General features: G+C 46.4%; 49 protein-coding genes and 5 tRNA genes (1 of these 54 running past the window's edge). 36 read left to right on the top strand and 18 right to left on the bottom strand.

The genetic code is table 11. The features are described 5' to 3' along the window. Nucleotides 1–139 precede the first annotated feature (139 nt). From ORJ01_RS03830 to ORJ01_RS03750, 17 genes are all read left to right on the top strand, one after another. Nucleotides 140–216 (top strand) — tRNA-Arg (locus ORJ01_RS03830). A 782-nt stretch (nt 217–998) separates the two neighbouring features. Beyond that, nucleotides 999–1,352 carry a hypothetical protein gene (locus ORJ01_RS03825; RefSeq protein ID WP_306177024.1) on the top strand — a complete coding sequence of 118 codons (354 nt, stop codon included), beginning with the start codon at nt 999–1,001 and terminating at the stop codon, nt 1,350–1,352. 114 nt (nt 1,353–1,466) lie between these two features. Continuing rightward, a complete protein-coding gene (locus ORJ01_RS03820) occupies nt 1,467–1,760 on the top strand; it encodes a hypothetical protein (RefSeq protein ID WP_306177023.1) in 294 nt (97 codons plus the stop codon). A gap of 82 nt (nt 1,761–1,842) precedes the next feature. Further along, entirely contained in the window at nt 1,843–2,094 is a 252-nt protein-coding gene (locus tag ORJ01_RS03815; protein WP_306177022.1) for a hypothetical protein, read from the top strand. 106 nt (nt 2,095–2,200) lie between these two features. Then, nucleotides 2,201–2,554 carry a hypothetical protein gene (locus tag ORJ01_RS03810; protein ID WP_306177021.1) on the top strand — a complete coding sequence of 118 codons (354 nt, stop codon included), beginning with the start codon at nt 2,201–2,203 and terminating at the stop codon, nt 2,552–2,554. 121 nt (nt 2,555–2,675) lie between these two features. Continuing rightward, the gene (locus ORJ01_RS03805; RefSeq protein WP_226749660.1) at nt 2,676–3,215 is read left to right on the top strand and encodes a hypothetical protein; all 540 of its coding nucleotides are present in this window, start codon (nt 2,676–2,678) and stop codon (nt 3,213–3,215) included. A gap of 116 nt (nt 3,216–3,331) precedes the next feature. Further along, on the top strand, nt 3,332–3,589 hold the full coding sequence (locus tag ORJ01_RS03800) for a hypothetical protein (RefSeq protein ID WP_306177020.1): 258 nt from the start codon (nt 3,332–3,334) through the stop codon (nt 3,587–3,589). Between the two features lie 85 nt (nt 3,590–3,674). Next, complete coding sequence (locus ORJ01_RS03795; RefSeq protein ID WP_306177019.1) at nt 3,675–4,028, top strand: hypothetical protein; 354 nt, start codon at nt 3,675–3,677, stop codon at nt 4,026–4,028. 116 nt (nt 4,029–4,144) lie between these two features. Next, on the top strand, nt 4,145–4,456 hold the full coding sequence (locus ORJ01_RS16185; RefSeq protein WP_371930708.1) for a penicillin-binding transpeptidase domain-containing protein: 312 nt from the start codon (nt 4,145–4,147) through the stop codon (nt 4,454–4,456). A gap of 199 nt (nt 4,457–4,655) precedes the next feature. Continuing rightward, the gene (locus ORJ01_RS03785; protein WP_306177018.1) at nt 4,656–5,009 is read left to right on the top strand and encodes a VOC family protein; all 354 of its coding nucleotides are present in this window, start codon (nt 4,656–4,658) and stop codon (nt 5,007–5,009) included. A gap of 104 nt (nt 5,010–5,113) precedes the next feature. Further along, on the top strand, nt 5,114–5,545 hold the full coding sequence (locus ORJ01_RS03780) for a DUF1801 domain-containing protein (RefSeq protein ID WP_306177017.1): 432 nt from the start codon (nt 5,114–5,116) through the stop codon (nt 5,543–5,545). Between the two features lie 898 nt (nt 5,546–6,443). After that, entirely contained in the window at nt 6,444–7,733 is a 1,290-nt protein-coding gene (locus tag ORJ01_RS03775) for a PqiA/YebS family transporter subunit (protein WP_306177016.1), read from the top strand. Further along, nucleotides 7,730–9,403: an intermembrane transport protein PqiB gene (pqiB, locus tag ORJ01_RS03770; protein WP_306177015.1), complete on the top strand. Its 1,674-nt coding sequence runs from the start codon at nt 7,730–7,732 to the stop codon at nt 9,401–9,403. The genes ORJ01_RS03775 and pqiB overlap by 4 nt, the downstream gene beginning before the upstream one ends. Continuing rightward, the gene (locus tag ORJ01_RS03765; protein WP_306177014.1) at nt 9,400–9,957 is read left to right on the top strand and encodes a membrane integrity-associated transporter subunit PqiC; all 558 of its coding nucleotides are present in this window, start codon (nt 9,400–9,402) and stop codon (nt 9,955–9,957) included. Before pqiB ends, ORJ01_RS03765 begins: the two co-directional genes overlap by 4 nt. A 223-nt stretch (nt 9,958–10,180) precedes the next feature. Beyond that, nucleotides 10,181–10,423 carry an oxaloacetate decarboxylase subunit gamma gene (locus tag ORJ01_RS03760; protein ID WP_226749670.1) on the top strand — a complete coding sequence of 81 codons (243 nt, stop codon included), beginning with the start codon at nt 10,181–10,183 and terminating at the stop codon, nt 10,421–10,423. A gap of 21 nt (nt 10,424–10,444) precedes the next feature. Continuing rightward, nucleotides 10,445–12,229 carry a sodium-extruding oxaloacetate decarboxylase subunit alpha gene (gene oadA, locus ORJ01_RS03755; protein ID WP_306177013.1) on the top strand — a complete coding sequence of 595 codons (1,785 nt, stop codon included), beginning with the start codon at nt 10,445–10,447 and terminating at the stop codon, nt 12,227–12,229. 28 nt (nt 12,230–12,257) lie between these two features. Beyond that, nucleotides 12,258–13,388, top strand: a complete 1,131-nt coding sequence (locus ORJ01_RS03750) for a sodium ion-translocating decarboxylase subunit beta (protein WP_226749672.1) — start codon at nt 12,258–12,260, stop codon at nt 13,386–13,388. Nucleotides 13,389–13,500: 112 nt separating this feature from the next. On the opposite strand, the gene pelA is transcribed toward ORJ01_RS03750, so the two are convergent. Continuing rightward, nucleotides 13,501–14,712: a pectate lyase gene (gene pelA, locus ORJ01_RS03745; protein ID WP_306177012.1), complete on the bottom strand. Its 1,212-nt coding sequence runs from the start codon at nt 14,710–14,712 to the stop codon at nt 13,501–13,503. Nucleotides 14,713–14,882: 170 nt separating this feature from the next. Between pelA and ORJ01_RS03740 the strand changes: the two genes are divergently transcribed. Continuing rightward, nucleotides 14,883–16,016, top strand: coding sequence for a dienelactone hydrolase family protein (locus ORJ01_RS03740; protein WP_306177011.1), 1,134 nt, complete (start codon nt 14,883–14,885; stop codon nt 16,014–16,016). 29 nt (nt 16,017–16,045) lie between these two features. Here the strand turns inward: ORJ01_RS03740 and ORJ01_RS03735 are convergent, their stop codons facing one another. The 4 genes from ORJ01_RS03735 to ORJ01_RS03720 all read right to left on the bottom strand — a co-directional run bounded on the left by ORJ01_RS03735 (nt 16,046) and on the right by ORJ01_RS03720 (nt 23,327). Further along, entirely contained in the window at nt 16,046–16,828 is a 783-nt protein-coding gene (locus ORJ01_RS03735) for a rhamnogalacturonan acetylesterase (RefSeq protein WP_306177010.1), read from the bottom strand. Continuing rightward, a complete protein-coding gene (locus tag ORJ01_RS03730; protein WP_306177009.1) occupies nt 16,828–17,832 on the bottom strand; it encodes a pectinesterase family protein in 1,005 nt (334 codons plus the stop codon). The genes ORJ01_RS03735 and ORJ01_RS03730 overlap by 1 nt, the downstream gene beginning before the upstream one ends. A 102-nt stretch (nt 17,833–17,934) precedes the next feature. After that, the gene (locus ORJ01_RS03725) at nt 17,935–20,415 is read right to left on the bottom strand and encodes a glycoside hydrolase family 88 protein (RefSeq protein WP_306177008.1); all 2,481 of its coding nucleotides are present in this window, start codon (nt 20,413–20,415) and stop codon (nt 17,935–17,937) included. 131 nt (nt 20,416–20,546) lie between these two features. Continuing rightward, nucleotides 20,547–23,327, bottom strand: a complete 2,781-nt coding sequence (locus tag ORJ01_RS03720) for a TonB-dependent receptor (RefSeq protein WP_306177007.1) — start codon at nt 23,325–23,327, stop codon at nt 20,547–20,549. Between the two features lie 428 nt (nt 23,328–23,755). On the opposite strand from ORJ01_RS03720, the gene ORJ01_RS03715 reads away from it, so the two are divergent. From ORJ01_RS03715 to ORJ01_RS03650, 14 genes are all read left to right on the top strand, one after another. Beyond that, a complete protein-coding gene (locus tag ORJ01_RS03715) occupies nt 23,756–24,514 on the top strand; it encodes an SDR family oxidoreductase (protein ID WP_306177006.1) in 759 nt (252 codons plus the stop codon). A 40-nt stretch (nt 24,515–24,554) separates the two neighbouring features. Then, nucleotides 24,555–25,397 (top strand): 5-dehydro-4-deoxy-D-glucuronate isomerase, encoded by an 843-nt coding sequence (gene kduI, locus ORJ01_RS03710; protein WP_306177005.1) that lies wholly within the window; start codon nt 24,555–24,557, stop codon nt 25,395–25,397. Between the two features lie 78 nt (nt 25,398–25,475). Beyond that, nucleotides 25,476–26,510, top strand: coding sequence for a TRAP transporter substrate-binding protein (locus tag ORJ01_RS03705; RefSeq protein ID WP_371930707.1), 1,035 nt, complete (start codon nt 25,476–25,478; stop codon nt 26,508–26,510). Further along, nucleotides 26,500–27,003, top strand: a complete 504-nt coding sequence (locus ORJ01_RS03700; RefSeq protein WP_306177004.1) for a TRAP transporter small permease — start codon at nt 26,500–26,502, stop codon at nt 27,001–27,003. The genes ORJ01_RS03705 and ORJ01_RS03700 overlap by 11 nt, the downstream gene beginning before the upstream one ends. After that, nucleotides 27,003–28,298, top strand: a complete 1,296-nt coding sequence (locus ORJ01_RS03695) for a TRAP transporter large permease (RefSeq protein ID WP_306177003.1) — start codon at nt 27,003–27,005, stop codon at nt 28,296–28,298. Before ORJ01_RS03700 ends, ORJ01_RS03695 begins: the two co-directional genes overlap by 1 nt. Before the next feature lie 22 nt (nt 28,299–28,320). After that, on the top strand, nt 28,321–29,097 hold the full coding sequence (locus ORJ01_RS03690) for an IclR family transcriptional regulator (protein ID WP_306177002.1): 777 nt from the start codon (nt 28,321–28,323) through the stop codon (nt 29,095–29,097). A 22-nt stretch (nt 29,098–29,119) separates the two neighbouring features. Further along, a complete protein-coding gene (locus tag ORJ01_RS03685; protein ID WP_306177001.1) occupies nt 29,120–30,154 on the top strand; it encodes a LacI family DNA-binding transcriptional regulator in 1,035 nt (344 codons plus the stop codon). 146 nt (nt 30,155–30,300) lie between these two features. Next, complete coding sequence (locus tag ORJ01_RS03680; protein WP_306177000.1) at nt 30,301–31,761, top strand: glycoside hydrolase family 28 protein; 1,461 nt, start codon at nt 30,301–30,303, stop codon at nt 31,759–31,761. A gap of 142 nt (nt 31,762–31,903) precedes the next feature. After that, on the top strand, nt 31,904–33,472 hold the full coding sequence (locus ORJ01_RS03675; RefSeq protein ID WP_306177524.1) for a UxaA family hydrolase: 1,569 nt from the start codon (nt 31,904–31,906) through the stop codon (nt 33,470–33,472). A gap of 91 nt (nt 33,473–33,563) precedes the next feature. Next, nucleotides 33,564–34,988, top strand: coding sequence for a glucuronate isomerase (gene uxaC, locus ORJ01_RS03670; RefSeq protein WP_306176999.1), 1,425 nt, complete (start codon nt 33,564–33,566; stop codon nt 34,986–34,988). A gap of 165 nt (nt 34,989–35,153) precedes the next feature. Then, nucleotides 35,154–36,638, top strand: coding sequence for a mannitol dehydrogenase family protein (locus ORJ01_RS03665; RefSeq protein WP_306176998.1), 1,485 nt, complete (start codon nt 35,154–35,156; stop codon nt 36,636–36,638). Beyond that, entirely contained in the window at nt 36,638–37,282 is a 645-nt protein-coding gene (gene eda / locus ORJ01_RS03660) for a bifunctional 4-hydroxy-2-oxoglutarate aldolase/2-dehydro-3-deoxy-phosphogluconate aldolase (protein WP_306176997.1), read from the top strand. Before ORJ01_RS03665 ends, eda begins: the two co-directional genes overlap by 1 nt. 11 nt (nt 37,283–37,293) lie before the next feature. Beyond that, complete coding sequence (locus ORJ01_RS03655; RefSeq protein ID WP_306176996.1) at nt 37,294–38,250, top strand: sugar kinase; 957 nt, start codon at nt 37,294–37,296, stop codon at nt 38,248–38,250. A 166-nt stretch (nt 38,251–38,416) separates the two neighbouring features. Beyond that, a complete protein-coding gene (locus ORJ01_RS03650; protein ID WP_306176995.1) occupies nt 38,417–40,042 on the top strand; it encodes an NADP-dependent glyceraldehyde-3-phosphate dehydrogenase in 1,626 nt (541 codons plus the stop codon). A 673-nt stretch (nt 40,043–40,715) separates the two neighbouring features. Here the strand turns inward: ORJ01_RS03650 and ORJ01_RS03645 are convergent. Beyond that, on the bottom strand, nt 40,716–42,083 hold the full coding sequence (locus tag ORJ01_RS03645; protein WP_306176994.1) for a peptidoglycan DD-metalloendopeptidase family protein: 1,368 nt from the start codon (nt 42,081–42,083) through the stop codon (nt 40,716–40,718). A 146-nt stretch (nt 42,084–42,229) separates the two neighbouring features. Between ORJ01_RS03645 and tyrS the strand changes: the two genes are divergently transcribed. Further along, nucleotides 42,230–43,432, top strand: a complete 1,203-nt coding sequence (gene tyrS, locus ORJ01_RS03640) for a tyrosine--tRNA ligase (RefSeq protein ID WP_306176993.1) — start codon at nt 42,230–42,232, stop codon at nt 43,430–43,432. A gap of 23 nt (nt 43,433–43,455) precedes the next feature. Then, nucleotides 43,456–45,090 carry a penicillin binding protein PBP4B gene (gene pbp4b, locus ORJ01_RS03635; RefSeq protein ID WP_306176992.1) on the top strand — a complete coding sequence of 545 codons (1,635 nt, stop codon included), beginning with the start codon at nt 43,456–43,458 and terminating at the stop codon, nt 45,088–45,090. On the opposite strand, the gene ORJ01_RS03630 is transcribed toward pbp4b, so the two are convergent. Genes ORJ01_RS03630 through ORJ01_RS03620 form a run of 3 tightly spaced genes read right to left on the bottom strand, consistent with a single transcriptional unit; the run spans nt 45,085 to nt 47,603 of the window. Continuing rightward, nucleotides 45,085–46,404 (bottom strand): mechanosensitive ion channel family protein, encoded by a 1,320-nt coding sequence (locus tag ORJ01_RS03630; protein WP_306176991.1) that lies wholly within the window; start codon nt 46,402–46,404, stop codon nt 45,085–45,087. The two genes, pbp4b and ORJ01_RS03630, sit on opposite strands and share 6 nt — an antisense overlap. 12 nt (nt 46,405–46,416) lie before the next feature. Then, nucleotides 46,417–47,319, bottom strand: coding sequence for an AEC family transporter (locus ORJ01_RS03625; RefSeq protein WP_226749678.1), 903 nt, complete (start codon nt 47,317–47,319; stop codon nt 46,417–46,419). Next, complete coding sequence (locus ORJ01_RS03620) at nt 47,319–47,603, bottom strand: GIY-YIG nuclease family protein (protein ID WP_226749679.1); 285 nt, start codon at nt 47,601–47,603, stop codon at nt 47,319–47,321. Before ORJ01_RS03620 ends, ORJ01_RS03625 begins: the two co-directional genes overlap by 1 nt. A gap of 55 nt (nt 47,604–47,658) precedes the next feature. Between ORJ01_RS03620 and ORJ01_RS03615 the strand changes: the two genes are divergently transcribed. Then, nucleotides 47,659–48,927, top strand: a complete 1,269-nt coding sequence (locus ORJ01_RS03615; RefSeq protein WP_306176990.1) for a DEAD/DEAH box helicase — start codon at nt 47,659–47,661, stop codon at nt 48,925–48,927. A gap of 20 nt (nt 48,928–48,947) precedes the next feature. Here ORJ01_RS03615 and ORJ01_RS03610 read toward each other — a convergent pair whose 3' ends face one another. The 4 genes from ORJ01_RS03610 to aguB all read right to left on the bottom strand — a co-directional run bounded on the left by ORJ01_RS03610 (nt 48,948) and on the right by aguB (nt 51,861). Then, nucleotides 48,948–49,424, bottom strand: coding sequence for a GNAT family N-acetyltransferase (locus tag ORJ01_RS03610; RefSeq protein ID WP_306176989.1), 477 nt, complete (start codon nt 49,422–49,424; stop codon nt 48,948–48,950). Between the two features lie 33 nt (nt 49,425–49,457). Beyond that, nucleotides 49,458–49,736 (bottom strand): peptidylprolyl isomerase PpiC, encoded by a 279-nt coding sequence (ppiC, locus tag ORJ01_RS03605; protein WP_229585449.1) that lies wholly within the window; start codon nt 49,734–49,736, stop codon nt 49,458–49,460. A gap of 128 nt (nt 49,737–49,864) precedes the next feature. Beyond that, nucleotides 49,865–50,977, bottom strand: a complete 1,113-nt coding sequence (gene aguA, locus ORJ01_RS03600; RefSeq protein WP_306176988.1) for an agmatine deiminase — start codon at nt 50,975–50,977, stop codon at nt 49,865–49,867. Continuing rightward, a complete protein-coding gene (gene aguB / locus ORJ01_RS03595; protein ID WP_226749684.1) occupies nt 50,974–51,861 on the bottom strand; it encodes an N-carbamoylputrescine amidase in 888 nt (295 codons plus the stop codon). Before aguB ends, aguA begins: the two co-directional genes overlap by 4 nt. Nucleotides 51,862–52,075: 214 nt before the next feature. On the opposite strand from aguB, the gene ORJ01_RS03590 reads away from it, so the two are divergent. Further along, nucleotides 52,076–53,245 carry an FAD-dependent monooxygenase gene (locus ORJ01_RS03590; RefSeq protein ID WP_306176987.1) on the top strand — a complete coding sequence of 390 codons (1,170 nt, stop codon included), beginning with the start codon at nt 52,076–52,078 and terminating at the stop codon, nt 53,243–53,245. A gap of 537 nt (nt 53,246–53,782) precedes the next feature. On the opposite strand, the gene ORJ01_RS03585 is transcribed toward ORJ01_RS03590, so the two are convergent. From ORJ01_RS03585 to ychF, 5 genes are all read right to left on the bottom strand, one after another. Further along, nucleotides 53,783–53,857: transfer RNA gene (locus ORJ01_RS03585), tRNA-Gln, on the bottom strand. A 21-nt stretch (nt 53,858–53,878) separates the two neighbouring features. Then, nucleotides 53,879–53,953 (bottom strand) — tRNA-Gln (locus ORJ01_RS03580). 32 nt (nt 53,954–53,985) lie between these two features. After that, nucleotides 53,986–54,070: transfer RNA gene (locus tag ORJ01_RS03575), tRNA-Leu, on the bottom strand. A 21-nt stretch (nt 54,071–54,091) separates the two neighbouring features. Further along, a tRNA-Met gene (locus ORJ01_RS03570) sits at nt 54,092–54,168 on the bottom strand. 226 nt (nt 54,169–54,394) lie between these two features. Beyond that, nucleotides 54,395–54,728, bottom strand: partial view of a redox-regulated ATPase YchF gene (ychF, locus tag ORJ01_RS03565; protein ID WP_229585452.1) — the final stretch only. The gene runs 758 nt beyond the window's last position; only the last 334 of its 1,092 coding nucleotides appear in the window; its start codon lies off the right edge, out of view — the gene reads right to left on this strand; the stop codon is at nt 54,395–54,397.

Here is a 54,728-nt window from a genome sequence, read left to right as displayed (position 1 = left end):
GACGCATAGCTCAGCTGGATAGAGTACTCGGCTACGAACCGAGCGGTCGGAGGTTCGAATCCTCCTGCGTCCACCATCTTAAATTGGGCAGTACCTTACACAGTACTTTAATCATTGTGTAGACAACTTGCTTGACCCTGGACGCATAGCTCAGCTGGATAGAGTACTCGGCTACGAACCGAGCGGTCGGAGGTTCGAATCCTCCTGCGTCCACCATATACGAAGAACCCGCTACGGCTAACGCCATAGCGGGTTTTTTCATTTTGACGTGATGCAAACTGACGCAGGCGGGTGAGAAGCTCCGTTAGGTTCGACAAACTTATCGGGAATAAGTTGGCGCGCACTTTAGTGCGACCCGTAGGGCAGGCGGCAGGATAGCCGCCTGTTATCCTCCTGCGTCCACCCTATACGAAGCAACCCGCTTAAGTTAACGCTTGAGCGGGTTTGTCATTTAAGGCCTATATTGTTAATTAGCTAAACGTTTTCGCCGTTGGCGAGATACTTTCTTTTGTGTCGCCAAAAGAAAGTATCCAAAGAAAATGCGACCCCACTTCCGCTCGAAAGCCCGACTGCTCATGCGCTGTCCAAGGCGAAAACATCACTCGCGCTATGCTTCGCTGCCGCACTCAAACACCCGTTTTCTTAAAACCTTGGCCAACGATGATCAGTCGGCTCGCTCTAAGGGGAATAAAAAGCCAGAGTGGTATTCGCTTAGTTGAATAGCTTGTTTGTGCCAAAAGTGGTCTTCTCCCTAAGACATTTACTAAATATTATTGGTTGTTATTACAGACAAGTCATATCGAAAGAGCATCGCGTTTCGTTGAGCGGGTGTTTCAGTATTAATCACGAATAATAAAAGTTTCTGTACCTATTACTCGTTGTTAAAAGGTCAAAATCGATGTAGTGTCAGTAGCATGAATTTTACAAAGGCTGAAAAGTCCGTTTTTAAATAAGGAATTTTCCGTCGAATAAGCTGTTAACTGTCCGAGATTGGTATCGTGGAATCAAATATTGTCTACGCTGAATATAGCTATTTGAGAGTAGTAACCGGTATTTTCTATCTGCTCTTGCCAGCGTTATATTCAGTATTTGTGCTTTGGAAATCACCATTCAAGCAGATAGCAAAGGCCGTCGTGTGGTGCTATTTGTGGTGTTTTGTTTGTCTTGTGGTTTACCTTTTCGTCCCACCAATGCTTTGGTTTCTTGAAGGTGAGGTTAGCGAAGAGTTGTTTATCCAGCTTACAGACCCTTATGGACAATTTCTTTCAGCGCTAGATTGGATAATTTTAGCTTTTGCTGTAGCTGGCACAGCAGTGATCCCAGCTAAGCTAAAGCAAAGATGGAAAGTCTAGCAGCAACAGTTAACAAGGCCAGTCAGCAATGGCCACTGCGTGGCCTGGACCTCAACCGCTACGCGGGTTTCGGCCGCTGCTGGCAGCGTTATATCCTGACCTTTAAGGAAAGTCATGAGTTACATATTAAATAATTTCACAGGCAAAAATAAACTTTGGGAAGTGTTTTGGTTACACAATTTTCTGCTTGGAGGCGTAATCACGACAGCGATAGATCCTTTGCTTGAAAGCGATTCAATAGCTCTTTTAATCACTGTTGCTGTATTCAGTGTGCTCTGGTGTATATGGGTTTTTGTAGGTCTGTGGCAATGTGCGTTTAATACGAGCTGGAAAGTGTTCGGCTATATTGCTAGGGGAATTGTGGTTTTGGGAGTAGCAGCAATTCCATTAATATTTTTCGTCGAGTAAGGGATATAACAAAGCGCTGTTTCGGACTGTTTTGTTCGCTGCGCTCCAAAACAGCCGCAAAGCGCGGCGTTAGGGCTTCAGCATGGTTTATCTGATACTTGAAGCACGAGCTCTGGATGAAGTCGTTAAATTGCCTGGTGTTACCATTTGGGCAGGTAGCAATGTATTAACGGAACTCAACCACAAAGAGTTGGTTGCAAAAGGCGTAAATGTTACCAGATTTAATCACCCCGTCAGTGGGGCAATCAGAAGCGAGTTGGAGGATGCAATTGAAACAATTAAAGAACATCATCCAACTGAAAGTATTTGGGTTCAATATGCAAGTCAGCCCTAACAATACGCAACACTCGCTCCCGTTGGTCGCTGGGACGTCAACCCGCTGCGCGGCTCGTCGCCTGTGTGCTTTGCGTTATGTACCTTAGCTAGTTTGGAGTCGTATATTGAAGCGTGTGATTAAAATTTTACTTGTGATATTACTATGCTTTACATCTATTTTTGCTGTTTCATTTTATGTCCAGCAATCTAATAGGGATTGTTTAAATATCCCTGAGTCTGAAGCCGTTGATATGATCAACAGAGTTTTCATGGCGAAACAACACCAAGCTTCAAGCGATGGTTTTATGTTTGAACATAAATTGGTAAACCTACGATATTCCCATGAATTATCTCGTGAAATAGATAGTGACAGTAGTTTGGGTTTCATTGAGTTGCAATACAATAATGAAGCTAATAAAAAAGCTCTAGTTGCAGTTATTTATAGCAACTGTGAATTACAGTTGATTAATGGCACATAACAAGTGCCTCAATTCGCTCACAAGCTCGGACAATTAATAATGGGCTATTGTCGCTGCGCTCAATATTTTAGCCGATTAGTAATTGCCGCTTAGGCAGGTGTTAAAAGCCAATAGGGGTAAGATGAAACTTTTCGATTTTCTGGCTCTGATGAGTGAAGAGAAATATCCAATTCGCATAGAATATCGCGAACATATGGGATGCATTGATGTTGAGGTGGACGCTTTTTCAGAGCGTTGGGTTGTGTCTTTTGACGAAGGTGGGTTCGTAGACTTTTTGGTCTACAGAGATATTGACGCACCAGACAATGAGAATGTGAAGTTGTTGAGTTCACTTATTAATCGTCCACAACAATCTTGGTTGGATGCAGCTGAAGACCTTGAGATACTGTTTATATCACCATACATATTTATCGGCTCTGATGGTCAAGAATATCAAATTACGGGCTTATTGCCTCAGTTTGGTGGACCTAACGGTACCCTCATTACATCTCGCAAGGACTCTGAAGAAGCTTGTTTTGAAGCCTCTAAGCTTAAAGGTTTTCAAGGAACGGGGCTCAATCCAAGTTACTATGATAAATATGACCGTGAGCACGTCATTGAAACATTACAAGATTGGGGGTGGAATTCAAAAGAGCCAAAACCCACATGGTACAGTGTCTAAGTTTATAAAAAATTGCTTAATTTTTGTTCCAGCAACAAAAAGCGTGGCCTGGTCCTCAAACGCTGCGCGGGTTTCGGCTTGTGCTACGTACGTTAAAACTTTAAATGGTTAAGTTTATGCACCCACACCAATCAGAAAAGCTAAAGGCTTTGGTTAGAAAAGGTAAATGGTCTTACGTTTTAAAACACGGTGTGCTTGGCTGGGGAGTGCCAACAGCCATTCTGTGGTCAGCGATCATGCATTTTATAGACAGCATACCTTTTAACGAAAGTATATTTCTCGCGCTTGTGTTGTTTCCAATTGGTGGGTTATTTTGGGGATTATTCATGTGGTTTTTTATAAAGCGTGAAGTCAGTAAGTTGCAACAAGATTAGTTATAACAAGCCAACTTTATAGCTAGCTGCGATGTTAAAGCGCGGCTAAGTTTTCTGCGCTGAATTTGGCGCTGAGGAGAACAAAATGGAATCGATAACACACCCAACCGCTATAGCACTAATTTACTTTTTAGGAATGCTGTTTATCGGTAGTGCTATACAGTGGACTTTTTTAATCAAGTTGAAAAAGCACCATCCGGAACAATGGCAGCACGCTGGTACCCCGACCATTATGAGCAATGGTGATCTTGTAAAAGCTTGGCCAACCACTAAGTATTTAATACAGAAACTATATAAAGAATCCAATTCAAGCTCCGGTATTAAATTTTGTGACCTTTATCGCTCACCGATGATATATGGTTACTTTTTAACGGCTATTTCAGTCCCTTTGTTTTTTGCAAGTATATTGCTATTTGGCTGGCCTCCGGCTTGGTCCTAGGGTATTTCTAACTCGCGGTTTGAATTGCACAAATTTACGTTGGCTTGGTTTTGCGCCGCTGCAATTTAGCCAACATGTTTTTGCTAATTAAGGCGTTAGGCTCACTTGGATGCATAGTGAATATTAAATTTTTTATTTTTTTGTTACCTTTCGTAATTTTTAGTCCTGACGTTTTCACTCAGGAGAAAATTTCTGACAAGCCTGATTGGCAAGCATTCTTCGATAAGCATCAAGCAACCGGCACTATTCTTATCGTTGACGGTCGTGGTTCAACCGAAAAAGTCAGTGTTTATGATAGAGCACGAGCGAATCAGTGCTACTCACCCGCATCCACCAACAAAATCCCTCATACCCTTTTTGCGTTAGATGCCGGAATAGTTAAGGACGCATTTCAGGTGTTTCCGTGGGATGGCGTTAAAAGAGAGTAGGAACCTCATAATCAGGATCAGAATTTGCGTTATGCTATGCGGTATTGTGCACTTTGGGCGTATGAACGTTTTGCGAAGGCGCTAGGTGAGAAAAATGCAAAGCGCTATTTACCGCCTAATCAGTGAATGCAGCCACCCAAAACGGCGGCTGATTTAAGCGTTATAATGTATTGCATCATTTGCGTAATAAGGAATAGAAATGAACGGACCGGCAAAAAATGGCGCTTTAATATATTCTAATAATATTCATTCGCTTGCTAAATTTTATACTGAGTTGTTTTCGATGAACGTGACGCGGGAAACGTCAGAGCTCGTTAGTCTGGTTAAAGACGGCTTTAATATCGTTATCCATGTTCCACTAACTACAATGCCTACACCAGATTTCAATTCAATTAAGCTGTTTATGGCAGTCGATGATCTTAATGCCGCTAAATTGAAAGCCGAGCAGCTGGGCGGTCAGTCATTTGCAGGTGTATGGTCTAATCCAATATTTAAGGTATGTAACATAGCAGACTCAGATGGTAATCATATTCAAATACGTGAGTTCAGCTGATAACAATACGCATCACTTGCTGCCACTGGCTGTCGAACACCAACCCGCAGCGCGTTAATTTTGGGCGTAAGGCGCTACAAAAAATTCTCTGAGGAACGATAAAAATGGCTGCACTTAAGACAAAGGCAACTCACGCCAGTGTTGCAGACTACATATCCACACGTGCTAACGACAGCCAAAAGACAGATTGTGAAACCCTAATGGCGATGTTTAAGAAAATTACAGGGCAGCCACCGAAGATGTGGGGTCCAAGCATCGTCGGCTATGGCTCATACAAGTACAAATACGAGAGTGGCAGAACGGGAGAAATGTGTTTAACCGGCTTCGCTATCAGAGGACGAGAACTTGTTGTCTATTTAAGCTGCGAAGATACAACCCATGCCTCGCTGCTCTGTAAGCTTGGCCAGCACCGTATGACCAAATCCTGTTTATACTTCAAGCGCCTTTCCGATCTAGATACAACTGTGCTGGAGCAGCTAGTTATTAACTCCATCGAGAAGATAAATGCTCGGTATAACGAAAATAACGACAGTTAACCCATTACTCAAGCTAAACGGCAACGGCGAAAAAGTTTACTACTATCATCTTATTAAATGTAAATACAATCCCTGTACGCTCCTCTTTTTCATCCCTGAAAAAGACGCCTTAAGCCAACGTTTTCTTCGCTGTTAACTTGCCAAGCTGCAACCCAAAAGTACTTCAAAAGCTTGGGTCGTTTGTTGCTGTTCACCCCATTACATTGCAAGCCGGTCAACTTGGCGCGGCCAAGGTTTTAAGACGAGGGGTGTTTGAGCGAGGCACGGTAGTGCCGAGCGAGTTACCTCGTCGCCTTGGTCGTGTCAGGTTGAGCCGGGCTTTCGCAGCAATGTAGGGTCGCATTTTCTTTGGATACTTTCTTTTGGCGACGCAAAAGAAAGTATCTCACCGCAGGTGAAATCTTGCCTCGCCGCTTAGGCTAAGTTACTGAAATGAAGACCAAACTACTTGGGGTAAAAGAGGTCATTTATAGCTAAGCGAATACCGCTCTGGCTTATATTCCCCTTAGAGCGAGCCGACTGATCATTGTTGGCCAAGGTTTTAAGAAAACGGGTGTTTGAGTGCGGCGACGGTAGCGGCGCGCGAGTTACGTTTTCGCCTTGGACAGCGCATGAGCAGTCGGGCTTTCGAGCGGAAGTGGAGGCGCATTTTCTTTGGATGCTTTCTTTTAGCGACGTAAAAGAAAGTATCTCGCCAACGGCGAAAATGTTAATAATTACAGGCTGATGCAAATGAAATTTGCGGTTACTTTGAGTCATTTATATTAAGAGATAAAGGTGTCAAGCGAAACGCCATAGTTTTGCAATAATGCCGCTACCCGTGACCATGATATTTAGTCGTTTGATTTTCGAAAATATGCTATAACAGCAACATAGTTCCTCGAGGGCAAATTCATTCGTGTCCATCGCTAACGGTCAAACGCTTCCACCATCTCTTTCTGCTGCTTCAGCGCCAAACGACGAATTGGTGCTCTGCCGGCATTGTGATTTATTACAACAATTACCCAGTTTGCAAGCCGGACAAGAAGCGCATTGTCGCCGATGTCATTCTCAGCTGGATGCAAGACAGCCACAGCCCATCTTACGTCCAGTCTCTTATGCGGCTTCGGCGCTGTTTATGTTGTTAATGGCGAATTTATTTCCTTTCGTCAGTATGGGCTTAGCCGGTAACCATAGCGAAATGCATTTTTTTGATGCGTCTTCGGTATTGTTTAATGAGTATCACCAAAGCTTAGCAATCTTAGTTTGGTTATTTATCCAAGCGGTTCCAGCATTTTGTATGGTGGCAGTGATTTATTTAAAGTTGGGTATGGTTTACCGTTTGCCAGCGCGTATTTGGGTGGCCCGCGTGCTGTTTATGTTGAAGCCATGGAGTATGGTGGACATCTTTTTGATGGGGTTGTTAATCAGCTTTGTTAAGTTGGTTGCCGATGCCGATATTTCACTGGGTCCAAGCTTTTGGGCTTTTTGTTTATTTTGTTTATTTCATTTACGTACTTTTCAGGTGATCGACCGCCATCAACTCTGGTCGAAGATTGCGCCGAGCCCGCAACCGGCAGTAGCGGCGAAAGTCGGGCAAAGTGGTTTAAGCCAACAGCTAAAATTATGCCAGTGTTGCACCGCGATTATGCGTGAGCAGCATACGCATTGTCCGCGCTGCCATAGTAGGGTGCATGCCCGCAATCCTGAGAGCTTGCAGCGTACACTCGCACTTTTGCTGGCGGCTTGTATTTTGTATATACCGGCAAATTTGTTACCCATAATGCGTACGGTCTCTTTTGGCAGTGTTACCGACTCAACCATCATTAGTGGTTTATTGTTAATGTGGCAAGACGGCGAATATCCGGTGGCGATTGTGATATTGTTAGCCAGTGTGGTGGTGCCCATAGTGAAAATCATCGTGATGTTCTGGTTATGCTATTTGACAAAGTACCCCACAGCCAGACAAGGTAAGATGAGCACGCAAATTTACTTATTGGTGGATTGGGTAGGTCGCTGGTCTATGGTCGATGTGTTAGTGGTGGCCATTTTGGCAGCTTTGGTACGGTTCGGTTTGCTGATGAGCGTCTATCCCGGAGTGGGGGCGTTAGTATTTGCTGCAGTGGTGGTGATTACCATGTTGGCGGCAATAAGTTTTGATCCGCGTTTGCTGTGGGATCAGCAAGCTGAGACAAGGAGAGATGTGTGACAGAGGCAGAGTTAGTGAAGGCCGAGGTAAGTCCGATCAAGCAGTGGTCACCGATTTGGGTAGTGCCTATCGTCGCTATCCTCATTGGTTTGTGGATGTTATATAACCATTTTCAGCAACAAGGCGCGATGTTGTTGCTCGTGGCAGAAAACGCGGAAGGTATTGTTGCCGGTAAAACCCAAATTAAGAATCGTAATGTCGATGTTGGTCAGGTGGTCTCGGTTGAATTGAGTGAAGATCTTAGTCAAGTGATGATCAAAGCGCGTATGAAACCGAATGTGACGCCATTGTTAAACGAAGCGTCACAGTTTTGGGTGGTAAAACCTCAAATTGGTCGAGGTGGTGTAACCGGCTTAAATACCCTGATGTCGGGTTCTTATATTGAATTACAACCCGGTGATGCGACTCGGGTGGTGCTCACCCATCCGTTATTAAATACCCCACCCGTTGCTTCAGCTGATGCACCTGGTGTGCGTGTAAAATTACAAACCTCTGATGCGGGCGGCTTAACCATTGGTGATCCGGTGTTATACCGAGGCTATGAAGTGGGCACCGTGGAAAGCAGCGAATTTGAACTAAGCACGCGCAGTACGCATTATCAGTTATATATCAAACAACCTTTTGACGTGTTGGTTACTGAAAATGTGCGGTTTTGGCTGAGTAGTGGCTTGTCTATCGACTTATCGGCAGAAGGTTTGTCAGTGGATGTGGGCTCTGCCGCTACTTTACTGAGCGGTGGTGTCAGTTTTGATGTGCTAGATGGTTGGCCTGTTGGTGCCGCGGCCGAAAATGGTACCGAGTTTCAGTTGTTTCCGGATAAACAAAGTATTCAAGACGGTATGTATTATCAGTTTGTAGAGTATCTGGTCTTTTTTGATGAATCGGTACGCGGCTTAAAGGCCGGTGCGCCGGTTGAGTTTAGAGGAGTGCGAGTGGGTACCGTTACCAGTGTACCGTTCTTTTTCGCGATGAAAAAACCGTTTGAAGTTTCGTTGAATCAGGGGGTGCCTGTTCTGTTAAGAATTGAAGCCGGCCGGCTTTATGAAAACCTCACCTTAGCGCAATTGGGTAATGAACTTAGCCAGGCGGTAAGTCGTGGCCTACATGCCGTATTAAAAACCGGTAATTTATTAACGGGAGCACTTTATGTCGATTTGGATATCAACAGCGAGCTATTAGCCGATAGTCGGCAACAAGCGTTGTATAACGAGCAGTTGTTGTTAAGTCGCCAAGCGGGTTATCCCAGCTTACCCTCAGCGCGCAGCGGTTTTAGTAACATTGAACAAAAAGTGCTGATGGCATTGGATAAAGTCAATAATCTGCAATTAGAAGAATTCTTAACGCAGGGCCAACAAACCTTGGCAGCAACAGAGCAAATGCTAGCCAGCAGTGAGCAATTATTAGCGACCTTACAGCAGTTTGTTAGCCAACCTGAGTTACAGCAGTTACCGAGTGAATTACAGCAAAGCTTAAATGACTTACGCCAAGCGTTAGCCGGGGTAAGCCCAGGGTCAACCGCTTATGAACGAGCGGGAATGAATTTGCAAATGATGGATCAGGTACTAAGAGAGTTACAACCGGTGTTGAAAATGTTAAATCAGCAAAGTAATGCCTTACTGATCAATGCCAGTGATAATGCCGATCCGCAGCCAAGGAAAGCTCAACAATGAAACTACATTTACTTGTTATACTGGCCTTGCTAATCACCTTAAGTGCATGCAGCAACACTGTTAATAGTACACGTTATTATCAGGTTGCAGCACCAAGTGCCAAGCCAGTCGAGTCAGCAGCGATAGCCGCATTAGCCATTGCGCCAGTGAGAGTGGCGAGTTATTTAAATGGCAGTGGTTTAGTGGTGCAACAATCAAAGGTCGAGTTTAGTATCGCGCGACAGCATCTGTGGACAGACTCCTTAGAGCAACAGTTGCAACGTCAGCTTGCCGAGTATTTATTGACCAGTGTGCCAAAGTTGGCGTTATTGCCACAGCCGACCGCACAAGTTGCGCTATTACGCTTAGATATAGACCGTTTTTATGCCGATGCGGATGGTCAGGCTGTGGTCAGTGGCCGTTACAGTATTAGCGACGAGAAACGAGTGCAAACACAAGCCTTTTTGTACCAGGTACCGCTGGCCGATGCCGGTTATCCAGCCATGGTAAACGCCTTGAGTATAGGTTGGCAGCAGTTATTACAGGACATCACCTTAGCTGTGCAGCAGCAATAACGTATGTGGGGGGGGGGCATATTTAGCTGTTTGGATGTCTAGAAATTTAAATGTCTTAACTCTTGACGCTAAGCGGGCAATCGGCTACAAGACCTATAGTAAGTATCACGCTAATTTATTTTATTATCACAATAGTTTAGACCATACTTTGTTAACTATTGTCTAACGCTTGCTAAGGTTTTTAAGCAAGCGCCACTGTGTAAACACGTTGAGGAATTTAACGATGGTTGCTGATTTACTATTTGAAGCGGCGGGATTGATGCTGATAGGCATGGTCTCGGTGTTTACTTTTCTATTTTTGCTAGTGGTGTTACTGCAACTCATGAGCAAAACGATCCAGCGTTATTTCCCTGTTAAACAAACCGAAAAATCATCTCACGTCAGCACAACGGCTGCCGGCGGTGTTTCCCCTACTATCATTGCTGCTATTAGTGCTGCAGTGCATCAGTACCGTCAAAAACAATAAACAGACCAAGAGGATACTGGCATGACGAAGCCTTTGTTATTAACCGAGCTGGTGTTGCGCGATGCACACCAATCGTTGTTGGCTACCCGCTTACGTTTAGAAGATATGCTGCCAATCGCCAGCAAGTTAGATAAAGTCGGTTACTGGTCAATGGAATCTTGGGGTGGGGCCACCTTCGATTCTTGTATACGTTATTTAGGTGAAGATCCTTGGCATCGCATTCGCGAATTAAAAAAAGCTATGCCAAACACCAAGCAGCAAATGTTGTTACGCGGTCAAAATTTACTGGGCTATCGCCATTATGCCGATGATGTTGTCACGCGCTTTGTTGAACGCGCCCACGACAACGGTGTAGATGTATTCCGCATCTTTGATGCCATGAACGATATTCGTAATTTGCAAACCGCAGTACAAGCGGCCATCAAGGTGGGCGCGCATGCTCAAGGCACCATTTCTTATACCGTCAGCCCAGTGCATACCATTGATATGTGGTTGAATATGGCGCGGCAGTTAGAAGATATGGGTTGTGACTCCATTTGTATTAAAGACATGGCCGGTTTACTTAAACCTTATACTTGTGAAGAGTTAATTACCCGTTTAAAAGAAGAAGTAAAAATACCCATTGCTATGCAATGTCATGCCACCACCGGTTTAAGCACCGCTACGTATCAGAAAGCCATTGATGCGGGTATTGATATGCTTGATACCGCCATTTCTTCTATGAGTATGACCTATGGTCACACTGCAACGGAAACAATGGTTGCAATCACTGAAGGCACAGAACGTGATACCGGGCTGAATATGGAGCTGATGGCAGAAATCGCAGCTTATTTCCGTGATGTGCGGGCGAAATATGCCCAGTTTGAAGGCTCATTAAAAGGCGTTGACGCCCGAATTTTATTAGCGCAAGTGCCAGGTGGCATGCTAACCAATATGGAAAGTCAGTTAAAAGAACAAGGCGCCATCGAGAAACTGGATGACGTACTAAAAGAAATCCCTCGCGTGCGCGAAGATCTGGGTTTCTTACCGTTAGTCACACCGACATCGCAAATTGTGGGTACTCAGGCGGTATTAAACGTCTTAACGGGCGAGCGCTACAAAACCATCACCAAAGAAACAGCGGGTGTGTTAAAAGGGGAATACGGTGCCACACCGGCGCCGGTTAATGCGGAATTACAGGAAAAGGTCTTGGCCGGTGGCAAAGCCATTACTTGCCGTCCTGCGGATGTATTAACGCCAGAGTTAGAGAAGCTTACCGCAGAACTCACCGAACTCGCGAAAACCGAAAACATCGATTTAGCCACTGATACTATTGATGACGTATTAACTTATGCTTTATTCCCACAAGTGGGCTTGAAGTTCCTGAAAAATCGTAACAATCCGGCGGCGTTTGAGCCTGCACCGGTTATGCCTTCTTCTTCTGCAAAAACAGCCGTGGCAGAGCGTCAACCACAGACTAACAATGGCCCAGCGAGCTATAGCGTGCGGGTAGACGGGAAAGTGTATGAAGTTGATGTTGCGCCAACAGGTGAATTAAGCAGCGTTAAACCGGTGGTATCAGAAAATATCCCTGGTAGCGCCTCGGTTACCGGTAGTGCAACGTTAAATGCCCCCTTAGCCGGTAATATCTGGAAAATCGTGACCAAGCCGGGTGCCAGCGTGCAACGGGGTGATGTGGTGATCATTATGGAAGCGATGAAGATGGAAACTGAAGTGCGGGCGGTGGCCAATGGTACTGTCTCGAAAATTCATGTTGCGGCCGGTGACTCTGTCACGACCGGTGATGTGCTAATCAGTTTTGATTAATGCAGTGTTGAGATAACAAGGATTTCTGATGGAAGCTATTCAAACACTGATTGACTCAACGGGGTTAGTGCACTTTAGCCTTGGCCAAATCATTATGATGTTGGTTGGGGTGTTGCTGCTGTTTTTGGCTATCGCCAAAGGTTTTGAACCCCTGTTGTTAGTACCGATTGGCTTTGGCGCAATCTTAACTAACGTACCCTTAGCCGGTATGGGTGAGCCTGGCGGGGTACTCTATCTGTTTTATGATATGGGTATTACCTCGGGTTTATTCCCGTTGCTCATTTTCCTTGGGGTGGGTGCCTTAACCGACTTTAGCGCTTTAATTGCTAATCCGCGGATGTTGTTTTTAGGGGCCGCCGCACAGTTTGGTATTTTTGCTACGCTACTTGGGGCTATCGCACTGAACTGGGTACCCGGTTTAAGTTTTACCATGAAAGAGGCTTCAGCGATTGCCATTATTGGCGGCGCTGATGGTCCAACGGCGATCTTTTTAGCATCGCGCTTAGCGCCTGATTTGCTTGGCGCTATTGCGGTAGCCGCATACTCATATATGGCGCTGGTGCCGCTGATCCAGCCTCCTATTATGCGAGCATTAACTACACCAGCAGAGCGGAAGATCCAAATGACACAACTGCGTGTGGTGTCTAAGCGCGAAAAGATCGTCTTTCCTTTACTGTTGTTAGTGCTCACTATTTTGTTATTACCTACCGCCACGCCGTTAATTGGTATGTTTTGTTTAGGTAACCTAATGAAAGAGTGTGGTGTAGTTGATCGTTTAAGCAAAACCGCACAAAACGAGTTAATTAACATCGTTACCATTTTTTTAGGCCTCGCGGTCGGTTCACGCTTAAGTGCCGATAAATTCTTAACGACCCAAACCTTGGGCATCCTGATGCTGGGTATGGTGGCGTTTGCTATCGGTACCGCTGCCGGTGTGTTGATGGCAAAGTTCATGAATAAGGTATCAAAGCAAAGCATCAACCCGTTGATTGGCTCTGCTGGGGTTTCTGCGGTACCGATGGCCGCAAGGGTATCGAACAAATTGGGTTTAGAAGCTGATCCGCATAACTTCTTGTTAATGCATGCGATGGGACCGAACGTAGCAGGTGTTATCGGCTCTGCTGTGGCTGCCGGTATTCTGCTGGCTTTAGTGGGTTAGTGCTTAACACCATTTAATCTAATGGTTGACCTCGCTTTACTGCGAGGTCATTTTTTATCGAATATATCCAAATTATAACTGTTAAGTCCTTTAGATGTTTTGCTGTTAAGATTTACCTATTTTCGGATATGCAAGAGTTGAAGTTGCTTTGTTGATGAGTAATTTTAAATTGATGTTTGTTTAACCATTCTTGGTATTTTTTTTGAGTAAATTCAGGTCGTTGTGTATACCAAGCATAACCTCGACGCCGCTCCATAGAAATCTGATGTACATCGAAATAAATCTGTCCATCCCGGTCGCCGAACAATGCTTTGTTGCTACCAATTTCAGCAAAACGTGGCCAAAGCGGCCCAGCATCAGCTTGGTATTGTAATTCTCTAATTTCAGGATGCCAATATTTTTGCTGTAGGCGGTGACGCTCAAACCAGGCCATGGCGGCATGGATCCTATTTTGTAAAATAGTAGAGGGCTCTGGTAGGTCCATTAAGAAGCTTAATATCTCAGCACTTTCCATGCTTGCTAGTGCAGGCATTTCGTAAGCTCTAGCCCAAGAAGGCTGTAGTGTTAAGTGGTGATATTGTGCTGCCCACAAACTATAACCCTGACTATCACATTGTTGTAATCTAATTACCAACTTTATTGCTTTTTCTAGAGCTAACTCAGCTTGTTGACGAATCTCAGGAGAAATGAAACTGAATGGCGGTTTGGCTTCGGCAACTGCGAATAATAAGTGCATGATATTAACCATGACACCATCATTAAAAGTAATATGATCATGATAATTACCCCGCAGAGGATAATTTTGCGGCCAACCGCCATTAGGATATTGTGACTGTAAAATAAGTGAAAGCCCATTATAAAAGGCATGCTCATAGCGGCGATCATTAAGAAGAGTATAAGCCTTAGCCAAAATATGAAGCTGTGAAGTGGTAGCATGGTTATCGAAAGTGGGAACGTAGTTGGGCTCGACCCCCCAAAGTTGGCCGGATAGTCGTGGCACAGACATGTCTGTTCTTTTAGACCAACCCCCACTTGGTGTTTGCCATGTTAGTAGCGCGGATAATATGTGTTGCCCCGCTAATGAAAAATACCAGTCATTCTCAGCATTCACGTCAAATCCAAATTTTGAGGACGGAGTAGGTAAGGGAATATTCTGTCTGTCCAATGCTTGAGACTCGAGTACTAATACTTGTTGGTCATTTTCTATTGTTTGTGCTGACTTTAGGTAATACTCTGCCCATACGGACTGCTCTGGTGCATTGCTCAATCTTACCTCTTGCCAACTAAGCAAACAAAAAAAGCCAATTAAAAAAAGAGATTTCATATATTTTCACCGTTATTGTTTGCAGTCGCACAAGAGATAATATGAAGCTACTGTTACATCTAGCGAAAAATAATGTAGTGATTTTTGCGTTTTTGTCCGTATTTGAAATATTGGTTTCTGCGCATTTGTAATACGCTTAAGAGACGCGGATTACAAAAGAACGAGTCTTCATGTATAAAGTTTTGTTTGTGTGTTGGTTGTTATTGTCGAATGTGCCTGTCACTGGGCAAGTTTTTCAACAAAAACTGCCTTTATTTTATCCTGTGTTAAAAGCCGAACAAATATTTAGTGCTGCTTGGCAGGGTAATCCTGAACAAGACATTTTGAAATGGCGGGAAGATGCCCGAAAAATATACAGAGACGCATTACTCTGGCCCCCACAAGATAATGCTTATGATGCAAAATTAATTGCGGTAGAAAAACGTGAAGGATATCAAGCAGAGCTCTGGCAGCTAACTTTAACACAGGGTAATCGTGTATCGACTTTTCTGTTGAGGCCTTCAGGAGATGGGCCTTTCCCTGCGGTGTTGTTACTGCATGATCATGGAGCGTTTTTTGCAATTGGAAAAGAAAAGGTTATACGTCCTTTTCAAAACGATCCGCGCCAGCAACTTGCCAAAGATTGGACTGAAAAATATTACGGTGGACACTTTATTGGTGATAGCTTAGCTAAGAGCGGTTATCTGGTGCTCGCCGCTGATACCTTGGGCTGGAGTGAGCGTGGTCCACTTGTTTATGAAGCGCAGCAGGCTATTGCGGCTAACTTTTTCTTACTAGGACGTTCTTTAGCGGGTTTTACTGCCTACGAAGACTTACGTTTAGCGGCCTATTTACAGCAACTGCCCGAAAGTCATGATAATAAAATTGCTGCAATAGGATTTTCTATGGGGGGCTTTCGAGCTTGGCAGTTAGCCGCGCTTAGCGAAAACATTAATGCAGCTGCTGCAATAAGCTGGATGACAACACATGCCGTCACTATAACGCCTGGAAACAATCAGTTAAAAGGGCAAAGTGCTTTTTGGATGATACATCCCGGTTTATCTGCACAATTAGATTACCCGCATATGGCCGGGATCGCAGCGCCCAAGCCGATGTTATTTATCAGTGGAGGCCAAGATAAATTAATGCCAACAATAGGTACGCTACAGGCGTATGAAATTTTACATCAACTTTGGCAAGCACATGGCGCTGCCGAACAATTAACGACAGAGCTTTGGCCTGAGCAAGAACATGTCTTCGCTGCCCCTCAACAGCGTCGTGTATGGCAGTGGCTTGAAAACATTTTTGATAGTAATTGCAATTAATTCAGTTTGTTTGAAGGTATTTGATTGGCTTAAAGCCTTTCTGCATGAATATATAAAGCCAAAGGGTGTTGTTTAACTTGCAAATCGCGAATAAAAAATTGAGCCATCTTAGTCGCACCTTGAATACTAAGATGCGTATTGTCAATTTTCCCCTCGGGAAATTTTGCATACAGATCGGCTGGGATCTGAATAAAATAAGGTTGGCTGCCAGCAGGCCCTTGTTGTTCGATAAAATCACAGCTTTGTTTCTGTAAGTCAAAAAAGGCCACCTGCTCTGCTGAGGCCACCTTAGCCGCGGCGCTAGCGTAGTCAGCCAAGTCACGTTTTAAGCTGCCTTCAGCACTAAAATTGCGCCGGCAAATAGAGCTAGCTAGCATGGGAATGGCCCGACGATCTTTTAGCTCCAGAATAAAACGGCGTAAAAACACCTGATAATCGCCCTCTGAGGCGGCAAACCTTAACGGGTCATCGTGTTTTTGATCGTTAAGGCCAAATTGGATTAACACATAGTCGCCAGCTCTGACGTCGCTAACCAAGAGTTGCCAGCGGCCTTCGCTAATAAAGCGCCGGGTGCTCTGGCCATTGATAGCATGATTAATAATGGTTAGTTGAGGCAGAATGAATTCTGGCAGCAATTGGCCCCAGCCACGTTCTGGATAAGCCAGCTCGGGTTTTTCTGACATGGTGGAATCCCCTACCAGATGTAATTTTGCTTTCGGCAATTCGGCAGCAGCTTGCTCTGTGGTGACCATTCTTGGTGTGATGACAATGGTTATGGCTAAACAGGCTAGCGCGATGGCGGTATTGCGCATTATTTTTGCTCCATTAATAAATATAGCTGCTTAAGTTCTGCTTCTGGATCCCAGCGCTGCTCAAAAGTCCAGCGTGCGGTGATCTGTGTTGCAATCATGCTTTGTGGATGTTGTGATAAATTTGTCTTAAGCCAGGGGTAAATAGCGTTATTCTCGTTATCGTGGCTAAAGTAATTCCGATCGCCCCACAGATTAGCGCGATCGCGCTCGGGTTGATTGGGGTAGGTGTGGCGGAAGATCGGCTTGTCGGCCATGTTCTGGCTGTAGCTGTTATTAATCAGATAAAACTGAGCATCATAATGGCGGCGTCCCAGCATAAAGCCTGATACGCCATCAAAGTGTGAGTCACGTACCACCAGTTTTTGCGATTCTGCCCGTTCCCCATCATGCCATAAGGTGGCATAGGCTTTTTTGTTTACAAAGGTGCTGTTGGTAAAAAACGCCCAACCGCGTGGGCACACCATATCGGTATGGCCTTCAAAATAACAATTGCGGTGATAGTACATGCCATCGGTTTTATTCCAAAGACTTAAAGTATCCGCACCGCCGGCAATAACAGCGCAATCATCGGTAATGATGCGCGTGGCGCTTTCAAAGCCACGAATAGCAAACTGATGCTCGTTATCACCGGTCAGTTCACCATAGCTGTTCTGCACCGTGAGGCGTAGCAAAGCGATATCACTGGCCCGGATATTGACCACCGCGCTACCCCAATCGTTGGGGTGCTGTTTTAGCCAGTTACTACGCAGTTCGGCAATTTTGATAATAGTTTGTTCGCGGCCGCTCCCCATCAGCGCGACCTTATCACGGGTAAAATAGAGTTTTTCCTGATATAGGCCTGGTGCAAGCTGAATGATAGCTTGCTGGCCATTGTTTGGCAGGCTGTTAATTGCCGCTTGAATACTACGAAAATCGGCTGACTCATCCAGAGCCACCGTTAAACGAATAGGTTCAGCCATTGCGGGGAAACTAAGAAAAATTAAAAGTATGACAAGACGTAACATAAGCATTCTCCTTGCCGTGTTAAAAAAGAGCCGACAAATGTCGGCTCGAACTACAGGAGAGAATCAACCTCTCTACCCAGAGAGTGTTAAATAATGTGAGCCTTAGGGGACTTGATAGCCAAGTAACTTTGCCATTTCGGTCGCAGCCATAATAAAGGGGCCATTGGCCTTGGCATCGTTCCGGAATAACGGTTCACTCATATAATACTGGTAGCTGCCATCCCGGCCAAAGCCCAGGCCGGCAACTTGTACGGTATTAATTAAGCTAATGGTATTATCTGGATGAACCAGAATAAACTCCTGCAGTAAGCCATTAAATGCCTTGATTGCGGTGTCTTGATAGTTTGCAGGCAGGTAGCCTTTGTTTAATGCTTTTGCAAAAAAGTAGGCGTACATGGCACTGCCTGATGACTCTAGATAATTACCCGGAGCCTTAGGCATATCCAGGATCTGATACCAGGTACCACTGGTGTGCTGGTAGTGTGTTAACGTCTCGGCCAGCTCGCTAATCATTTGTAGCAAAGGTGCACGTAGCTCGGTATTTTCAACTGGGATAAAATCGAGTACATCGACCAGCGCCATGGTTAACCAGCCCTGACCGCGGCTCCAAAAATGGGGTGATAAACCGGTGTCTTTATCTGCCCAGCCTTTTTGTTTCGACTCATCCCAAGCATGAAAGTACAGCCCAGTTTTCGGATCGCGTAGCAGTTCTCGGGTGAGGGTAAATTCTTTTACTACTTCAGCTAAATCTGCGCCGTTCTCAAATTCAGAGGTGTAAAACGCATAGAAGGGCATACCCATATAAACGCCATCTAACCAAAGCTGATGCGGATAGATTTTTTTGTGCCAAAAAGCACCACCTGAGGTACGTGGATGTTCTGCCACCTGACGACGTAATAGCGCCAGAGCTTTACGGGCTTTTTCGGTCGGGTTACGCAGGTAGTCACGCAGCAACATATTACCGGTGTTCAGGCTATCGATATTATATTTGTTGATATCGTAGGTACGAATATTGCCGTCTTCAGTGACAAAAGAATTGACCACATCGCTAATCATTTGCTGCCACTCTGGATTCGGTTTTAGCTGCAACAAATCATCATAAGCTTGTAGTAATAAGCCGGTAGTGTACTCAAAGGTTGCAGGGCGGCGGCGTTCAAAGTCCCAGCCACCGTAAGCATAGTAGGGTGTTTGGCGGGTCATTTCACTGGCCGCCAATTGCTCGCCCCAATAAAGGGCGCGCTCTGCTGTTAACGGTTGCGCTAAAGCGGCTTGGGTTGCGGCGGTGTTGTAACGCATTCTGGGTGTTAGGGTTAAGGCTTCTACCTGTTGCTCTAAATAGGCAATAAATTCTGCTTCGGTTGTAATGCCATTTGCTTCGCCATCCCAGGCAGCTAAAAAATAATATTCAAGAGTTTTAGCCGCAGGCTGCAGCACGGCGACATGGCTATTCTCATCGCTTGTTTGTTCAAGCAAAGTGCCGCGCTTAAACAGCACGGCCATACCCAGTTTGCTGTCTGGCGCCGATAAACTCTGGTTACCCCAAGTGGCTAAATACGTCCATGCATGACCGGTGATCTCAATATTGCCTTGGATAACCTTGGTGTCAGGCAGTTTCACCAAACCAACTGCAATATTATCCAGCGTATCTGAAATATGTAACCGAGTATACACTAGGCGGCTTCCAGCAGTCATTGAAAGATCCGCCGTTAAGGTAAGCGTTTTATCGGCAATTTGCCAATCTTGATAGTTAATTTGTAGTGCTGAATAAAGTGGACCATTGTTGGTCACTGTTGCCGTATGCTGGCCTACTTTGGATACTAGCTGTACTTGTTGACCATCCCAGTAACCGTAGCCACCTGCGCCAAGTGATTTACCCACTTTTAAGATATCCATGCCCCAGTTGGCCATTTCATGGTATGACTTATAGCCATCCAGTCCCACCTGTTGCAGAACCATATTGCTGATTTTTTTGCCAAATATATCAAAGCCATTGCGCCAATCGAGATAAAAGCGATAGCCGACTTTGTCTGATTCAATACCTGGGCCTTCATAGCGGATCCATTCTGAATGATCGGTATACTGTGCCGGAGGTGTTAAGGTTTGCACGTTCTGGAAGGTACCGCCAATATATTGGGCGTTTTGCCACTCACCGCCGATTTTATGTGAGATCTCAGCCTGGGTTTGTAATGGCCAATTGCTTTGTGTCAGGGCTGTAGCATCGTCAAAAATTGATAGTGCTATGCGCTCAGCAGCTGCAAAATCTAAGGCAACAAACAGCGTATCGTTGTTACCATCACCGCTACGGTCAATATGCTGCGACGGTACTAGGTTATTATTTACACGGGCAACCAGCGTCTTGGCTTGCTCGGCTGTTAAGCCTAAATCATGATAACTCAGATACAGAGGTTGCTGTGTTCTAACAAATTCAGAAGGATTGGCAATTTCAATTGTCGCAATCTGTGTTGCTGTAGCCTGGCTGACACTTTGATGGCTAGCGGCCTCCGGGGGCTGCTGCGGACTACAGGCAAATAGCAAACTGCTGAGCGTAACGATAGGAAGAGTGAGAGAAATACGCTTGTTCACGATAATAACCTTGTTTTAAATTCGGTGATCCCTGCGATAGAATCCGGCCTTCCGTGGCACGGGATGCTAATGTCAATAAGCTAAACTGACGAAAAAAGCGGCGAAAGTCTTACTTTGGCCGCTATGCACTGTTAGAACTTATACTGTGCACCCAGATAGTATTGACGACCTGTTGCATGGTAGTAAGTTAAACGGTTACCGCTGGAATCAACCCACTGATCATCCACCTCGTTTGTTAGGTTGAGCGCTTCAAAGGTGACTTTCCAGTTATCGGTTACCTGATAAGAGAGTGACGCATCGATATTACGGGTCGCATTGGTGCCTTCCATATCGTTGTTGTCACGGCCAATCGCATTGGTGAGATACTTAGAGCGGTCCGCTAATGATAATCGCGCTGCGAACTTGTCATCTTCATAGTAAAGCGTAGCACTTCGGGTAGCTTCTGATAAACCTTGTAAATCACGAGTGGCCAGCACTACACCGGTATTATTGATGTAGTTCATTTGTGCTTTAACATAGGTGTAATTACCGATAAAGCCAAAGCGGTTCCAGAACTCGGGTAAGAAGCTAAACGGCATCTGGTACTGAATCTCGAACCCGTATAGGTTGCCACCCGGGCCATTTAATGGTGTATTGGTTTGCCACTCAATATTTTCGTTACAGTCAACACCATAGCCTGGACCTGCGTTACAGGCGTCGATCGCGGCTTGAATGGGTAAACCCGTTTCAGTAAAAAGTTTAGTTTCCTGTAAACCTTGTACATAACTGTCGATATTTTTTCGGAATAGCGCGACACCTAACAGTGATTCGTTATCAAAATATAGCTCTAAGCCCAAATCATAGGTTTTGGCTTTGGTTGGCTCTAATGTTGGGTTACCACCGCTAACTGAACGGGCACCGCCTGATACCGATACTGATACGTTCGGGCGAATACTGCCCAGTCCTGCTCGAGCTAACACTTCGGCGTAGCCAAAGCGGATAATCACATCATCCATTGGTTCAAACACTAGGTTGAGTGATGGCAGGAATTCGTTGTAATCGTGATCCGCGGTAATCAGCTGCTGTGTACCACCTAAGGTAGCCCAAGCAGTAGATGTTTGTTCCGTTTTAATAAAGCGACCACCAAAATCACCTCGTACACCGGTATCACCAAACTCTGTGTCGAAGGCCAATTGAATATAAGCACCTACTGTCTTCTCTTCAGCTGAATAGTTATCTACCCGTCGAAAATCGGTGCTAACGGCAAAGTCGCCGGTATTGCTATAGATATTATAACGAGCATCAATAGCGGCTAAGTCTGGCACTAACCAGTTAGTATATGGGCCTACGCCCGCGCTGTATTGCTGAATTAAATCCGGGCTCATCACTACGCCCGCTGCATTTTCAGATTGTCGGCGCGCTTCGCGGGTATCAAACTCAAATTTCTTATAGTGTAAACCACTGCGTAGGGTTAAGGCGTCGGTTAGGATGTATTCGACATTAACAGCAGCATTATCAAAAGTATTTTCGGCACCCAATGGGCGCAAACGCACGCTGTTGGTGGTCCAACCGTTCGGATCAAACACGCCTTCACCAAATAACAATTCTGGATTGTCACGCTTGCTGCCGCGGTAATCGTAGCTAAAGTTCTGACCACCTTTCTGCATAACAACAGTAGTTTGAATAGGGTTATCAAATTCAGAATTTGCCCGGCCCAGCATGGCGTCAATTTTTAAATTATCGGTGAATTGATGCTGTCCACTTAAAGTGAATTGTAAAAAATCTGTTGAAAGTTCATCGTAGCGTAACTCGTTACGGATCAGCGCGTTTTCAAAAGAGGCGTAAGTAACGGTGTTGCTATTATCAATTTCGTAATCCAAAACATTCATAGGACCGGTTTGACCATTACCGTTCAGAATGCCTTGCATAAAGGCCTCCTGGCGGGTGGAGTCATCCTTTGAATAGAGAATGTCTAGATTAAAACGAGTTTCCTGGCTTGGACGATATTCTAACGCCGTGGCCAAGCCAGTGCGTTTTACATTGTGAATATAAGAATCGTAACGGGGTAAACGAGGACGAAAAGCATCATTGATGTTTTGTAACTCTGATCCAGATGTTGCACCACGATAACGACCAAAGTCATTAATGTTATTCCAACGTACTGTAGAGAAACCTTCGTCCTGAATATTTCGCTCAGAGAAAGCGGCAGAAATTAAGTAGCCAAAGGTACCATCTTCGTTAATATTGCTGAATAAAAATGAACCTTTGGGATCAATTTCTTCTGACTTATCGTTATAACCGGCTTGAACGTTTGCAGCGAAGGTTAAAGCGTCGTAGTCAAATGGGCGGGCTGTGCGTAAATCAACGGTAGCGCCTAATGAACCTTCCTCGACATTAGCAGAGGCAGTTTTACGTACCGTTAGCTCGCTAAATAAATCTGATGAGAAGGTGTTAAAGTCAAATCCCCGGCCGCGGTTGGCACCGCCAATGGCATCTGTACCGCCGCTGGTTGACTGGGCTTCCATACCGTTAATGCGCACTCGGGTAAAGTCTGGCCCTAAGCCGCGTACCGAAATTTGCCGACCTTCACCTGCCACTCGGCTAATGGCAACACCCGGAATACGTTGCAGTGATTCTGCTAGGTTTAAATCTGGGAAGTCTGCGATATCCTCAGCTTTGATGGTATCGGTAGCACCGGTTTCAAAGCGTTTTTGATTCAAGGCGCTGGCCAAGCTACCACGAAAACTGCCGATAACAGAAATCACTTCAATCTGTTCTTCTGCTTTTTGTTGTTCGGTCGTCACAGTTGGTTCTGTTTGCGCCAGAACCTGAGTGCTAAGCAGGGAAGCTAAACCTGCCATGGTTAAAGCCCGGCATAATTTGGAGGGGCGAAAGGTGCTATTTGCACTGTTCGAGATTCTGCGGTTTGCCATGTTGTTCACCTTGTCTTAAGTGTTTGTCTATTGCCAGCTGATGCTAGCTATTTTCGTGTTTCTCAGGGGCTGCTGATGGGCTCCCCTGTTGATAATTCGGCGACATTACAAATTTGATGTCTTGTGGTTTTACTTTTTCTTCTTATTGTCTACCGGTGGCAAAAAAAGCTTGCAATTTTTTGCCACCGATGGCAAAAAGCTAACACCAACTACTAAATTCTGTCAATTGATGATGCAAGTTAAATCACTAAATGATGGTGTTGAAACGAATAAAATAAACGTAAGTTTATGATTTTATTTGTTTATATATATTTATTAAAAATTATCTCTGTTCCATATTTGAACAATATTAATCGTGACTTAACCGTTAAACTCACAGTAAGTAGCGACAAAAAAATGCCAGTGATAGCGGCGAATAGGAGTAAAAGATGACAGATTTATTTTCAGTAGCGGATAAAACTGCGCTGGTTACCGGTGCCAGCCGGGGTCTCGGTAAAGCAATAGCAATCGCCTTGGCTGCCAAAGGTGCTCGCGTGCTCTGTTCTTGCTCGCATAAGGGTGGCGCAAAAGCCACCGTAGACAGCATTATCGCTGCAGGTGGAGAAGCGCAAGAATTGGTCGCTGATCTGGCAGATGAACAGTCGGTTCGGCAGTTAGCAATGCAAGCACTTCAGCTGGGTAGTGTCGATATTTTGGTCAATTGTGGCGGCACTATTTTCCGTGCTCCCGCACATGAGTTCCCGATGGCAGAATGGCATAAAGTGATTGCTGTAAACTTGGACGCGGCCTTTTTATTAGCACAGTTGGTAGGCGTTGAAATGATCAAGCGTCGTAGCGGCAAGATTATCAATATTGCTTCGATGCTTTCTTACAGTGGCGGTATTACTGTACCGGCTTATACGGCCAGTAAACATGCGATTGCCGGAGTAACCAAAGCTTTAGCCAATGAATGGGCACAACACAATATACAGGTCAATGCCATTGCCCCTGGCTATTTTCGTACCGATAACACGGCAGCATTACAAGCGGATGAACAGCGCAACAGTGCGATTTTAGCCCGGATCCCGGCAAGCCGTTGGGGAGAGCCGGAAGATTTGGCTGGTGCAGCAGTATTTTTGGCCTCTAGTGCCAGTAATTACGTCAATGGCCATGTACTGGCCGTAGATGGCGGTTGGCTGGCGCGCTAAGTGATTTCATTAACGAACTTATTATTGCAAGGATTTTACCATGAGCGTTATTTACGAAAGTCGTTATCCCACTCATCCGGATGACGTTAAAAAATACGATACCGAACAATTACGCCAGCACTTTCTGGTTGATAACTTGATGCAGACCGACCAACTGGTGCTTTGCTACACCCATTATGAACGGGTAATTCTTGGTAGCGCTGTACCAGTGCAAGCAGCGGTAAAGCTTGAAACGGTTGAAGCGCTAAAAGCTGAGTACTTTTTACAACGCCGCGAGTTGGGTGTTATTAACGTTGGTGGTAGCGGCACCGTATCTGTTGATGGCACAGATTATGTGCTACACAACAAAGAAGCGCTTTATATCGGCATGGGTGCAAAGGATGTCAGCTTTCAAAGCAGCGATAGTGTCACTCCGGCCAAGTTCTATCTGAACTCTGCACCGGCGCACCATAGTTATCCAACTAAGCACTTAACCATGGACAAATGCACCGTGTTGCAAATGGGCTCGCAAGCCACCTCGAATGAGCGAGCCATTCACCAGCTGATGATTAATGATGTGGTAGAAACCTGCCAGTTACAGATGGGGTTAACCGTACTTAAACCGGGAAGCGTTTGGAATACCATGCCTGCGCATCAGCATGATCGCCGTATGGAAGCCTATTTTTACTTTGATTTAGCCGCTGAGCAGGGGGTTTGCCATTTTATGGGGCAGCCGCAGCAAACCCGGCATATCTGGGTGGCGAACGAACAAGCGGTCGTGTCGCCAGCCTGGTCTATCCACAGTGGTTGCGGCACCAGTAACTATGCCTTTATCTGGGGTATGGCAGGTGAAAACCTGGATTATCACGATATGGATAAATTTCCAGCGAGCGATATACGTTAACTAACCGTCTTATGCCGCCGAGGTTTACAGAGAATAAAACCGGCTGCAACGTTAAAGACTAAAAGACAGGGTAACAATATGAAACAACAACGAAACTGCTGGTCGGTCGTCGGTGCTATGTTGCTTGGGGTAAGTGCGGCTTTACTTAGTGGCTGTCAGGTTGAACAGGATGTTAAAGTCCTAAGATTGGCGCATACACTCGATCAGGAACATGTGGTACACAAAGCCATGGCTCTGATGGGTGAGCGCTTAGAGCATTATTCTGACGGCAGTATGCGCATTGACATCTATAGTGGCGGTCAGCTGGGGAATGAACGTGAGCTGATAGAGTTGTTGCAAATTGGTAGTCTGGCTATGACCAAGGTATCGGCTAGTCCGCTCGAAGGTTTTGTACCCGCTATGCAAGTGTTTAGCGTGCCCTACATTTTTGATGATAATGAACATTTTTGGCGAGTATTAAATAGCGACATTGGCCAAGGGTTGTTAAAGGAAATCCAAAATGCCCGCTTGTTTGGTCTGGGCTATTATGACGCTGGCAGCCGCAGTTTTTATTCCAGCAATACTCGCATCGATAAGCCCGAAGATTTAAAAGGAAAAAAATTCCGGGTGCTCAATAGTCAAACGGCGGTAAGGATGGTCGAAGCTCTAGGGGGCGCTGCCACACCTATTGATTGGGGTGAGCTTTACACTGCGATTCAACAAGGTGTGGTGGATGGTGCGGAAAATAACCCGCCAAGCTTTTATTTATCCCGCCATTATGAGCTGAGTAAATACTTCTCGTTAGATGAACATACCGCAGTACCTGATGTACTCATTATGAGCCTGAATGTTTGGCAAAATTTGACACCCCAGCAGCAAAAATGGGTACAACTAGCCGCTAACGATTCTATTGCTTATCAAAAGGCTGCTTGGCATCAAGTCTCGGAGGAAGCACTGGCAGCGGTGAAAGCTGCGAAGGTAACAGTGATTTATCCGGATAAAGAGCCATTTCGCCAAGCGGTTTCGCCTTTTTATCAACAAATGCTGCAAACACAAATTGGTCCTTTGCTACAAGGTATCGCTGCGCTGAGAGAAACAACCGGTAAGCAACAACAGGAGCGCAATGATGAATAAGCTTATTTGTCGGATCGACAGCGCCCTGAAATGGACACTTGCAGCCTTAATGCTCAGTATAGTGCTGGTGGTAGGTTGGCAGGTGGTCTCCCGTTATTTATTGAATACCCCAAGCTCCATTACCGAAGAGTTATCGCGTTGCTTGCTCATTTGGATTGGCATGTTAGGTGCTGCACTGGCTTATCGAACCGGTGTACATTTGGGGCTGGATATTGTAACGCAGCGCTTTAACCCTCTTAATCGGCAGCGTTTAGCCATGTGGGTAATTGCAGCTGTCGTGCTGTTTGCTATTGCCGTAATGGTTATTGGTGGCGGCAATCTGGTGGCTTTAACCTATGAGCTAAATCAGATGTCAGCCGCGCTCAATATCCGTATGGCCTACATATATATGATTATTCCTTTCTCTGGCAGCCTTATTGCATTCTACGGTTGCTGTCAGCTGTATTTCTTAAGTACAGACCAGGCAATGCCAACAGTTGAGGGGCTGCACTAATGGAAATTTCAATTCTTGTATTATTAGTGGTGTTTTTTGGCTTGCTGCTACTGAATGTGCCTATTACTTTTTCGATTGGTTTAGCTACGCTGGCAACCATGTTGGTCAGTATTGACTTTTTGCCGGCAGTGACCACTATGGCTCAGCGTATGGCGGGGGGCATCAATAGTTTTGCGTTACTGGCCATCCCGTTTTTTATTTTGTCTGGGCTTATCATGGGCCGGGGCGGAATTGCCAAGCGGTTAATCGAATGTGCTATGGCGCTTATTGGTATGTTACCAGGTGGTTTGGCCTTGGTGAATGTGGTCTCCTGTATGTTTTTTGGCGCCATTTCAGGCTCTGCTGTTGCCGCCACGTCCGCCATTGGTAGCTTTATGTTGCCTGAAATGAAAAAGCAGGGCTACGATGTCAATTACAGCGCAGCGGTAACCGCCGCCGCCGCCACGACTGGCATGTTAATACCACCGAGTAATATTTTAATTGTCTATGCCATCGCCAGTGGGGGTGTGTCTATTGCTGCGCTCTTTGTGGCCGGTTATTTACCCGGTATTCTGCTGGGCGTGGCCTTAATGACCGTGTGTGCCGGTTATGCAAAAATCAAAGGCTATCCGGTTGGCGCACGCTTGCCATTGAAACTGGTGGTACAAAAAATAGCTGCGGCACTACCCAGCCTGTTTATGATTTTTTTAGTGATTGGCGGTATTATCGGCGGTATTTTTACTGCAACGGAGGCTGGCGCTATTGCTGTAGTCTATTCGCTGATCTTGGCAGTGGGCATTTATCGTGAAGTTAAAGTTACTGAGCTTTCGGGCATTATGATGAAAGCGGCTGAAACCACAGCGATAGTGCTGGCGCTCATTGCTACCTCGTCTGCGATGTCCTGGATTTTATCTTACGAGCAAATACCACAAACCATTAGCGCCGCCATGTTGACCTTAAGTGAAAACCCGTTGCTAATATTGTTGATGATTAATCTGATCTTACTATTGGTGGGGGCCTTTATGGATATGACACCGGCAGTGCTAATTTTTACTCCAATCTTTTTACCGGTGGCGGTTGAGCTTGGCATGAGCCCGCTGCACTTTGGTATTATGATGGTACTTAATCTGTCTATTGGTTTAGTGTCCCCCCCGGTGGGGAGTGTGCTTTTTGTTAGCTGTGCCATCGCTAAAACCCGTATTGAAGCCATTATCAAACCCATGATGCCGCTGTATCTGGCCATGTTTGTGGTACTGATGCTGGTGACTTATATTCCGGCAATCAGTGAATTTTTACCGGCGTTGTTTGGTTTATAACCAAAGACAGAGGAGCGCACTCATGGTAAGTTACGTGATCCCTAATTTGGCAAATGCGTGTCGCATTTTATCCTTGGTGTCGGAGTCGGAGCAGGGTTTAAGTCTGACTGAGTTGGAGCAGCGCTTGTCGGTACCTCGCACGACGACCTTCCGGATTTTGCAAACGCTTTGTCAGCAACAGTTGTTGGAAAAGCAGGGGAAGCGCTATCAGGTTGGGGCTTCGCTATTTAAAATGAGTTTTAATCTGGTCAGCTCCAGTAAACTGAGTAAACAGGCCTTGCCCTACTTGCAAAGCTTAGCGTTAAGCACCGGTATGACGGCGCAACTCAATCTGCCGCATGCCGAAGGAGCGTTGATCATTGAGGTCTGTGATAGCCTTAACCCCTTGCGGATCGCTGCTCGCCCCGGCACTATAGCGCACTTTAACTGTTCGGCTGCTGGCAAAGTGTTTTTGGCGTTTTTGCATTTTGATGCGTTGCGGTTACTCGCCGGACAGGGACTGTTTAAAAGGATGACGGCACAAAGCTTGGCTGAGCCGGATGAACTTAAATTAGAATTGCAACGAATATTAGGTCGGGGTTATGCCACCGATGATCAGGAATATCATGAAGATGTGCGCTGTTTGGCCGCGCCCATTCGCGATGAGCGGGGTACAGTGGTTGCCGCCATTACCGTTACTGCACCCAGCAGTATTTTTGCCAGAAACCAGTTTGCCGATGTGGCGCAACAAGTAAAAAAAACAGCCATTGATATTGGCTTAACGGTTTACCGGCCGCAGCTTGCGGCCAATCAGAAATAGCCCTTAAGGCGGAAACGAATTGATGCAAAAGCAATCAACCATTAATGATGTCGCCCGCATTGCCGGGGTCTCTAAAAGAACTGTATCACGTGTAATCAACGGCTCGTTAAGTGTGGGCGAAAGTACTCGCCTAAAAGTTGAAAAGGTGATTAACGAGTTAAAGTACGCTCCTAATGCGCAGGCGCGCGGCTTAGCGTCCAGCCGTTCTTATTTATTAGGCCTCATTTACGACAACCCCGATGCCTTGTATTTGGATGATGTACAGCGAGGAGTGCTGGAAGTTTGCTCAACACTTGGCTACGAGCTGGTAGTGCACCCGTGTCGTTACCAAAGTGAATCGTTGGTTAATGACTGCCTGCGCTTTATGCGTCGCTCAAAACTGGATGGTGTTATCGTGTTACCCCCAGTATCTGAGTCGGAAACTCTAGCGTCGGCGTTAAAAGAGTCAGGGAGTCCTTATGTGCGGTTAAGCTCAGTCGCGCTGGATACCCAAGAGCATATAGTAGTGTCTGACGATCGTGCGGCAGCAGCAGAAATGGCGCGTTATTTTGCCCAGTTAGGACATGAAAATATAGCTTTCATTAGTGGGCCCCAGCGTTATAAATCGTCAACCGAGCGAATGGAAGGCTTTCAACTTGGGCTTTCAGCTTACGGGGTAAAGATTCCCGCCGATATGATTCTGGAAGGTAACAATACCTTTGAAACCGGTATTGAGTGCGCTAAGCAGTTACTACAACGGCCAGAGCGACCCACGGCGATCTTTGCTAATAATGACCAAATGGCCGCAGCAGTACTAAAAGTTGCGTACAGTCTGGGTATTAAGGTGCCAGACCAACTGTCGGTAGCGGGCTTCGATGATAATATGCTTGCGTCACGAGTAACACCATCATTAACGACTATCCGTCGCCCTGTACGGCAAATGGCATTATTGGCCACAACCAAGATGATTATGTCGATAGAGCAAAACCATAAAGCTGCTGCGAATGTCGCAGCAAAAGTGGCGCCAACTTTAGTGGTTCGCGAGTCTACCGGCCGCTTTCAGCCTGTAACCTTATAGGAATAATTGAGCTGCACTAAAAAAGTTGCCAGCGGTGGCAATTTTTTTAGTGAAATGCTTGCCACCGGTGGCAAATTGGTTATTATAGAACTTAAGATTCGTTGCAGCTGAAGATTTTCCTGCTGCTAAGCAACAAAGGAAACAAGATGACAGATCTGATAAAACGAGACAGTGTAAAAACCCTTGGATTACTTTCTGCAGGGCTTAGCTTGTTATCGATTAGCGGTTGCCAGATTTTACCTTCGTTGAGCCAAGATAACATGCCTGCCAATCCTAAAGATGTCGAAGATTTAGCACAGTGGCGCCAAGCAGACAGCATCATTAAAGCGATTAAACCAACCGAATTTGCGGCACAAGACTTTTTAATCACAGCCTATGGCGCCAAGGCTGAGCAAGGCTTTGATAATACCAATGCCATTAAGGCTGCTATTGCTGCTTGTGCTGTTGCAGGTGGTGGTAGGGTAGTAGTACCGGCTGGCCGTTTTGAAACCGGCGCTATTCACCTTAAATCTAATGTAAACCTGCATTTGCATGATGATGCTGTTTTATCTTTTTACACGGATCGCGAGCATTATCTGCCTTATGTGATGACCCGTTGGGAAGGCGTGGAACTGATGGGCTATTCGCCATTAATTTATGCTTATCAGCAAGAGAATATTGCCGTTACCGGTAAAGGTATTTTAGAGGGCAATGGCGCAGTCGATGCGTGGTGGCCCTGGAAAGGCGATTGGGAGCGGCGGAACTGGGAGTATGATGCCAGTGTGGAGCAGGAGAAAACACGCACGCCATTATTTGTGATGGCTGAGCAAGGTTTGCCGGTTGCTGCTCGCCGTTTTACTGAAAACTATCTGCGCCCACCCTTTATACAGCCTTATGCCTGTAAGCGAGTATTGATTGAAGGTGTGACCATTCGTAATTCACCCTTTTGGTTAATTAACCCGGTGTTATCAGAAGATGTGATTATCCGCAGTGTTAACTGTGTTAGCCATGGCCCTAACTCCGATGGCTGTAACCCGGAATCCTCTAACCGAGTTCTGATTGAGAATTGTTTATTCGACACGGGGGATGATTGCATTGCCCTAAAGTCAGGCCGCAATAACGACGGTCGCCGTTTGGCCATTCCAGTGCAAAATGTGGTTATACAAGACTGTATTATGCTCTCGGGCCACGGAGGTGTGGTATTTGGCAGTGAAATTTCTGGTGGGGCTCGTAATATTTTCGCTCGGCGCTGCCGTATGAGCAGCCCTAATTTGGCACGTGGTATTCGCATAAAAACCAACTCTGTACGGGGAGGGTTAATTGAAAATGTCTATATCCGAGATATCGAGATTGGTGAAGTGCGTGATGCTATCGTCATTAACTTCTATTACGAAGAAGGCGATGCCGGTAATTTTATGCCCCAAGTACGTAACTTACATATTAGTAAACTGACAGTTCAAAAAGCCCAACGCGCTTTTGAGGTACGTGGTTTCGAACGGGCGCCGATAAGTGGTGTAACTTTGCACCATGTTTATTTTAAGCAGGCGGCGTCTTTAGGTGTACTGGAAAATATTGCCGAAGTTGATCAGCTGGATCTCACATTAAATGGCAAGCCATTCTCTATTTAATACATTGCTGCAAAGGGCGGTTTGACTAGTTTAGCAGTTTACAGATCAATAGGTTATGGTTTTTCTTAAATTAACAATACCACCGATAGGCAGTGGCATAGCTAACGTGAATTACCGCAAGCAACAAAACAGGTAGCATATGATGACAACAGAGCAGCAACCGGGTTGTAGCATTACTTTATCGGAGGCAACCCTAACAGAGCAACTCAAGGTAGTGCAGGTGCATCCGCGTGATAATGTGTTGGTTGCCTTGCAGCCTCTTTTTGCCGGGCAGAATTTGCCTGAGCCCTACGCAGCCCTGATTGCTAGCAGCGATATTCCGGCTGGCCACAAAGTAGCACTTAAGCCAATTAACACCGGCGATGCGGTGGTCAAATATGGCTTTGCTATCGGTAAAGCTTCGGCAGATATTGCTGCTGGCGCTCAGGTGCATTCGCATAATCTGGCCACCGAGTTAAGTGGCACCATTGCGTATCACTATGTTGGTTGCCAAGCGCAACCGCTGCAGTTTCCTGCGGGTTTACCTACTGAATTTCAGGGCTATCGCCGTGCTAATGACAAGGTGGGAACCCGTAACGAATTGTGGATTATCAACACCGTTGGCTGTGTAAACCGTGCCGCCATGCGTGTAGCGGAATTGGCTCGCAAGAAGTTCTCAGAGCTGCTGAACTTACCTAATATTGACGGTATTCATGCTTTTACTCACCCTTTTGGTTGCTCTCAGCTAGGTGATGATCTGATAAACACTCGTGAGTTACTGGCCGGACTTATCCAGCACCCCAACGCCGGTGCGGTGCTTATTTTGGGCTTAGGTTGTGAGAACAATCAGTTGGCAAAGTTGCTTCAGGCCAGTCCGGATGTTGATCAACAGCGCATTCGAGCTTTTAATGCGCAGCAGGTTGAAGATGAAGTCGAGCAAGGCTTGGCTGCCGTAGGTGAGTTATTGGCGATGATGGCGCAGGACAAACGTAGTGCTTGCCCAGTGTCGGAGCTAGTCATGGGCATGAAGTGCGGTGGTTCTGATGGCTTAAGTGGCCTAACCGCTAATGCCTTAGTGGGCCGCATCGCCGATTTATTAGCGTCAGCTAACGGTAAAGTGGTACTGACCGAAACGCCGGAGATGTTTGGTGCTGAACAAGTTTTTATGGCTCGGGCGCAGAATGAGCAGGTCTTTAATGATTTGGTTGAACTGGTCAATGATTTCAAACAGTACTTTATCGACAACAACCAGCCGGTGTATGAAAACCCAAGCCCGGGCAATAAAGACGGTGGTCTAACCACGCTTGAAGAAAAATCGTTGGGCGCCATTCAAAAAGGTGGCTCGGCAGTGATAAATCAAATTATTCGCTATGGCAAGCAAGCCAGCTTACCGGGGTTAACCTTGTTAGAAGGCCCAGGTAACGATGCTGTTTCTTCTACTGCACTGACCGCAGCTGGCGCCACTATGATTTTGTTTACCACCGGTCGCGGCACGCCTTTGGGTTTTCCTGTGCCAACAGTAAAAATCTCATCTAATTCAAATCTGGCAGGGCGTAAACCACAGTGGATTGACTTCGATGCTGGCGGTTTATTGCGAGCTGGGCAGGATCCTAACCAATTTACCCATGAATTTTTCCGTTATCTGGTGGCGGTAGCATCCGGGCAGCGGACGCGCAATGAAATCTCGGACAACCGGGAAATTGCAATCTGGAAAAACGGCGTAACGCTTTAATTTTTGGTATCAAGGCGTACTAAATACAATGCACATAAAAGGCTGAGCGTCAGTGCGACAGCTTACTGAATATGAAACAGGATAAGATATTATGGCTCAAACATTTCCTTTAGAATTGCATCCAGACCGATTATTTCCAGCCGATCCGGTGGTTCGCGCTATAGCGCAACGACTGTACGCGCAAATTAAGGATTTACCCATTGTTAGCCCGCATGGTCACACTGATCCACGTTGGTTTGCCGATGATGCCAATTTTGAAAATGCCACTGCCTTACTGTTGTTACCCGATCATTATGTTTTTCGCATGCTATACAGCCAGGGCATTAAACTGGAATCGCTGGGGATTCGCCGTAAAGATGGGGCAGTGGTAGAAAGTGATTATCGCAAAATTTTTCATATTTTTGCTAAGTACTATTATTTGTTCCGCAGTACTCCTTCGCGTATTTGGTTAGACACCGTATTCCATGATGTCTTTGGTTTAAAGGTAACGCTGACCGAAGACACCGCTGATCTGTATTACGACACCATCAACGAGCAGTTGGCTAAGCCTGAGTTTAAACCTCGCGCTTTATTAGGGCGCTTTAACATCGAGTTAATTGCTACTACGGAAGGGGCGTTAAACGATTTACGGCACCATGCTAAATTAAAAGGGACGGGCTTTGAACAAAACGTTATTACGACCTTTCGGCCTGATGACGTTGTAGATGCGGACCGCGCCGATTTTGCGGTTAATGTGGCGAAATTGGGCGAACTTACTGGCGAAGATACCAGTCATTGGCAGGGTTACCTGCAAGCTTTACGTATTCGCCGGGCTTTTTTCCGTGAACATGGTGCAACAGCGACCGATCATGGCCACCCGTCTGCCATTACTGCCGATTTACCAGAAGCGGAAGCTGCCGCGCTTTTTCAACGTTGTTTAGCAGGCACTGCCAGCATGGCAGAAACCGAATTATTTAGAGGCCAAATGCTGACCGAAATGGCGGGTATGAGTCTTCAAGATGGCATGACTATGCAAATTCACCCCGGTGCGCACCGTAACCATAACCAGATGATTTTTGAGCGCTTTGGCCCGGATAAAGGTGCAGACATTCCAAGCCCAACCGAGTTTGTTAGCAACTTAAAGCCACTATTACAAAAATACGGTAACGAAGCCGGTTTAAACATTATTTTGTTTACGCTGGATGAAACCACCTATGCCCGTGAACTGGCGCCATTAGCAGGTCATTATCCGGCTTTAAAACTCGGCCCGGCTTGGTGGTTCCACGATAGCCCTGAAGGTATGTTGCGCTTCCGGCATCAAGTCACCGAAACCGCGGGTTTTTATAATACCGTTGGCTTTAACGACGATACCCGCGCTTTTTTATCTATTCCAGCAAGACATGATGTGGCTCGTCGTATTGACTGCCGCTTTTTGGCCGGTTTAGTCGCAGAGCACCGGCTAACCGAAGCCGAAGCAGGCGAGTTAGCTTATGACCTGACTTACGGCTTGGTGAAAAAAGCGTATCAGTTGAAATAGTAAAAAAATTGTCAGGGTATACCACGATACTCGGCAGCGAAGCTCAGTAAGGGCTAAACAAAGCGTGTCCAGCATGGATGCTGGACAGAAGCCCCCAGGGAAAGGGGTCATTGTGTGCCTTTACTGAGTGAAGCCACATAGCTTAACGTGAACAGCAGGCAAATTATGGAACATCTAAGCAATAGCACACTCGCCAGCCTCGACGGCAAATTACCACTTCCGGCTTATCGCCTGGCTGAGGTTAAACCACAAATTGGCATTGTACATTTAGGCCCCGGTGCTTTTTTTCGTGGCCATCAGGCCTTTTATACTGATCAAGCTCTACAACATGGCGGCGATTGGGCTATCAGTGCCGTATCGATGCGCTCAGCCGATGTCAGTCAGGCGCTAATGCCGCAAGATGGTTTATATACACTTGCCGTGCTCGATAGCAAAACCAGTTATCAAATTATTGGTAGCGTGCAGGAAGTATTAATTGCCAGCGAGCAATATGCTGCGGTGTTTGCCCGTTTAACCGCCCCCAGCACTCGCTATGTCACCATGACCATTACCGAAAAAGGCTATTGCTTGAATGCCGCTGGAGAGCTGGACTTACAACACCCGCAAATTCAGCAGGATTTAAACGGTAATAGCCAGGCTGTTACTGCCATCGGCTTATTAGCCAGTGCTTTAGCTGCTCGCTATCAGGCCAATGTGGCACCCTTTTGTGTGATTAGCTGCGACAACCTGACCGACAACGGCCGTAAACTGCGTCGGGCATTAATTAGCTATACTTCACAAAAAAATCCGGCGCTGGCGAACTGGCTAGAGCAACAGTTGATTTGTCCCTGCACTATGGTCGATAGCATTACCCCGGCGACCGACGAAACACTGCGCACCAATGTTACCAAAGAGATAGGCTTACAAGATAACTGGCCTATTAAGCGTGAAGCTTTTGTACAGTGGGTGATTGAAGATATTCTTCCCAGTGAGAGGCCGGCCTGGCAGCAAGCCGGTGTTATTTATGCCGCCGATGTTAGCGCCTTTGAAAAAGCCAAGTTGCGATTATTAAATGCGCCGCATTCCACTTTGGCTTATACCGGCTATTTGCTTGGATATGAAACAGTTTACGATGCGATGCAGGATCAGCAGCTGGTGGCGCAACTTAAGCAGATGGTCACCGCAGAAATTATCCCATCATTTATTGCACCGAGCGAGCTGGATGTTAACCAATACAGTACCGATATTTTTGCCCGTTTTTGTAACCCGGCCATCCGGCATTTATTGGCCCAAATTGCCTGGGATGGTTCGCAAAAAATGCCGATGCGCATATTGCCCGCCATCAACGACAATCTGGCCGCCGGTCGGTCGATTGCGCGTTTGAGTAGCTGTTTGGCTGCCTGGTTCTTGTTTATCCGCCGCCGCGCCAGCGAAGGCGAAAAACTGGTTGACCCACTAGCTGACACCTTACTAGCGCTAGCCGATCAATGCACCGGTCAAGCCACTCACGATGTACCTTTGTTCTTAGCGTTAGATACAGTGTTTCCTGTAGATTTAAGCCTCAACGCCGAATTTTTAGCAGCCGTGATTGCTGCTTACCAGCAATTAACCGTGTTTGTGGCACAACATGCATCTAACCAAAATCCAGCCAAAATAAGTGGAGTTATTTAATGTCGGCATTATCGAAGATACTGCAAGGTCCTGCCTTATTACCCATTATTCAGGCAGAAACGCCGACGGAAGCTGTTGCCATCGCCAAGGCCATGTATCAAGGTGGTATTTGTTCGGTAGAAGTGGTTTTACGCACGGCCAAAGCCTTAGATTGTATCAGCGCTATTCGTTCACATATTCCGCAATTGTTAGTGGGCGCAGGGACTATTTTATCTAAGGCGGATGCGCAAGCAGCTAAAAATGCCGGCTCACAGTTTTTGGTTAGCCCCGCTAGCACACCAACTTTATTACAAGGGATGCTGGATACCGGTTTGCCACTTGCACCAGGTGTTTCGACACCATCTGAAATTGCTATGGCGCTGGAAATGGGTTTAACCGAGCTAAAATTCTTCCCGGCGAATCTCTCTGGTGGCGCACCAATGTTAAAAGCATTAAGTGGTATTTTTCAGCAAGTTCGCTTTTGCCCGACGGGAGGAATTAGCCAACAGAATTTATCTGAATATTTAGCATTGAAAAATGTGTTTGTAGTCGGGGGTTCTTGGATATCACCAGCACAAGCCGTTGCTGAACAAGACTGGACGTTGATTACTGAACTATCGCGCAAAGCAACAGAACTAGCATTGCAGTTAAAGCAAGCTGCTTGAGGAGTAAGGCCATGAATAAACGTATTGTCATAATGGGCGAGTGTATGGTCGAGCTTTTTCAGCTGGTCGAAAGTGTTTACCATCAGGCTTTTGCTGGCGATGTGTTTAACACCGCTGTTTATTTAAAACGTTGTTGCGAGCAACCGGTAACCGTACAGTTTTTTAGCGCTGTGGGTACCGATTTAATGAGCGATAAATTAGTTAGAGCAGTAGAGCGGGAAAAGATTGATACCGGGCTTATTTTTCGCACTAAAACTGCCCGTCCGGGCCTCTATATGATCAATACCGATGCGTTTGGTGAGCGTAGTTTTGTGTATTGGCGTGATACTTCAGCGGCCAAGCAGGTGATGCAACTGGCTGCTGCGCAACATGCTTTCGAGCAACTTAGTGGCGCAGACATGTTTTTCTTCTCTGGCATTACGCTGGCGATTTTAAGTGAACAAGATCGCGAAGACTTGTTCGTGTTAGTGAGCCGCTTAAAAGCCGCTGGCAGCCAGATTATTTTTGATCCTAACTACCGGCCTGCCTTATGGCCCAATGCTGATGCCGCGAAAACCGCTTTTGTGCGTGCTTACCAATTAGCCGATATCGCTATGCCTGGCTTGGATGATCACAAAGTATTGTTTTCTGCTGAGTCGACAGGGCAGGTGGTGGCCCAACTGGCGGCGCTGGGCGTTGGCGAGATCATTGTTAAAAATGGCAAAGACGGTATTACCGGTCGTTATCAGGGTGAGGAATTTACGGCGCTGGCACATCCGGTGAAAAAAGTAGTAGATACCACGGCTGCTGGTGATTCCTTTAACGGCGGATATTTAGCGGCAAGGTTAGGCGGTATAACACCGCAATACGCGGTTAAGTTTGCGGCAAGGCTGGCGGGTTTTGTGGTAGAGCATACGGGGGCCATTGTCGCAAAAGAACACTTTAATGGTTTTTGGGCTAAGAACCGACCGTCGCTTTTTCAAAAGTAAGATGACGGAAATCTGGCTTTCGAGCTGCGCTAAGGCAGTCGCCAGAACCTGCTCCCTATAAGGTGTGCTGCCCGAGGGGACGGTTAAAACAAGATCTGAATCATCAGACAGTATCTCTACAACCAGATGGTGCCAGTGGCAACGAAAACATAATTGGGAGTAAGGTATGAGTATAGCAACAGTGTTTCCGCAAGCCGCTGATATCCCAGCCGAGTTTGTACAGCAGCAGGTTATTGAACAGCGCGAATATTTACTGAATGGCGAGTTGGCGAGTTGGCCAGGTGAACTTAGCCCGGTGATTAGCCCGGTGCAGTTGCGCTCTGGGTCTGATATTTTGGCACAATTATCGCCGGTATTATTAGGTTATACCCCCTTACTTGATGCTAATGCAGCCTTGGAAGCCTTAGATGGCGCGGTAAAAGCCTATGATCTTGGCCGTGGTGCATGGCCTAGCATGCCGGTATTGCAGCGTATTGGTCATGTAGAAAAATTTCTAGGTTTGATGCAGCTACAACGCCACGAAGTGGTGCGCTTGCTGATGTGGGAAATTGGTAAAAATTACACCGATGCTGCGAAAGAGTTTGATCGTACCTGCGATTATATCCGCGATACTATTGCTGCCTTAAAACAGCAAGATCGTGCCGCCAGCCATTTTATTATTGAACAGGGGGTCTTAGGTAAAATTCGGCGGGTACCAGTGGGTGTAGCGCTTTGTATGGGGCCTTTTAACTACCCGTTAAATGAAACCTTTACTACCCTTATCCCAGCGTTAATTATGGGCAATACCGTGATCTTTAAACCGGCCAAATACGGTGTGCTACTAATCCAACCGCTATTAAAAGCCTTTCAGCAAAGCTTTCCTGCCGGTGTGATTAATATTATCTACGGGCGTGGCCGAGAAACGGTTGGTGTTTTAATGGAAAGCGGCAAGATTGATCTTTTTGCCTATATCGGAACCAACAAGGGTGCCAGTGATCTAAAACGGATGCATCCTAAACCACATCGTTTACGTGCAGTACTTGGCTTAGATGCGAAAAATCCCGGTATTATTTTTGCCGATGCGGACTTTAAACGCACCCTTAGCGAAGTTGTCTCTGGTGCCTTGTCGTTTAACGGTCAACGCTGTACGGCTTTAAAAATTCTGTTTGTTGAGCGCAGCATTGCCGATCGTTTTGTTAAAGAGTTATCAGCTACCGTTGCTAAGTTACCTTTGGGTATGCCATGGGACAACGGCGTGGCGATTACGCCGTTACCTGAGCCCAGAAAAACTGACTATCTTACCGAGTTATTGCAAGATGCCCTTGCCAAAGGGGCCGCAATCCAAAACCAAAATGGCGGTGAGACAGCCGGCTCGTTATTCCGCCCTGCTGTGCTGTATCCGGTCAATAGCCAGATGCGCTTATATAATGAAGAACAATTTGGCCCACTGGTGCCGGTGGTGCCTTTTGATCATATTGGTGAAGTCATCGATTACGTGGTTAATGCTAACTTTGGGCAGCAGCTTAGTATCTTTGGCCAAAATGCCAAGCAAGTCGGTGAGTTGGTGGATATTTTTGCCAATCAGGTCGGCCGCATTAACATTAATGCACAGTGCCAACGTGGTCCAGATAGTTTTCCGTTTAACGGCCGCAAAGATTCTGCCGAAGGTACGCTATCGGTCGTGGACGCCCTTAGACAATTTTCTATCCCGACGCTGGTGGCAACTAAGTATCAGGATGGCGATGTGGCTTTTGTAAAACAGATGATCAGTCAGCGGGGCTCGCACTTTTTGTCGACAGACTTTTTGTTTTAAAAGTAAATTATCTTAGTATTGATATCACATATGTTTACTTATATAAGTTTTAATAGAAACTAACCGAGTTATTAATTATATATTTTTAGTAAATTTATTAAATTACTTTTAAAGTTGGCAATGTGCATATTATTAAAAAGGTATTGACTGATTAAAATAAGGATTCAAGCTGCCGCTACACTCTGAATCAAATATCTAATCTTTGTTAGAGGTAAATGGTTTTATTTGTTCTTGAGGGGCAATTGTTATTTATTTTTCAATTTTAAGCCACCTCCAAAAGAGGTGGATATCTTTTAGAAATGGCGATTAAATGTCAGTTCAATCGGAAGTTCAATCTCAGCGGGCAACGTTTCAGCGGTGCTGGGTCAATAAACAGGGAAGCAGTAATCAGATTGCGTAATAAATTTTTTCATCTTTAAATGAGATAATGTCAAAAATTCATTACCGGCAGAAAGAATAATTTATAGATTAAGTTGTATGAAATAAGGTGGTTGTTTGTAGTTCTGGAAAATATGGTTTTATATATTGTGTGATTGTTTTAAAAGTTGAATACGGTAAAGAGCTACACTAAATATTGTCAGTAAAAAATTTTATATTTAAAGAACAGATTATTATAAGTTTTAATATTATTTGATTGTAAACATGCTTTGTGACCCCATGATAATTAACTTAGTTAGTTTGCTGCGTTGGGTAAAGTAACTTGCTGCAATCCAGCCAAATATTGCTGATGTTGTTGTTGCAGCTCGGCCAATACGGTACTAGCGGTTAGCATAAACTGTTGCTTGTCTTTACCCTGTAGTGGCAGTGCTTCGGGTAATTTCACGGTACGTGGATTGCGATGCACGCCATCAAGCATAAATTCGTAATGTAAATGCGCGCCCGTTACACGGCCGGTAGAGCCTAATTTACCAATGCTTTGACCTTGGCGCACACGCTCACCGGTTTTCACTAAGCGTTTCGATAAATGCAGATATTTGGTAACAATATTATTGGCGTGTTGAATAAACACATAGTGACCATTTAAGCTATTGTAGGCTGATTTTGTGACCTTGCCATCCCCTGCCGCCATAATGGGAGTGCCGACTGGCGCTACATAATCAGTACCATTATGTGCTCGCACTGTGCCTAACACTGGATGTAAGCGGCGTGGATTAAAGTTAGAGCTAACGTATTGAAAGCTAACCGGCGCGCGCAAAAAAGCCTGGCGCATGCTTTTACCATCAGGTTTGTAGTAGTTACCATCGCTATGTCGAATAGCCTGATACACCTGGCCCTGATTGCTGAATTGCGCCGCTAAAATGGTGCCATTACCCAAGAATTCACCTTCAACGTAGTCGGCATTATAGAGCACAGAGAAATAATCGCCCGCGCGAATGTCTAACGCAAAATCGATATCCCAGCCAAAAATACCGGCAAGTTGCATAATCTGCGCATCGGTTAAGCCTGCGGCTAAACCGGCAGTCCAAAAATTACTGCGAATTTCGGCACTGGTGAATTGTTGGCGTTGTTCTACGGGCTTGCGTAATTCTTCTACCGTGAAGTTGCCCTCAAGGTTGCGGTTGATTTGTAAGGTAGTCAGGCGATCAATGGCATAACGCAGTTGTTGTAATTCGCCTTGCTCATCCAAACCAAATTCCAGTTTTTCACCAGGATAAAGCCTTGTTAACGTGCGTGTTGTTTTGCCTAAATCTAAAATGCTCAGCATGGTTTGCTGGCTAACATTGGCTTTGCGAAACAGGCTAGATAAGATATCGCCACTTTGTACTTCGAGCGTGGTCCACTGTAAACCCCGTTGTTCGATAACCACATCGGGTAATTCCGGCACTTCATCGCTTACTTCAGGTAAAGCCGCTAAGGGGGTTTCAGCGGGAAGGTTCAGTTCAACACTGTAGGTGTTGCTGATGGCTAAGCTGCTGTGTTCGGAACCGCGAGAGGCAGAGGCTTGCTCGGAAGGTAAAAGTAGCAAAATAGCAATAAAAACAGAAACCAGCAGAATTAGCAGGCGATGACGAGAAGGAATTTGAGCGACTAATTGCTGCATAATAACCACAATATCTGAGAATGCACAAAAAGCGAGCATATCTGTTTTTTTTCGAAGATACCAGACTTTTGTGCGTTTCACCTCGGCGGCACATGCGATAGAATGGCCGTTATCTGAGCAAAAATATTTATTCTTAGGAGTTAAAAATGGCCGATTGGGCACAGGCATTAGCAGAGCTAAAACGCGGTTGCGAGGAAATTCTGCTTGAAGAAGAGCTAATTGCCAAATTAAAGGAAGGCAAACCTCTTAAGATCAAGGCGGGCTTCGATCCGACGGCGCCTGATTTACATTTAGGCCACACGGTGCTGATTAATAAATTGCGTACTTTTCAGCAGTTAGGCCATGAAGTCATATTCTTAATTGGTGACTTTACCGGCATGATTGGCGATCCGAGTGGTAAAAACGTTACGCGAAAGCCTTTAAGCCGCGAAGAGGTGTTGGCTAACGCTGAAACCTACAAAGAACAAGTATTTAAAATTCTAGATCCGGCCAAAACGCGGGTCGCCTTTAATTCTGAGTGGATGGAGAAATTAGGCGCTGCCGGCATGATCAAACTGGGATCACGCCAAACCGTCGCGCGTATGCTAGAGCGTGATGATTTTAAAAAGCGTTTTGCTAACAATCAATCCATCGCTATTCACGAATTTCTGTATCCGTTAGTACAGGGTTGGGATTCTGTTGCCTTAGAAGCCGATGTTGAGATGGGGGGCACCGATCAACGCTTTAACTTGTTGATGGGGCGTGAGCTGCAAAAAGATGAAGGCATGCGGCCACAAACGGTCATGATGGTGCCCTTACTGGAAGGTTTAGACGGTGTGCAGAAAATGTCTAAATCTTTAGGTAATTACATTGGTATTACCGATGCACCGAACGAAATGTTTGGTAAAGTCATGTCTATCTCTGACGTGTTAATGTGGCGTTATTACGACTTATTGAGTTTCCGCCCGCTGACTGAGATTGCACAGTTGAAACAAGATGTGGCAGCAGGGCTGAATCCGCGTGATGTGAAAATTGCTTTAGCGAAAGAATTAATCAGTCGTTTTCACGATGATGCGGCGGCTGAAGCGGCTCATCAAGACTTTATTCAGCGTTTTAGTAAAAATGCCTTGCCAGATGACATTGCCGAAATCACCTTAAGCTGTGATGAGCCCAGCATGCCCATTGCTAACCTGTTAAAGGCGGCTGGCTTGGTGGAGAGTACCTCTGAAGCGCTACGCATGATCAAACAAGGCGCGGTGAAGTTAGACGGTGAAACCAAGGTTACTGATGCTAAGTTAGATATTGCCAAAGGCACTTGCCAAATTTATCAGGTAGGTAAACGTAAATTTGCTAAGGTCACCTTAGCGTAAGTAAAACGAAAAGGGCTGAACCGATGCTGTCACTGCGCACCTTGCTGTTAAGTTTAAGTTTGTGCCTGCTGGCAGGATGCAGTCTGTTTGGTTGGTCACGTTTCGCCGCACCTTTGCCGTTAACCCCGGCGGAGCAACTGGCCTTAGCTGAAGGGCATGGCCAGTTACAACTTACCTGGCCAGAGCAGCGCAGTGAGCGCAGTAAGCTTAATAACACCCGCAGTTTTTTAGCTTATGCTGGGCAGGGTGAAATACTGATTGATTTGCAGCAAGCCACTGAGTTGCTGTTGCAAGTTAATCAACAACTTATTCGGGTGCAACGCCCGGCTGATGGTCGACCGGTAAAGATTGATGTATCACGTTATACTCGCAATGGTGAAAACCGTCTGCGTTATCTCAGCAGCGTTCCTGCTTCAGCTAAAGTCAAACTGAGCCTGCCATTTCCTACGTTACGCACCGATTTACAGCAATATGCCTTGGCGTTTCAGCCGATAGATCAGTTAATCGAGACGGAGGTTGCCGAGGGGTTTCCGGGAGCCGTCTTGTTGGTGGTTAAAGATGGCGTGGTGATTAAACACAGTGCCTATGGTTATAGCCAGCGTTATACCGATGATGGCCGTGGTGTCTCAAAGCCCGAGCCCATGCAGCGCTTCACGCTGTTTGATATCGCCTCGAATACTAAAATGTATGCCACTAACTATGCCTTGATGCAGCTGGTTAGCCAAGGCAAGTTAGATGTGACAAAACCCATTCAGCATTATTTACCAGATTATCAGGGCGGTGGCCGTGAGCAGCGTCTGGTCAGCGATTTGCTGTATCATATTGCCGGTTATCCGCCTGAGGTGCATTTTTTTCGCCCTGACAACCGACACGGCCCTGCGTTTTATTCGCTAAACAAAGCGCATACCGAGCACTTAATTTTAACGCAAGTTCCCTTTGCGGCTGAGCGTGGCGTGCAGTCGGTGTACAGCGATGTCGATTATATGTTGCTTGGTATGCTGATTGAGAAAATAAGCGCACAGCCTTTAGATGTGTTTGTCCGGCAGCAATTTTATCAGCCATTAGGTTTGGCTGATACGTTGTTTAATCCGTTGCAGCACGGTGTGGCAGTATCACAGATTGCCGCAACCGAATTACAAGGCAATAGCCGCGGTGGTCGTGTCAGTTTTCCTGCCAATCGCCAAGGGGTGCTGCGGGGCGAAGTGCATGACGAAAAAGCTTTTTATTCTTTTCAAGGTGTCGCTGGACATGCCGGTTTGTTTAGCACCGCGGCCGATTTATCGGTGTTGATGTCTGTGGCATTACAAGGTGGTGGCTATGGTTGGCAACGCTTCTTTGATCAAGCGACGATACAGCAGTTTGTGGCAGCCTCTCCTTATGATCATCAATATGCGCTGGGTTGGCGTACCGCAGTACAAGGTGATTTAGCATGGCACTTCGGTGCTTATGCCAGTCAATATGCTTACGGCCATACCGGCTGGACCGGAACCGCAACGGTGATCGATCCAGCGCATAATCTCATGGTGGTGCTACTGACCAATAAAAAACACAGCCCGATAGTGGCCGACGGTGAGGGTTATTACTTTAGTGGCGACCGGTTTGAAACCGGCCGCTACGGCAGTATTATGACGATGATTTATCAGGCCTTGCAGTTATAGCTCATCGCTAATATCACTGAGCAGATGGTCTGAGCGCGGTTTACTCGGCCAGCTTTTAATGTGTAAATCACGCTGTGGATACGGAATAGTAATATTATTGGCTTTAAAGATGCGCCAAATGGCCACGTTAATATCCGATTTCACCGCAGCCGTGCCATTTTCCATATCAGCAATCCACACGCGTAATTGCAGTTCAATGCCGCTATCGGCAAACTCCATTAAACGGACAGTTGGGGCGGGTTCCGTTAATACCCGAGCGGAGGCTTGGGCGCATTCGAGCATAAGGGCCATGGCTTGCTCTGGATCGTCGTCGTAACTAATTTGCACTTTAATGACTACGCGCACGAATGGATCAGCATAGCTCCAGTTAATCACCTCGTTGGTGATCATGTTTTCGTTCGGGATTAAGGTATCGACACCTTCACGGTTACGCACTACCAAATAGCGAGCATTAAGTTGTTCTACCCAACCAAATTTATCGCCTACCGAGATAATGTCGCCGGGTTTAATAGAACGGTCGAGTACCAGAATAAAGCCGCTGATAAAGTTAGAGGCAATCCGCTGTAAACCAAAACCTAAACCAACACCCAGAGCACCACCAAATACTGCCAGTGAGCTAAGGTTAATGCCTACGGCATTTAACGCGACTAAAAACGCCACCGTAATTAAGAAAAACTTGGTGAACTTAGCAAATCCAACCCGCATACTCGGGCTAATAGAATGTGTACGTTCCAATTTATTGGTAATTAGTGTGGAGAGCCAAAGCGCTAAGGTAAAGGCTAAGGCAATCATAAACAGCAGTTTCATTACCGATAGCACAGAGATACGGCTTTCACCGACAGTGATAGCAAAACTATCCAGCATCGCAACGACAGCAGGTAACCAACCGACTAAATGTAATACAACGGCTAACCAGATCAGCACCGATAACACGTTTTCGGATGACTTAAGTAAAGGGCTTACCGAGAACGCTTTACGAAGCAGATAAATACAAAAGCGGATCATGGCCAATGCCAGTAGGATAGGCGTAGCGAACCCTAACAATTTCATCGGCAGTTCTTGTTGTACAAAGGCGGCTTTAATGGGGATTAATACCAGTAAGGCGATTAACGGCCACAGTAAACGCTGTAAACTGCGAATGGCCAGATGCCGCAACTTAGCACCTTGTAATTGATGTTTTTCTAGCGCCCGTTGTAGGCGTTGATTACTGAAAGAGGCAATGAGTAACGCTATGCTAAGTGCAACGAGTTGATACCAATTTTCTTTTTGCTGAATGATGGTCAGCACCTCTGTGTATAACGTTTCCCAGTCCATGTCTTCCTCGAATTATTGTAATAGCCAAAAGACTATAGGTAAGCTTACCAGACCAGAGAGAATACCAAAACCGATAACGCCACTTACTAACCTAGGTGCTAAACCGGCCATAATGGCAATAGCGCCGGCCGAGATCATCGGCGGCATTGCCGCTTGAAAAATACTGATGGTCACCGCCAACCCCTCTTGCCCCAGCGCCCGCCAAATTAACCATGCGCTCAGTGGCATCACCGCTAACTTTATCACTAAGGCACTGAGTAACGGCACGATCTCATCTTTGTTAAAACGAAAGCTCAGCTGAAAACCTACCGCTATCATCACTACCGGCACCAGCGTCGCGGCCAAATTATCGACTAATGTAATAGCCAGTGGTGGCAGCGTTATATCACGAATCAGTAACCCTACCATCAGAGCTATAAACGAGGGAAAACTGATGATTTTCCAGATAATGGCTTTCGCGCTAGGCTTGTTCATTGTTGGGCTGTAGATCGCCGCAACGATGGTGACATAGGTTGCTAGCGCAATAAAAGAGCCAATTTGATCATAGACCACCGCATAGGGCATGGCGACGTTGCCGAATAAGGCTTCGGTCATCGGAAAGCCTAAGAACGAAGTATTACCCAGCGGAAGAATGATTAACAATGCGCCTGTCACTTCACGCGACCAGTTAAAGAATTTACTGAGCAGTAACACCAATGCCACCACAACAAGCAAAAGCAACCAGGGCGTGATGGCTGGGATGAGCAGTGAAAACGAGAATTCTAATAACTTAATATTTTTCAGGATCAACGCAGGCAACGCCACGTAAAGCACGTAAATATTCAGAACGATGCCGCTATTTTGCGGCATGGCGGGCTGGCGCCGTAATAAAAAGCCGATGACTAGATAGGCTAAAACTAAATAAAAATTATCCATTATTGCTCGCTAATTAACTGCTCTTTTTCAGCTTTGCTCAGTTGTTTTAACTGGTATTCTGCCTGACTGGCACTGGCGCGATCCGAATAGCGACGTTGATAAACCAGTGTTAGGGGGCCTTTACCGCGCAGCGCTTTGGCGCCCCCTTTAATTTCACCAGCGTGTTGGCGCATGCGTCGCTGCGGATCAACGGTGATACCCGTATACAGCTGTCCAGCCGCAGTGCGTACCATATACAGCACCCAAGCAGGGCTAGGTGTGGCAATATCTTGTAAAGCGCTCATCTGCTATACTCACACATCATTTAGATGTTAGCTGTTTTGATTTCTGGAATTACACATGGTGTTTCAATCTCTGGCTCTGGCTGAGCCCATTTTACGCGCTTTAGCTGAACAGGGCTATGCTAGCCCAACACCGGTACAGCAAGAAAGTATTCCACCGATTTTACAAGGTAAAGATGTGCTCGCGGGCGCCCAAACCGGCACCGGGAAAACAGCGGCATTTACCTTACCACTGCTGCAACAGCTTCTCAATGCACCTAAGGTCTTACGCCCCGCGCAAGTGCGCGTGTTGGTATTAACCCCCACCCGTGAATTGGCGCAGCAAGTGTTCGAAAGTGTGCAAACCTACAGTCGGTATTTAAGCTGTCGCAGTGCCGTGTTCTATGGCGGGGTGTCGATTCGGCCGCAATATGATGAAGCTGAACTTGGCCTGGATATTCTGGTCGCAACGCCGGGGCGTTTGATTGATCATTTACATCAAGAAACAGTTGATCTGAGCGAGCTAGAAGTGCTGGTATTAGACGAAGCTGATCGCATGTTGGATATGGGCTTTGTGGTCGACATCAAACGCATTATGGCCAAGCTACCGGCTAAACGACAAACCCTGCTATTTTCTGCAACCTATTCTAAAGACATTAAACAGCTGGCAGATGAGCTGTTAAACAATCCCATCCAAATTGAAGTAGCTACGGCCAATGCCACCGCTGATCGGGTGGCGCAACAAGTGTATTTAGTTGATCGGCATCGCAAGCGCGAAATGATTTCACACCTGATTGGTGCGCGTAATTGGCAGCAAGTTTTGATTTTTGTGCGCACGAAACATGGTGCAGACCGACTGGCAAAGCAGTTACAAAAAGACGGTTTAAACACTGCGGCTATCCACGGTGATAAAGCGCAAGGAGCCAGACAGCGAGCCTTAGATGATTTTAAGCAAGGTAAGGTGCGTGTTTTGGTGGCGACCGATATTGCTGCGCGCGGTTTAGATATTAACGAGCTACCTTATGTGGTGAATTATGATTTACCACAAATTGCGGAAGATTATGTGCATCGCATTGGTCGTACTGGCCGAGCCGGTTTAAGTGGCGAAGCCATTACTTTGATTGGCCCAGAAGAGCGTGGGGCTTTGCAAGAAATTGAAAAACTGACACAACAAGTACTGCCAGCGAAAGTGTTGCCAGGCTATGAACATGACCCCAGTTTTGTGCCGCCGGCTGATCATTTACCGGGTAAGCCTGGTCAGCGCCAAGGGCGTCAAGATGGCGCAAAACGGCCATCGGCAGGAAAGGTTAAAGCGAAATTAAGAGCCAAAGCGTTGGGTAAAGCTTAAACTGAGCCACAAAACTGGGTTTAAGACGCTACGGCGTTAGCAGGGCGAACCATATAGCTACAAAGCTGATGTAACTCGCCTTGCGGATGTAACTGCTCTACAAAACCGGCCTGTTGATAAGCTCGGATCGCAGCAGCGTTGCTGCGAAATACAAACAGCGACGCGCTCGCTGTGTTGAGTGTTAAGCTTGCTTGCCGTTGTAATTTCCCAAGTAAAATCTGAATAAAACCATAGCCACGAAACCGTGGATGAATCACCAACCGACTCAGATGCGCATGACCGTGTTGCAAGGAATATTGGCCAAACCCCAATATTTGGCCATCGTCAGCTTGTAACAGGCAAGACGACAGGCTTTCTAACTTAAGATCTTGCGCAAAGCTCTCAGCATTAAAAGGAAAACGAAAACCCGGGCCCGCCCAGCTGATTAATTCGGCTTCGCTATTAAACCAGCTCATTAACTCTGGCAGATGTGTGCTTGTGGCCGGTATTAATTGCATGGGTACTCCTTGGCAAAGCCTGAGCCTTTGCGTTTAATCGCGATACAGGGTTTTAATTAAATGAAAACCAAATTGGGTTTTTACCGGCCCTAACACGGCGAGTACCGGCCCTTTAAATACCGCATCGTCAAAGGGTTTGACCATTTGCCCTTTACGAAACTCACCCAAGTCGCCGCCTTTTTTACCAGATGGGCATAACGAATGTTGCTTGGCCAGTTTGCTAAAGTCAGCACCTTTATCCAGCTGTCTTTTTAACTTCTCGGCTTGTTCGCGGGTTTTCACTAAAATATGTAAGGCACAGGCTTTGGCCATGGCTGAGGTTCCTTGCAAAATAAGCTAAAGCGTTTAGGGCTTGTTGACGTTTGCTGTAAAAACGAAGGGGTGATGATTAGCACCCCTTTGCTTGGCTCAACGGCAACACCTTTTCGCCAACGCGAACATTAACCGGCCGGTTGCTGCTGAGTAATACAGTGGATATTACCGCCACCGAGCAGAATTTCTCTGCCGGGTACCGTCACCACTTTGTGCAGAGGGAAAAGTGTCTGCAATATTGCTGCAGCAACCTGATCATTGGGATCATCAAAGGTTGGCAGGATCAAACCGCCATTACATAAATAAAAATTGATGTAAGAGCCGGCTAAACGGGCGTTGCCTTCACGTGGAATGGCGGCCATCGACTGATCGACTGACGCATATTCCTCGGCTTTGGCCATGATAGGCGCTGGCACGGGCAGTTTATGCACCTTGATTTTGCGGCCTTTGGCATCGGTACTGGCTTCTAGATAGTCTAGTGCGGCTTTGCTACGAGCATACTGTGGATCAGACTGATCATCTGTCCAAGCTAACAGCACTTCACCCGGCTTAACAAAACAGGCCATATTATCAACATGGCCATCGGTTTCATCATTAAAGATGCCGTCTTCAAGCCATAACACCTTACTAATATTCAGATGTTCTGCTAATTGCTGTTCAATCTGCTCACGGCTTAAATGTGCGTTACGGTTAGCATTCAGTAAGCACTCTGCGGTAGTCAGCAGCGTGCCTTCACCATCAACATGGATCGCACCGCCTTCTAACACAAAGCCTTCGGTGCGATAGCGGGGCAGTTGCTCGATACCTAAGATCTTACTGGCGACTTGATCATCGCGATCCCAAGGGAAGTACAAACCGCCATTTAAGCCACCCCAGGCGTTGAAGGTCCAATCGACGCCACGAACTTCACCTTTGCCATTGGTGACAAAGGTGGGGCCGGTATCACGACACCAAGCGTCATTATTAGAAATTTCCAACACACGGATCGGGTATTTAGTTTCTGCTTGGCTTAATTGCGCATAGGCATTGGCATACTGGGCAGCAGACACGCCAACGCTGACCGGTTCAAACCCGGCAATGGCTTTGATTACAGTAACAAAAGCAGCCTGCGCCGGTTTAGCGCCTAAACGCCAGCTGTCGGTACGCTCGGGCCAGACCATCCAGGTTTGTTTATGCGGTGCCCATTCAGGCGGCATACTAAAGCCATCTTGCTGTGGTGTGCTGGTTAAGGTCCGGCTCACTTGCTGTTCTCCGGATTGATTTTGCCATCTTTGGTCAGTAACGCATCGTAGATATCAATGCGGCGATCACGGAATACACCCCAAGCGCGACGCGTTGCCGCCACTTCGTCTAAATCAAAGGTATGTACTAGTACCGTTTCTTCGGTTTCATTAGCCTCTTTCACCTTGGCACCGGTATGGTCAGCAATAAAGGAGCTGCCATAGAACGTAATAGAAAAATCGCCTTCGGTTTCAGTACCGATACGGTTAGATACGATAACCGGTGTTAAGTTAGCAGCGGCATGGCCTTGTTGCGTACGCTGCCAGTGATCACGTGAGCTGATAGTGGCATCATGCGGTTCGCTACCGATAGCGGTGGGGTAGAAAATCAGTTCTGCGCCCATTAATGCCATGCTACGCGCGCATTCTGGGAACCATTGATCCCAACAAATACCGACGCCCACTTTGGCATATTGGGTATCCCACACTTTAAAACCGGTATCGCCTGGCGTGAAATAGTACTTTTCGCTGTAGCCTGGACCATCAGGAATATGACTTTTACGATAAATGCCCATATTGCTGCCATCCGCGTCTAACATCACCACGGTGTTGTATAAGCAGTTACCGGCACGTTCATAAATGCTGATCGGTAACACGACCGCCAGCTCTTTAGCCACCTTGGCAAAGTGTTTTACCGCGGCATTTTCAGCGACGGGGACTGCAAATGCTAAGTAGTCAGGCTTTTGCTTCTGGCAAAAATAGTTACGTTCAAACAGCTCTTGGATCAGAATTATTTGCGCGCCTTGGGCTGCCGCTTCACGCACCAGCTTATCTGCTCGAGCAATATTTTCTTCCACATTCCAGCCACCCTGCATTTGGGTTGCAGCAACAGTTACATTTCGCATGGGCCATCTCCAATTCAATCGTTACCAAACTAAGCCAACAAGTTCGAGCCACCGTACAAAGGGGCGCGCAAAATGCCGCATTTTTCGGCACTCGTCAATGTTTTTTCCGGTTATTTTCTAAGCGCAGGTTACCTACCACAAATTTGTTGTTAACCTTAGCAAAATTCGCACTAAATTACCTGTCGTTTTTAGGCAGCGGTACAAGGCAACACAGATGCAGAATACAGATATCATTATCAGTGGTGGTGGCATGGTCGGTGCCGCGCTGGCGTTGGCTTTAAGTCAGGCCGGGCTGACGGTCAGTTTAATTGAAAAGCATGCCCCAGCGCCATTCGCCGCACAAAGCGAGATCGATTTGCGCGTGTCGTCATTAAATTTACGCTCAGAGCGTTGGTTGCAGCAATTAGGGGCTTGGCAAGCGTTAGCCGCTATGCGGCTGTGTCCTTATCAGTATTTACAAGCAGGCGAAGCGAAAGCCTCGGTGCGTTTTGATGCTGCAGACATTGCTGAGGACCATTTAGGGCATATTGTTGAGAATAACCTGGTACAGCTGGCGTTATGGCAACAATTTAACCGCCACGTGACGGTGATCACCGATACGCAGATCAGCGCGGTACAAGAACACGATACAGCGGTGCAGGTCACATTGGCAGATGGGCAGCAGCTATCGGGTGCATTACTCATTGGCGCCGACGGCGCAAATTCTGTGGTGCGGCAATTTGCCGGCATTGGTACTCAGGGTTGGCAATATCAACAAGCGTGTTTAGTGGCCTATGTTGATACGCCTTATCCGCAACAGGATATAACGTGGCAGCAGTTTTACCCCAGTGGCCCACGGGCATTTTTACCTTTACCCGGTGCACGCGCGTCTTTGGTTTGGTATGACGAAGCGGCCAAGGTAAAACAGCTAGCACAGCTTGCGCCAGCGGCGCTAGAGCACGCGTTTATAACCGCCTTTCCGGCAGAGTTGGGCGCGGTAAAGCTGAAAGCTTCCGCGTGGTTTCCGTTGGCACGAATGCATGCGCAGCATTACGTTAAAGGGCGCTGCGTGTTAGCCGGTGATGCGGCCCATACTATTAATCCGTTGGCGGGGCAGGGGGTAAACCTCGGTTTTGCCGATGCGATGTTATTGGCTGATACGTTAATTGAGAATCAACAAGCCGGTCGCGATCTGGCCGATAATGCCAGTTTAAAGCAGTATCAGCGGCAGCGTAAGCTGCAAAATACTTTGATGATGAGTGCGATGGATGCGATTTATCAAACTTTTAGCCGTGATTCGGATACGCTGAGCTTTATTCGCCAGCAGGGGCTTAGGTTGGCCGTTAACGCGGGGCCCGCTAAACGCCTACTAACAAAGTACGCTGTGGGTAATGGGGTATTTTGAGTTGTTCCTCAGTCTTGTCTGCTTCTGCTTTTACTCTGTTATCTAGGCTTGAGGTTGGTAATTCTGCGGCTTAATATGCCGACCAATTTAAGGTGTGTTGCTTATTTTAAACTGTTTTTAGAATTGAGTGTGAGCAGGTTCAATTTTAATGCATCCAGTGGCTAAACGCGTTGTACAACTTTAACGAGAGACGCCGTAAACCCATCCATGGGGGCTCCTGTTTTTCATCCATGAAAAACACGCCCTTTTTCAAAGTGTACTATGCGTTTACCACCTCGTCCTGTTTCTGCTGCTTACAGGCGATCATTTTACTAAATCTATGTAGCCAGGTTGCAAGCAGCATTCGTGCTGCTGTTTCGAAAATGCTACCGCAACTCAGGGTTTTAGTCGTATCGCTTGGCAATCACGTTTGCTGAAGATCAAAGGAAGTAAGACGCAGCGTAGGCCGCTGGATGAGACGTGCTGTAGCTAAAGCGTTGTATTTGATTAATGATTAGAAAAGCGAAAACCCGACACGAGGTCGGGTTTTCTGAATGATGGCAGGGGCGGCTGGATTCGAACCAACGCATGGCGGGATCAAAACCCGCTGCCTTACCGCTTGGCTACGCCCCTACTGGGATGGTAAAGAGTTAATGGCAGGGGCGGCTGGATTCGAACCAACGCATGGCGGGATCAAAACCCACTGCCTTACCGCTTGGCTACGCCCCTACAACAACTTTTTACTTACTTGCACCCTATTATGGTGCGGAAAGAGAGACTCGAACTCTCACGCCTCGCGGCGCTGGAACCTAAATCCAGTGCGTCTACCAATTCCGCCATTCCCGCATACAACAGTAGAGTAGGAAGTGGTGGCTACAGCGGGAATCGAACCTGCGACCCCAGCATTATGAGTGCTGTGCTCTAACCAGCTGAGCTATGTAGCCACTATAACTTGTCCTAAGCAAGTGGCGCGTATTATGCTGATCTCACTTATGAGCGTCAACCGTTTTTTTTCGATATTATACCAGTTGCAGTGTATTTGCCGAATTTATGTTCAGAGCGAGTAAAAACTAAACAGTAAAATTAAGTATGAGATAGTCCTCGAGAATTATCAACAACAAAAAGCCGGACACGAGGTCCGGCTTGGTATCGAGCGTTTAACCGCGAGGCTTAAACGTTAAAACGGAAATGCATAACATCGCCATCTTTTACAATGTAGTCTTTACCTTCAAGACGCCATTTACCGGCTTCTTTCGCGCCCGCTTCACCGTTGTATTGTACGAAGTCGTCATAAGCGACCACTTCAGCGCGGATAAAGCCTTTTTCAAAGTCAGTGTGGATCACGCCAGCAGCTTGTGGCGCAGTGGCACCAATTGCGACAGTCCAAGCCCGTACTTCTTTAACACCGGCAGTAAAATAAGTATGCAAGCTTAGCAAAGAGTAACCACCACGGATCACCCGGTTTAAGCCTGGCTCTTCTAAACCCATGTCGGCCATAAACTCA

The organism is Alishewanella sp. SMS8 (assembly GCF_030737935.1).
GTDB classification, from domain to species: Bacteria; Pseudomonadota; Gammaproteobacteria; order Enterobacterales; family Alteromonadaceae; genus Alishewanella; species Alishewanella maricola.
Note: the sequence above shows the minus strand (reverse complement) of the source record. Positions and strands in the feature narration are given on the sequence as shown.

Coding starts and splice junctions, on each gene's coding strand:
- ORJ01_RS03645 (WP_306176994.1), bottom strand. CDS start 42,083: ATGCAGCAATTAGTCGCTCAAATTCCTTCTCGTCATCGCCTGCTAATT.
- ORJ01_RS03795 (WP_306177019.1), top strand. CDS start 3,675: ATGGAATCGATAACACACCCAACCGCTATAGCACTAATTTACTTTTTA.
- ORJ01_RS03780 (WP_306177017.1), top strand. CDS start 5,114: ATGGCTGCACTTAAGACAAAGGCAACTCACGCCAGTGTTGCAGACTAC.
- ORJ01_RS03665 (WP_306176998.1), top strand. CDS start 35,154: ATGGAACATCTAAGCAATAGCACACTCGCCAGCCTCGACGGCAAATTA.
- pbp4b (WP_306176992.1), top strand. CDS start 43,456: ATGCTGTCACTGCGCACCTTGCTGTTAAGTTTAAGTTTGTGCCTGCTG.
- ORJ01_RS03695 (WP_306177003.1), top strand. CDS start 27,003: ATGGAAATTTCAATTCTTGTATTATTAGTGGTGTTTTTTGGCTTGCTG.
- ORJ01_RS03685 (WP_306177001.1), top strand. CDS start 29,120: ATGCAAAAGCAATCAACCATTAATGATGTCGCCCGCATTGCCGGGGTC.
- ORJ01_RS03750 (WP_226749672.1), top strand. CDS start 12,258: ATGGAAGCTATTCAAACACTGATTGACTCAACGGGGTTAGTGCACTTT.
- ORJ01_RS03690 (WP_306177002.1), top strand. CDS start 28,321: ATGGTAAGTTACGTGATCCCTAATTTGGCAAATGCGTGTCGCATTTTA.
- uxaC (WP_306176999.1), top strand. CDS start 33,564: ATGGCTCAAACATTTCCTTTAGAATTGCATCCAGACCGATTATTTCCA.
- ORJ01_RS03765 (WP_306177014.1), top strand. CDS start 9,400: ATGAAACTACATTTACTTGTTATACTGGCCTTGCTAATCACCTTAAGT.
- ORJ01_RS03620 (WP_226749679.1), bottom strand. CDS start 47,603: ATGAGCGCTTTACAAGATATTGCCACACCTAGCCCTGCTTGGGTGCTG.
- ORJ01_RS03785 (WP_306177018.1), top strand. CDS start 4,656: ATGAACGGACCGGCAAAAAATGGCGCTTTAATATATTCTAATAATATT.
- ORJ01_RS03615 (WP_306176990.1), top strand. CDS start 47,659: ATGGTGTTTCAATCTCTGGCTCTGGCTGAGCCCATTTTACGCGCTTTA.
- ORJ01_RS03590 (WP_306176987.1), top strand. CDS start 52,076: ATGCAGAATACAGATATCATTATCAGTGGTGGTGGCATGGTCGGTGCC.
- ORJ01_RS03720 (WP_306177007.1), bottom strand. CDS start 23,327: ATGGCAAACCGCAGAATCTCGAACAGTGCAAATAGCACCTTTCGCCCC.
- ORJ01_RS03655 (WP_306176996.1), top strand. CDS start 37,294: ATGAATAAACGTATTGTCATAATGGGCGAGTGTATGGTCGAGCTTTTT.
- ORJ01_RS03740 (WP_306177011.1), top strand. CDS start 14,883: ATGTATAAAGTTTTGTTTGTGTGTTGGTTGTTATTGTCGAATGTGCCT.
- ORJ01_RS03630 (WP_306176991.1), bottom strand. CDS start 46,404: ATGGACTGGGAAACGTTATACACAGAGGTGCTGACCATCATTCAGCAA.
- eda (WP_306176997.1), top strand. CDS start 36,638: ATGTCGGCATTATCGAAGATACTGCAAGGTCCTGCCTTATTACCCATT.
- ORJ01_RS03800 (WP_306177020.1), top strand. CDS start 3,332: ATGCACCCACACCAATCAGAAAAGCTAAAGGCTTTGGTTAGAAAAGGT.
- ORJ01_RS03675 (WP_306177524.1), top strand. CDS start 31,904: ATGACAACAGAGCAGCAACCGGGTTGTAGCATTACTTTATCGGAGGCA.
- ORJ01_RS03730 (WP_306177009.1), bottom strand. CDS start 17,832: ATGTTACGTCTTGTCATACTTTTAATTTTTCTTAGTTTCCCCGCAATG.
- aguB (WP_226749684.1), bottom strand. CDS start 51,861: ATGCGAAATGTAACTGTTGCTGCAACCCAAATGCAGGGTGGCTGGAAT.
- oadA (WP_306177013.1), top strand. CDS start 10,445: ATGACGAAGCCTTTGTTATTAACCGAGCTGGTGTTGCGCGATGCACAC.
- ORJ01_RS03705 (WP_371930707.1), top strand. CDS start 25,476: ATGAAACAACAACGAAACTGCTGGTCGGTCGTCGGTGCTATGTTGCTT.
- ORJ01_RS03680 (WP_306177000.1), top strand. CDS start 30,301: ATGACAGATCTGATAAAACGAGACAGTGTAAAAACCCTTGGATTACTT.
- ORJ01_RS03715 (WP_306177006.1), top strand. CDS start 23,756: ATGACAGATTTATTTTCAGTAGCGGATAAAACTGCGCTGGTTACCGGT.
- ORJ01_RS03820 (WP_306177023.1), top strand. CDS start 1,467: ATGAGTTACATATTAAATAATTTCACAGGCAAAAATAAACTTTGGGAA.
- tyrS (WP_306176993.1), top strand. CDS start 42,230: ATGGCCGATTGGGCACAGGCATTAGCAGAGCTAAAACGCGGTTGCGAG.
- kduI (WP_306177005.1), top strand. CDS start 24,555: ATGAGCGTTATTTACGAAAGTCGTTATCCCACTCATCCGGATGACGTT.
- ppiC (WP_229585449.1), bottom strand. CDS start 49,736: ATGGCCAAAGCCTGTGCCTTACATATTTTAGTGAAAACCCGCGAACAA.
- ORJ01_RS03650 (WP_306176995.1), top strand. CDS start 38,417: ATGAGTATAGCAACAGTGTTTCCGCAAGCCGCTGATATCCCAGCCGAG.
- ORJ01_RS03625 (WP_226749678.1), bottom strand. CDS start 47,319: ATGGATAATTTTTATTTAGTTTTAGCCTATCTAGTCATCGGCTTTTTA.
- ORJ01_RS03610 (WP_306176989.1), bottom strand. CDS start 49,424: ATGCAATTAATACCGGCCACAAGCACACATCTGCCAGAGTTAATGAGC.
- ORJ01_RS03805 (WP_226749660.1), top strand. CDS start 2,676: ATGAAACTTTTCGATTTTCTGGCTCTGATGAGTGAAGAGAAATATCCA.
- pelA (WP_306177012.1), bottom strand. CDS start 14,712: ATGAAATCTCTTTTTTTAATTGGCTTTTTTTGTTTGCTTAGTTGGCAA.
- ORJ01_RS03700 (WP_306177004.1), top strand. CDS start 26,500: ATGATGAATAAGCTTATTTGTCGGATCGACAGCGCCCTGAAATGGACA.
- ORJ01_RS03815 (WP_306177022.1), top strand. CDS start 1,843: ATGGTTTATCTGATACTTGAAGCACGAGCTCTGGATGAAGTCGTTAAA.
- ORJ01_RS03760 (WP_226749670.1), top strand. CDS start 10,181: ATGGTTGCTGATTTACTATTTGAAGCGGCGGGATTGATGCTGATAGGC.
- ORJ01_RS03735 (WP_306177010.1), bottom strand. CDS start 16,828: ATGCGCAATACCGCCATCGCGCTAGCCTGTTTAGCCATAACCATTGTC.